The organism is Faecousia sp., assembly GCF_048519415.1.
Classification (GTDB): domain Bacteria; phylum Bacillota; class Clostridia; order Oscillospirales; family Oscillospiraceae; genus JAZOXB01.
In genome coordinates this window covers 1-50,883 of record NZ_DBFZUT010000056.1, presented here as the reverse complement: position 1 = coordinate 50,883, position 50,883 = coordinate 1, and the positions used below count along the sequence as shown (strand labels likewise).

The 50,883-nt window shown below is 63.8% G+C and carries 32 protein-coding genes, 1 other RNA gene and 2 riboswitches; of the genes, 9 read left to right on the top strand and 24 right to left on the bottom strand.

The window, feature by feature from the left end; genetic code table 11:
* Nucleotides 1-142 precede the first annotated feature (142 nt).
* The 5 genes from ACMKFF_RS06010 to ACMKFF_RS05990 all read right to left on the bottom strand — a co-directional run bounded on the left by ACMKFF_RS06010 (nt 143) and on the right by ACMKFF_RS05990 (nt 12,355).
* Nucleotides 143-5,392, bottom strand: a complete 5,250-nt coding sequence (locus ACMKFF_RS06010; protein WP_419496378.1) for an S-layer homology domain-containing protein — start codon at nt 5,390-5,392, stop codon at nt 143-145.
* A 20-nt stretch (nt 5,393-5,412) separates the two neighbouring features.
* Nucleotides 5,413-7,533: a transglutaminase-like domain-containing protein gene (locus tag ACMKFF_RS06005; protein ID WP_419496377.1), complete on the bottom strand. Its 2,121-nt coding sequence runs from the start codon at nt 7,531-7,533 to the stop codon at nt 5,413-5,415.
* A 2-nt stretch (nt 7,534-7,535) separates the two neighbouring features.
* A complete protein-coding gene (locus ACMKFF_RS06000) occupies nt 7,536-8,597 on the bottom strand; it encodes a DUF58 domain-containing protein (RefSeq protein ID WP_419496376.1) in 1,062 nt (353 codons plus the stop codon).
* An 11-nt stretch (nt 8,598-8,608) separates the two neighbouring features.
* A complete protein-coding gene (locus tag ACMKFF_RS05995; protein ID WP_419496375.1) occupies nt 8,609-9,565 on the bottom strand; it encodes an AAA family ATPase in 957 nt (318 codons plus the stop codon).
* Between the two features lie 852 nt (nt 9,566-10,417).
* A complete protein-coding gene (locus ACMKFF_RS05990; RefSeq protein ID WP_419496374.1) occupies nt 10,418-12,355 on the bottom strand; it encodes a hypothetical protein in 1,938 nt (645 codons plus the stop codon).
* Nucleotides 12,356-12,443: 88 nt separating this feature from the next.
* A riboswitch (cobalamin riboswitch) is annotated at nt 12,444-12,647 on the bottom strand.
* A 172-nt stretch (nt 12,648-12,819) separates the two neighbouring features.
* Nucleotides 12,820-13,056, top strand: a riboswitch (cobalamin riboswitch).
* A gap of 319 nt (nt 13,057-13,375) precedes the next feature.
* On the opposite strand from ACMKFF_RS05990, the gene ACMKFF_RS05985 reads away from it, so the two are divergent.
* Both ACMKFF_RS05985 and fumC read left to right on the top strand, forming a co-directional pair.
* On the top strand, nt 13,376-21,937 hold the full coding sequence (locus ACMKFF_RS05985; protein ID WP_419496373.1) for an S-layer homology domain-containing protein: 8,562 nt from the start codon (nt 13,376-13,378) through the stop codon (nt 21,935-21,937).
* A 159-nt stretch (nt 21,938-22,096) separates the two neighbouring features.
* On the top strand, nt 22,097-23,473 hold the full coding sequence (fumC, locus tag ACMKFF_RS05980; RefSeq protein WP_419496372.1) for a class II fumarate hydratase: 1,377 nt from the start codon (nt 22,097-22,099) through the stop codon (nt 23,471-23,473).
* Between the two features lie 52 nt (nt 23,474-23,525).
* Here the strand turns inward: fumC and ACMKFF_RS05975 are convergent, their stop codons facing one another.
* From ACMKFF_RS05975 to ACMKFF_RS05950, 6 genes are all read right to left on the bottom strand, one after another.
* Nucleotides 23,526-25,172 carry a polysaccharide deacetylase family protein gene (locus ACMKFF_RS05975; protein ID WP_419496379.1) on the bottom strand — a complete coding sequence of 549 codons (1,647 nt, stop codon included), beginning with the start codon at nt 25,170-25,172 and terminating at the stop codon, nt 23,526-23,528.
* Nucleotides 25,111-25,740 (bottom strand): hypothetical protein, encoded by a 630-nt coding sequence (locus ACMKFF_RS05970; RefSeq protein ID WP_419496371.1) that lies wholly within the window; start codon nt 25,738-25,740, stop codon nt 25,111-25,113. The genes ACMKFF_RS05975 and ACMKFF_RS05970 overlap by 62 nt, the downstream gene beginning before the upstream one ends.
* Before the next feature lie 41 nt (nt 25,741-25,781).
* Entirely contained in the window at nt 25,782-26,141 is a 360-nt protein-coding gene (locus tag ACMKFF_RS05965; RefSeq protein ID WP_349134769.1) for a type II toxin-antitoxin system PemK/MazF family toxin, read from the bottom strand.
* Between the two features lie 517 nt (nt 26,142-26,658).
* Nucleotides 26,659-28,635 carry an NAD-dependent DNA ligase LigA gene (ligA, locus tag ACMKFF_RS05960; protein WP_419496370.1) on the bottom strand — a complete coding sequence of 659 codons (1,977 nt, stop codon included), beginning with the start codon at nt 28,633-28,635 and terminating at the stop codon, nt 26,659-26,661.
* Nucleotides 28,632-29,276, bottom strand: coding sequence for a sporulation protein YunB (gene yunB / locus ACMKFF_RS05955; RefSeq protein ID WP_349135768.1), 645 nt, complete (start codon nt 29,274-29,276; stop codon nt 28,632-28,634). The genes ligA and yunB overlap by 4 nt, the downstream gene beginning before the upstream one ends.
* Nucleotides 29,277-29,327: 51 nt before the next feature.
* A complete protein-coding gene (locus tag ACMKFF_RS05950) occupies nt 29,328-31,688 on the bottom strand; it encodes an ATP-dependent helicase (protein WP_419496369.1) in 2,361 nt (786 codons plus the stop codon).
* Nucleotides 31,689-32,154: 466 nt separating this feature from the next.
* On the opposite strand from ACMKFF_RS05950, the gene ACMKFF_RS05945 reads away from it, so the two are divergent.
* From ACMKFF_RS05945 to ACMKFF_RS05930, 4 genes are all read left to right on the top strand, one after another.
* Nucleotides 32,155-33,864, top strand: a complete 1,710-nt coding sequence (locus ACMKFF_RS05945; protein ID WP_419496368.1) for a class I adenylate-forming enzyme family protein — start codon at nt 32,155-32,157, stop codon at nt 33,862-33,864.
* A complete protein-coding gene (locus ACMKFF_RS05940; protein ID WP_419496367.1) occupies nt 33,861-34,589 on the top strand; it encodes a heparan-alpha-glucosaminide N-acetyltransferase in 729 nt (242 codons plus the stop codon). Before ACMKFF_RS05945 ends, ACMKFF_RS05940 begins: the two co-directional genes overlap by 4 nt.
* A gap of 117 nt (nt 34,590-34,706) precedes the next feature.
* A complete protein-coding gene (locus ACMKFF_RS05935) occupies nt 34,707-35,339 on the top strand; it encodes a TetR/AcrR family transcriptional regulator (RefSeq protein WP_417324705.1) in 633 nt (210 codons plus the stop codon).
* Between the two features lie 5 nt (nt 35,340-35,344).
* A complete protein-coding gene (locus ACMKFF_RS05930) occupies nt 35,345-36,220 on the top strand; it encodes a DegV family protein (protein WP_349135773.1) in 876 nt (291 codons plus the stop codon).
* Between the two features lie 57 nt (nt 36,221-36,277).
* Here the strand turns inward: ACMKFF_RS05930 and recR are convergent, their stop codons facing one another.
* From recR to ACMKFF_RS05865, 13 genes are all read right to left on the bottom strand, one after another.
* Nucleotides 36,278-36,877 (bottom strand): recombination mediator RecR, encoded by a 600-nt coding sequence (gene recR, locus ACMKFF_RS05925; RefSeq protein ID WP_367927074.1) that lies wholly within the window; start codon nt 36,875-36,877, stop codon nt 36,278-36,280.
* Nucleotides 36,877-37,221 (bottom strand): YbaB/EbfC family nucleoid-associated protein, encoded by a 345-nt coding sequence (locus ACMKFF_RS05920; RefSeq protein ID WP_419496366.1) that lies wholly within the window; start codon nt 37,219-37,221, stop codon nt 36,877-36,879. The genes recR and ACMKFF_RS05920 overlap by 1 nt, the downstream gene beginning before the upstream one ends.
* A 35-nt stretch (nt 37,222-37,256) precedes the next feature.
* Nucleotides 37,257-38,852, bottom strand: coding sequence for a DNA polymerase III subunit gamma/tau (gene dnaX, locus ACMKFF_RS05915; protein ID WP_419496365.1), 1,596 nt, complete (start codon nt 38,850-38,852; stop codon nt 37,257-37,259).
* A 125-nt stretch (nt 38,853-38,977) separates the two neighbouring features.
* Nucleotides 38,978-39,241: signal recognition particle sRNA large type (gene ffs, locus ACMKFF_RS05910), an RNA gene on the bottom strand.
* A 27-nt stretch (nt 39,242-39,268) separates the two neighbouring features.
* On the bottom strand, nt 39,269-39,499 hold the full coding sequence (locus ACMKFF_RS05905; protein WP_349135779.1) for an acyl carrier protein: 231 nt from the start codon (nt 39,497-39,499) through the stop codon (nt 39,269-39,271).
* A gap of 112 nt (nt 39,500-39,611) precedes the next feature.
* Entirely contained in the window at nt 39,612-40,730 is a 1,119-nt protein-coding gene (gene rpoD / locus ACMKFF_RS05900) for an RNA polymerase sigma factor RpoD (RefSeq protein WP_419496364.1), read from the bottom strand.
* Between the two features lie 3 nt (nt 40,731-40,733).
* The gene (dnaG, locus tag ACMKFF_RS05895) at nt 40,734-42,485 is read right to left on the bottom strand and encodes a DNA primase (protein WP_419496363.1); all 1,752 of its coding nucleotides are present in this window, start codon (nt 42,483-42,485) and stop codon (nt 40,734-40,736) included.
* A gap of 14 nt (nt 42,486-42,499) precedes the next feature.
* A complete protein-coding gene (locus ACMKFF_RS05890; RefSeq protein WP_367927078.1) occupies nt 42,500-43,516 on the bottom strand; it encodes a deoxyguanosinetriphosphate triphosphohydrolase in 1,017 nt (338 codons plus the stop codon).
* 36 nt (nt 43,517-43,552) lie between these two features.
* Nucleotides 43,553-44,179: a YigZ family protein gene (locus tag ACMKFF_RS05885; protein WP_417324715.1), complete on the bottom strand. Its 627-nt coding sequence runs from the start codon at nt 44,177-44,179 to the stop codon at nt 43,553-43,555.
* Nucleotides 44,176-45,447, bottom strand: a complete 1,272-nt coding sequence (hflX, locus tag ACMKFF_RS05880) for a GTPase HflX (RefSeq protein WP_419496362.1) — start codon at nt 45,445-45,447, stop codon at nt 44,176-44,178. Before hflX ends, ACMKFF_RS05885 begins: the two co-directional genes overlap by 4 nt.
* A gap of 133 nt (nt 45,448-45,580) precedes the next feature.
* Nucleotides 45,581-45,781, bottom strand: a complete 201-nt coding sequence (gene rpmE / locus ACMKFF_RS05875) for a 50S ribosomal protein L31 (RefSeq protein ID WP_349135785.1) — start codon at nt 45,779-45,781, stop codon at nt 45,581-45,583.
* A gap of 128 nt (nt 45,782-45,909) precedes the next feature.
* Nucleotides 45,910-46,317 (bottom strand): hypothetical protein, encoded by a 408-nt coding sequence (locus ACMKFF_RS05870; protein WP_419496361.1) that lies wholly within the window; start codon nt 46,315-46,317, stop codon nt 45,910-45,912.
* A 67-nt stretch (nt 46,318-46,384) separates the two neighbouring features.
* Nucleotides 46,385-47,518: a nucleotidyltransferase family protein gene (locus ACMKFF_RS05865; protein ID WP_419496360.1), complete on the bottom strand. Its 1,134-nt coding sequence runs from the start codon at nt 47,516-47,518 to the stop codon at nt 46,385-46,387.
* Between the two features lie 131 nt (nt 47,519-47,649).
* Here ACMKFF_RS05865 and ACMKFF_RS05860 point away from each other — a divergent pair, with 131 nt between their 5' ends.
* From ACMKFF_RS05860 to ACMKFF_RS05850, 3 genes are all read left to right on the top strand, one after another.
* Nucleotides 47,650-48,849 carry an acetate/propionate family kinase gene (locus ACMKFF_RS05860; RefSeq protein WP_419496359.1) on the top strand — a complete coding sequence of 400 codons (1,200 nt, stop codon included), beginning with the start codon at nt 47,650-47,652 and terminating at the stop codon, nt 48,847-48,849.
* A gap of 63 nt (nt 48,850-48,912) precedes the next feature.
* A complete protein-coding gene (gene pepT, locus ACMKFF_RS05855) occupies nt 48,913-50,115 on the top strand; it encodes a peptidase T (RefSeq protein ID WP_367927084.1) in 1,203 nt (400 codons plus the stop codon).
* 92 nt (nt 50,116-50,207) lie between these two features.
* A complete protein-coding gene (locus tag ACMKFF_RS05850; protein ID WP_418486686.1) occupies nt 50,208-50,768 on the top strand; it encodes a TetR/AcrR family transcriptional regulator in 561 nt (186 codons plus the stop codon).
* Nucleotides 50,769-50,883 lie beyond the last annotated feature (115 nt).

Below are 50,883 nucleotides of genomic sequence, written 5' to 3'. Positions count from 1 at the left end.
GTTCCATATGTTTCGGAGCTTATATAATTTTACATTTCGTTACGAAAACCATTTTACAGCCGGGTCAACCGACCGCCTTACAGGATATAAAACGGCCCCGCAGGAGGCTTTTCTCCTGCGGGGTTTTCTCGCTGCCGTCATCTCAGCGAACGATATTTTTTACATACCGCATCAAAATGGCGGCAACCTGTGCACGGGTCGCGTCGCCCTGCGGGTCGAGGATCAGGCCGAAGCCGTTGTCCGTGCCGTTCACAAGGCCCGCAGCGTTGGCCCATGCCAGTGCCTCGCGTGCATAGGCACTCACCCGTCCGGCATCCGGGAAGACGGACAGATCCGCCCGCGCGGAGGTATCATAGCGCTTTGCGGCATAGCGGAACAGGATCGTTGCGATCTGCTCGCGCGTCACGCGGCCGTCCGGCTCAAACTTCCCGCTGCCCACGCCGTTGACCACGCCGTTTTCCGCCGCCCAGGTCACCGCATCGGTGAACCACTGGCCGCCCGGCACGTCAGTAAACGTGTTCCGCCCGGCGGGTGCGCGGCTGCCGTCCAGACGCCACAGCACCGTGACGAGCATGGCGCGCGTCATGCTTCCGTCCGGCTCGAACGTCGTGGCAGACATGCCGTTGAACAGGCCCTGCTTCAGGGCAAAGTCGATGCCTGCGTGTGCCCAGTGCCCGGCTGCCGGCATATCCGTGAAGCGTCTGCCCGGACAATTCGCGCCGCCGTCGCAGGGCGTTTCGCCGGTCTTCGGAATGACCTCCGTGCGCTCGGCCCCGCAGCGCGTGCAGGTGAACGTGCGCTCGCCGTCCGTGTCCTCTGCTGCGGGGATCGTTACGCGCCCGGCATCCCAGCTGTGACCCAGCGCGTCCGTCCAGGCGTCGCGGTAGGTATCGCCGCAGGACGGGCAGGTGTGCAGCGTGTAGCCCTGCTCCGTGCACGTCGGCGCGACGACCGTGGCCACATAGGTGTGCTCATGCTCCTTTTTCGGGATCTCGGTGTTTTCACTGCGCCGGTAGCCGCAGAAGCACTCCTCATGCTTCAGGCCGGTCTCCTCCTCCGTCGGCTCACGGTCGATGACCCAGACGAATTCATGCGGCTGGAATGCCTCGTCCGTCTGCCCGCAGTAGCTGCAGGTGCCGCGGTGGCCCTCCGGCGTGGTCTCCACACGGTCGTAAATGTGCTTGCGCACATCGAGCGCCGCAAGGCCGACCGGGGCCGCATAGGCCGTGCCCGGCGCGCCGTCACGGTCCTGATAGAGCACATGGGAATAGGTGATCTGGAAGTCGTTGTCGTCCAGTGTCAGCGGGTCCGTCGACCACTGCACGAGCTTCGTCACATCCGTCCTTACACCATTGTGCCAAACGGCCGTGACCTGCATACCGGCGGCCTCAAACGTCTGGCCGACATGGTAGACCGTCTTCTCCGGCTGCGCCGTGACCTCGAGCCGGTCCATCGTGCTGCCGACAGCCATCAGATAGGCTGAGTCGTTCTTGAAGTAGATCGTGCCGTCCGCATCGATGACCGGGCTGCAGATGGCATACTGCGCCTGCGCGCCGCTCGGCGTGAACAGAACATAGGGTGTGTCATAGGTAACATGCTTGCCGCTGCTCTCGTCCGTCTCCTGCGTGATGAGGACCGGCGCGGTCTGGCCCGGCTTGTCGGCCAGAATGCGGAGCTTGCCCGGCGTATAGTTATCGAAGAAGTAGACGTAGACATAACCGTTCTCCGCCTCATAGGCCGTTGTCAGGATACCGCTCGTCTGCGGGTAGCCCTGGGTGCGGACGGAATAGGCAACGGACATCGAAGCAAGGTCGATGACCGTGATGTTGTGGCCGGAATACGCGCCGAACTGTGCCGTGCCGGACACGCCGATGTAGGCGCGGCCGTTATAGATCGTCGGCGTGCAGGTACTCATGGCCGGGTTCTTCGGATCGTTGGCATAATTGGCCAGCTTGAGCGCGCGCAGCGAGCCCTCCGTGAACGTGCCGTCGGCCTCGACATGCAGGCCGTAGAAATAGCCGCCCTTCGTCGTAAAATAGGCCGTACCGGCAAGGCCGCCCTCGCTGTCCGGGACGAAGGTCACGGAGCTGCGCAGGTCGCCCGTCTGCGGCAGCGTCAGCTCGCCGAGCAGACGGCCGCTGCGCGGGTCGAACGAGAGCACGCGGGCATGGCCCGTCGTGTAGCCCGCCTCGCCGTCGTCCGTACCGACGAGCACGAAGTCCTTGCAGGCGTAAGCGCCCGCCCAGTAGAAGCCGCCGCGGGACGTGTAGGTCCACGAGGCCAGCTTGCTCTCATCCGTCTTCGCCGGGTCCTCATCCGTCACGGTCAGGCAAACGAAATTTGCGTTGCCGTCCTCGCGGTTCCAGAAGCCGGTGTAGAGATAGCCGTCCTCATAGGTGATGGGGCAGTTCGGCTGGCCGCCGAGCGGGTCCTCGTACAGCCACAGAGACTCGAGCGTCACGGCATTGAACGCCTGCACGCAGCCGTTTGCCAGGCCGACGAAGATCATGCCCTCGGCATAGGTCGGCGAGTTGATGGCGAAGCTGGACTTGTGGTCCATCTTGCCCTGCGCAAGCACCTCGCCCGTGCGCTTGTCGAGCTTGTAGATCGTCTCGCCGCCGTAGGTATACAGGCAGTCGTCCACGATGATCGGGCAGCCGCAGGCATCGGAGGAATAGCCGCTGCCGAGCTGCGTGGCCCAATAGAGGACCGTATTCTCCGAGGAAACGGGCGTTCTGGCGTCGATGACGCCGTTGTTATAGGCATCCGCGCGGAACGAGGGCCACTGGGCAGGAAGCTGCTGCAGGCCCGTGTTCTCCGCCGCCTTCTGCAGCGTGACGCGGACCGTTTCCGCCTGCTCCGGGGCCGTGTAATGCTGGATAGTCGTGCCGACATAGCCCTTTGCCGTCACGGTATAGGTGTAGCGGTCGCCCGGCGTCAGGGCGAAGCTGCCGTCTGTGGCCCGCTCCGCGCGCCGCCCGGACTGCTCATTCGTCAGGAAGACGGTCGCGTCCTTCGGCTCCGTCACGAACGTCACGATCGTCGGCTCCGTTTTCTGCACATGCAGCGTATAGGTCGCCGGGAGCGCCGCCGCATCTGCATGGTGCACGGTCACGGTCACATCCTCTGCGGTCTTTTCCGGATCGAGCGTCAGGGCGGCGGACGGCGCTTCCGCATACGTCGTACCGTTGATGTCCGCAAGATAGCCGCCGCTGTTCGGGTTTGTCTCCGTCGGCAGGCTGCGGAACGAGGCAGTGAAGTCCAGCGTGCGGGCGCTGACGTCGACGCGCGTCCAGTATTCCGTCACATCGCGGTCAAAGCTCTGCGCCTCGCCCTTCGCATTCAGCAGGTTCAGCGTTACGCCGTCCACGGCGGCGCTGAGCCCGCCCAGCGTCAGGCGGCGGCGCAGCAGCAGCGTGTAGTCCTGATAATATTCCACACTGCCCGCCGTCCGGCTCAGGCGCAGCGTCACGGTGTTGGAATAGCCGCTCGCCGCAAGGCTCTGGCCGCAGGCCGTGGCGGTCTTCGCGGGATTGACGGTCGCCGTGACGTTGATTTCCGCCTGCGTGCCGTTCGTGTCTGTGTTCGTCGTCTGGCGGAGGTAGCGCGCCTTCACGGCATAGCCGCCCGTCGGGGTCGCCTGCAGATAGAACGTGGAGTTCGCATCCGGCACCGTCAGCGTATAGCGGTGCTGCGCCGCCGAAAACGGCACGTCGCTCTCATAGCTCACACCGTTCTTCGGATTGCGCGCGCTGTAGGAGGCAAGCGCGCTGAGACGGTCCGTCGTGTCCGGCTCCGACGCCTGCACCGTGAGACCGGCAGCGGCCTCAAAGCTGCCCGCCGCATGATAGAATTCCTGCTTTGTCGTGATCCAGGTATAGCGCTCGCCGGGGATGAGGCGGTAGGTCCCGCTGCCGACGGGCGCGATCTCGCTGTCCGCCGCATTGAAGACGGCAGTGTCCGTTCCCGCGGGCACCGTGATCCGCACCTCGACGGAGTCGACCTTCGTCGCCGCAATGGTATAGGCGGTGCGCTCTCCGTTCGTGTGGGCTACCTGCACCGTGATCGTCCCGACGGGGACCTCTGTGGACGTGCCGCCGTTCACCGTGACGGAATAGCCCTCCGTGTCGAACGAGGCCGCCTCGATCACCAGGCGGTCGGAGACCGTCGTCACCGCATAGTCCGTCCCGGCCGGGTCAAAGTCCAGCGGCAGGCGCGTACCTTCGCCATAGACGGCAAGCGACGCGAGCGTCGGCACACGGTGCAGGCGGAGCGTATAGGACTGGATGCGCATGTCCGCGCCGGAAGCGCTGCGGGCCTCGAGCCGGACCTCGCAGTCCGTCATCCCGGCCGTGAGCAGCGACACGAGCGCCGTCTGATAGCTCGACCAGCTCTTGCGGTTCGAGGGCTGGCTGCCGTCGCCGTAGTCCTTGCCGTTCTGGCCGATGTAGCAACTGTAGAGCGCCGCGTCCGCAGGGGCATCCACCCCGCGCTCGGCATAGAGATAGGCCAGCGTGCGGAAGTCCTCCACGCGGAACTGTGCCGTATGGGTCTTCTCATCCTGCGTGCCGGGATAGGCACCCGCGGATGCGCCGGACGCATTGTGGAGGCGGATCGTGCCGAACCAGTCGCCCGTCGGCAGCGCGACCTGCTTTTCCACCGCGCCTGCCACGGTCAGCGTGCCGTCGACGCGGTTCGCGCCGCCGTCAGACAGGCTGAACGTGTACTCCCCTGCCACGACCTCGGCGCGCAGGCCCTGTACCTGCGTCACATTGCCATAGCTGTCCGTCAGCGTGAGCTGCGCGGCCGTCCCGGCCGTGTCCGTAAAGGTCACGGGGTACTTTGTGCCGTTCAGAATGGCCTCGTATTCCGCCACGGCGCTGCGCAGTGCGGCAAGAAGCGTCGTCAGGCCCGCCTCGTCCGCCGTCCGCAGGGCGGACAGCGCCGCCGCATAGGCCTGCTGCGCCGCCGGGTAATTCTGCACATGGTCCGTGCGCTCCCGGAAGCGGGCAAGCTCCGTCACGGCGTCCAGCAGGGCCGGAAAGCCTCTTTCACGCTCGGAGAAGACGACGGCCGTCACGGTCTCCGGGCTGGCAATCGCATCGAGCGAATACGCGCCGCCGTCATAATAGACCGTAAAGTTTCCCGCGACGCCCTCGATGTCCGTGATGAACGCGGTATCGATGCCGCCGAAGGCATAACCGCTGCCGCGCAGGGCATCCCGGATGGTCTGCCCGGCCGCATAGGGCACGGCGACCGGCTCAATGAGCGTCTGCCCGGCCGTGGAGGCCGTCAGATAGAAGCTCCCGCCGCTCTGCGCCGCATGCACGGGCACGAGCGGAAGCAGCAGCGCTGCACACAGCAGCAGGGCAAGAAATCGAATGGACTTCATAAGCATTGCCTCCTTCAAACCTAATACCAGATATGGACCCAGCGGTCCGCGAACCGCTGGAACAGGTTCCGTTCTGCGCGGCAGGCCTGCAGGGTCTCCTGCACGAAGTGCTGCATGGCAGCGGCCTTTTCCGCAGGAATATCGTGGCCGCTGAACATGGCCTCGGCATTGTCCTGCCGGGCCTGCTCCAGCCCTGCGGACGGGGCCGCGCCGGTTCGTGCCAACAGGAACACGGCGTAGCCATAGAGCTGCGTCACGGCCTCGCGCGGCTCGTCCGCCGCCATGGCCGCGATCCGGCGGTGCAGGCGGCGTCTGCGCCAGAGCTGGCACAGGACGAGCGCGAGGAGGGCCGCGGCAAGCGGGATCGCGGCGAGCCACCAGCGGAAGCTGCGCTGCGTCTCCTCCTGCGGGGCCTGCTGCTCCGGCTGCTCCACAACGGGCGGCAGCTGCGTGTTTTCATACTGCTTTCCACCCGCCTCGCCGCCTGCTCCGAGGTCCTCGGCCTCTACATAGCCCGGCGTGACCTCAAACGGGACCCAGCCCACGCCGGTCAAATAATATTCCGCCCACGCATGGGCGTGCGTCTCATCCAGTTCAAACGTCTGCTCCCCAGAGGCCGCATCCTGTCCGGAGAGGTAGTAGCCCTCGGCATAGCGCGCCGGGACGCCGCAATAGCGCAGCATCAGCACGGCGGCCGTCGCATAATGCACGCTGTAGCCGCGCGCGGTGACGGACTGCACATATTGGAAAAAGTCCTGCGTCCCGTTCTGCGTCGAGACGCTCTCGTCATAGACGAAGTGCTCCGTGAGCGTCTGTCGGATGGCCTGCAGGATCTCCGGCAGGGTCTTCCCCTGCATCTCGCTCCCCAGCAGCGCCTGCGCGGCTCCGGCCGCCTCCGGCGTAAGCTCAAGGAACTGTGCCTCGGCAAATGCCCGGTAGCCCCCGTCCAGCGTGAGCCACTGCGCCGCGCCGTCCGGATCGTCCGCCAGCGCCTGCTGCGCGGCATACCAGTCGCGCAGGCCGCCGACGGCGCAGGAACAGGAATACGTTTCCCCCGGCGCTTTCGCCGCGCGGTCGCCGATACGGTCCGGCTCCAGCAGGGCGTTGTCCGCAAGGCCCGTCGGCAGATAGGCCTGCGCGCCGCAGGCAGACAGGTTTGTGACCGTGACGGTCTGCACCTGCGTCTGCCCGGCGAGCACCGCCGCAGTCCCGACGGCGCTCTGGGCATAATAGCCCTTTTCATGCAGCCAGTAGAAGCGTCCGGCCTCGTCCGCCAGCGTCTGCGGATCGAGCGGCTGCCAGCTCCGGCCCGTATAGACCTCGCCGACAAAGCCGCGCAGGTAAAGCCGCTGCGGCTGCTCCATCGTCACGCGCAGCGCGGGCGTCCCGTTCTTTTCCCACGCGGAAAGATCGTGCAGATCGCCCTCCGGCATGGAGTTGGCCGCCGCATCATAGCGCAGCGCATGCAGCCCGCTGGCCAGCGCTGCCGCTGCCCCGCTCTCGGGCAGGGAGAGAAGTCCGAGCGGCGCGCTGAGCAGCAGGCAGCCCGCAAGCAGCAGGGCCGCCGTCCGTCCCCGGTCCGTGCGGAACAGCAGCAGGGCCGTCATGCCGCCCGCCAGAAGCAGCAGGCCCCAGCACGACGGGAACAGCCCAATGGCGCAGCCGACCGCCGCAAGAGGCAGCGAAACGGCCGCAAACCATACGCTCCCGCGCCGGGCGCAGCGGCCGGAGGCCAGCGCCGAAAGAAAGCCGAGCGGCAGGAAGGCCCAGAGGCCCTGCCGCATTCCGCCAGAAGATGTCAAATAGATGTACCCGGTCCGCGCCGTCAGCCAGCGGCGCACGCAGTCCGCCAGCTGCCGCAGGCCCGCCGTGACGGGCGCATGGGCGCACAGGCAGAACAGCGCCGCCGCGCCGCAGAGCGCAGGCGTCAGCCACGCCCGCTGCGGCAGGAGCGCAAGCCCGGCCCCCAGCAGCAGGCCAAGCAGCAGGGCCGCCCACGCGGGCAGCACGGGGAAGGACCCCGCCAGCAGCGTCAGCGCCCCCGCAGCGCACAGGCCGCCGCACAGCGCGGCCGCCCACGGCGGCAGAGTCTGCCCCCCGGCAGGGGCACGTTCCAGTTGAAAACCGTTCGTTCGTTTCATGCTCAAAGCTCCAGCTGCTGCAGCGCGGCAGCATAGTCCTCTTTGGTATAGCAGATGCAGCGGACATCCGGCTGCTCCGGCACGCCGCACAGCAGCAGGACCGGCTCCGCACCCGCCGTCAGGCTGCGCCAGACCGGGTCCGGCGAGGCCGTAAAGTAGAGAATTTTGCCGAAGCCGCGCAGCGCCCCGGTCTCCTGCAGAGGCTCCGCGCCGCCGCGCAGCAGCAGCGGCAGATCGCGCAGCAGCTCCTCCGTGGAGCCTGCCTCCGCAAAGCGGGCCGTGCCGCCCTCGGGCCAGCCGAGCTGATAGGCATACCCCTGCTCGCTCAGGCTCTGGCAGACGGAGAACACGGCCTCCGCCTGCGCATCGCGCGCGGCGGCATCGCCGCTGCGGTCCCAGAAGACGAGCAGCGTGCGCGCAGCGGGCATGCCCGGCTCGCGGATCACGAGGCGATCGAGCTTGGACGAGAGCTTCCAGTGGATCTGGCGAAGACTGTCGCCCGGCGCATACTCGCGCAGGCGGAACGGCTCCGTCAGGTCGCTTCCGCGGCGGTCCGGGCTGCTGGTGTCGCTGTCCGGGCTCTGCACCTCCGGCATCGTCACATGGACGGAGGCCGGGAACGTATCCGGCAGGACCGTGACATGCGCCGCCGCGTCCGTCCGGATCTTCCGGGCAAACAGGCCCGGCAGGCCGAGGAGCCAGGCCCTGCGGATGCGGACCGTCAGGCGGCCGCAGTGTTCGGCGCGGAACGAGAAGCGCTCCTCCGCGAAAAATTCCGTTGTTTCGCCCGTCAGGTCATTGCGCACCTCGATGCGACACAGGACGCGGCCTGGCGCGCGGCGGGAGGCCGCGATCTCGCCCGAGATCATGCCGTCCTTCCGGCCGCCTGCCGGGAGCCGGAGCGAAAGCGCGGGCAGCCTGCTGCACCGCAGCACGACGAATCCCGCCAGCGCCGCCAGCACCGGCACGCAGAGCGCGGCCAGCGCTGCCCCGGCATGGGTAAAAGCAAAGGCCAGCACACAGCAGGCCGCCGCCAGCAGCCACAGCAGCCAGGCGCGCAGCATTCGCTTCCGCATCAGCTTTTGAATTCGCGCACCGCGGGCTGCGGGACGCGCTCGAGAATTTCGGCAAGCACCGACCGCGCCGTCTCGTCATGCAGGCGGGCGCGCGGCGCGAGCACAAGGCGGTGGGCACAGACATCGGGCGCAGCCTTCGCGACGTCCTCCGGCAGGACATAGTCCCGCGCATGCAGGAACGCGCGCGCCTTGGCCGCGCGGCACAGGGCCAGACCGGCGCGCGGGCTCAGGCCGAGCTGCAGGCTCTCATGGCAGCGCGTGGCCTCAAGCAGGCGGGCTGTATAATCATAGACCGGGTCCGCCACGAACGTCATGGCGGCGGCATCCATCAGGCCGCCGAGCGCGGCGGCATCCGTCACGGGGCGCACCTGCGCAAGCGGGTCGGCGTGGTGGCGCTCCTTCATCAGCTCCACCTGACTTTCCCGGTCGGGGTAGCCCATGCTCAGGCACAGCAGGAAGCGGTCGAGCTGCGCCGGGGGCAGGAGCTGCGTTCCGGCCGAGCCGACGGGATTCTGCGTCGCCAGCACGAAAAACGGCTGCGGCAGCGGATGCGTCTTCCCGTCGACGGTCACGCGGCGCTCCTCCATAGCCTCCAGCAGGGCCGCCTGCGTCTTGGTGGAGGTACGGTTGATCTCGTCCGCCAGCAGCAGGTTCGTCATGACCGCGCCCGGCTGGTAGGAAAAGGCTCCCGCCTGCTTGTCATAGACGGAGAAGCCCAGAATGTCCGACGGCATCGTGTCCGGCGTGAACTGCACGCGGCGGGTCTCCAGCCCGAGCGCGCGTGCGAAGGCCATGGCCAGCGTCGTTTTGCCAACGCCGGGCACATCGTCCAGCAGCACATGGCCCTGCGCCAGCACGGCCATCAGGACCTTTTCCACGATCTCCCGCTTGCCGAGGATGACCTTCTGCACCTCGCGGAGCACCTGCGCCGCAAGCTCATATTGTTTCTGTTCCATCATGCCGCCTCCCGATATTTCGATTCGTATACGCAGCCGCCGTCCGGCAGCCGCTCCAGCGCGCAGAGGGCCAGCATGGCCTGCTCCGTCGCCATGAGATTTCCTTCCGTGTCCGTCAGCAGATGCGCATAGCTCCCGTCCGCCTTCCGGAATTCTGCAAGGCCTGTTTCGGGGTTCACGCTGCCGAATTCCTGCTCCGGATCGATGCCGAGCGCAGCCAGCGCAAGGAGGACCTGCGCGCAGCTCTCGGCGCTCGGCTCGCCGTAGGCCAGGAAGGTGCCGTCCGGCTGCATTTGATCCTTCAGCCAGGCAAGCGCCCGCTCCACGGTCTCGTCCCGGCCGTAGGGCGCAAGGGCCTGCAGGGCCATGGCCGTCATATCGGCCTCCGAGGCGCCGGAAACGAGGCCGAAGCCGCCGTCCGGCTCCTGCGCCGCGCGGATGGCCTCCACGATCCCGGCGCGCGTGTTTTTCGCCCGCTCCGGCTCCGGATAGGTCCCGGCATCGACCGCCAGCAGGGCAAAGATCAGGCCGTTGAGGCCCTGCGCGCCGAGCTCGCCCGCAAAATTCCACACGCCGTCGTCCAGCAGGTCCACGGTCGTGCCGTCCGGCCGCGTACCGAAGGCGGCCGGGTCGCCGCCGAGCATGGCGACGGTCAGGATCGTACGGGAATACTCCGTCGCCATGAGCGCATCGAGCGTGCCCTGCTCGGCATAGCGCTCCGTGACATGCCGCTCAAGCGCGGCAAGATAGGCGTCATAGCTCTCGTTCGCACCGCAGGCCAGCAGCGCCATGGCGAGCCAATCTCCGATGGAGCTGCCCGCCAGCTCCGCTGCGCGGCCCTCCAGGAAGCCCTCACGCACGCCGAGCAGCGCCCGGCAGCCCGCGAGTGCCTTTGCAGGCGCCGATCTTGCGCCGCAGCCCGCCAGCAGTGCAGCGCACAGCAGCAGGATCAGAATATTTCGCATTTGCTTCAAGGAACATGCTCCTCTCGTTTCCGTTCTCCGCCGGGTCCGTGGGGGCCGTTGGCGGCTCCGTGGGCTCCGTGGGCTCCGTGGGATCCGTGGGATCCGTGGGATCCGTTGGGTCGACCGTTCCGGTCTTCGGCAGGACGTCGCGGCGCGTCTCGGCGCACTTCGTGCAGACATAGTCCGCATAGCCGTCCTCCGTCTCCGTCGGCTCGACACGGGCCGTCTCCTGCCAGTCGTGGCCAAGCGGGATCTCCTGCCCGTCGCGCCAGACATAGCAGTAGCTGGACAGCACGCCGTAGCCGCCGCCCGTCGCGCCGAAGCCGTCGATATCCTTGCCCCAGGCCAGCGTAAAGCGCAGCGTCAGCACGTCGCCGTCGCCGAGCATCCATTCCGACAGGCCCTTGCCGGGGTAATAGCCGTTGACATCATACATCCAGCCCGCGCCCCAGGTGTAGTCGTGCTGGCCGAGGCTGTCGCGGCCGGGCGCGCCCGTCAGTGAGATGCCGTCGCGCTGGATGAGTGTCCAGAGGCGCTCCGGCACCTGCGCGCGAAACAGCAGGTCGCCGCGCGTCAGGCGCATGAGATAAAAACCGCCGTTCTTTTCCGCAAGGCCGTCATAGCCTGCCTCATAGCCGCAGTCCTCCAGCATCTGCAGCACGGTCTGCGCGGCCGTGTCGCCCTGTTTGATGCGGACGGTCTCCTCGTCGACGATTCCGAGGCCGACGGTCGTGGCGTCGATGCGGATGGTCGCCTCACCGATGTCGTCGCCCTCCGAGACCGTCTGATAGACGATCTTCACGGTGCGCATGGCGGAATTTCCGGCATCGTCCCACGCAAGGATGCGCAGCGTATATTCCCGCTCATCGCCGACGAGCGGCGCGGAGAAGCGCAGCACATATTCATAGCCGGACGCGGCGCTGCCGGTCGGGTTCGTCAGCAGCTCGCCGTCCATCGAAACCTGCAGATGGCTCGTGTAGATCGGTGAACCGTCCGTGCCCGTCCTCGCCCAGACGACGAACGTCATCGTCTGCACGGAGACGGGATCGGTCCGGCCGTCGCGGCTCGTCGTGATGATGGGCGGCGCATCGCCGATCTCGGGCTGATCGTCGTCTGCGAGCCTTGCGCGGTAGGAAATATGGTATACCGCGGCATCGCCGACGCGGCGGCCGTCGCGATATAAATATAGGGAGAAGGTATAGGACTGATTTAAGGTAAGGCGGACGGAGAAGTTCCGGTCGTCCGCCGGCAGAAGGCGCGTGCCGTTGTTTGCGGTGGAGCCGGACTCCTTATAATATACCCGCAGGCTCAGGTCTCCGCTGCCCGCAGCATAGGCATAAAACCGCAGCGTATCGCCGTCCAGCTCACCGGAGCGCCAGACGCGGCTGACAAGGTCCGTCACGATATGCGGCTCCTCGGGGCCGGGGGCCTCCGTGGGGGCAGGACCCGGCTCCTCCGTCGGCTCCGTTCCGCCGCCGGTGCTGCGCGTCGGCTCCTCGCTCGGCTCGGGCGTCTGTGTCGTCTGCGTGGCGGACGTCGCATCCGTCGGCTCGTCCGGCTCCGTAGATAGCTCGGCCGTTTCCGTCTCGTCCGGCTCTTCGGACGGCTCCGTCGGCTCCGGGGACTGCGTGAGGGGCACGTCGTCCGATGTGCCGCCGCTGCCGCCGCGCTCCTGTCGGTCCGGCTGCAGGACCTGCGCCTGCTCCGGCAGCGGATCGGGCGGGCGCACCTGTCCGCCCGTGAACACGACAGCCACCGCACCGGCCAGAAGCGAAAGGATCAGCACGGCCGTGCAGACCCGGCCCCAGATTGTTTTCCGTCTCATGGCACGACCCCCAGAAAAAAAGGACACTGCAACAATCGTTGCAGCGTCCGCATTTGCGCACAACAATATGCCCCGTTTCCCGCACCATGCGGGCAGAGCCTCCCCAAGCAGGTCTTCTGACTCACGCCTCGACGGCCGCGCGCGCCTTCTCAGGGTTCCCCAATGACCGGCTTTCGCCCTGCACGCGGCCTCCGCGCATACAGCGGCGGTACCGTCCGGGATTCTCACCCGGTTCCCTATCCTCTCCCGCTGCCCGGACGGCAGCGGAAGCACTTGAAGCTTCCATTGCTCTCAGTATAACAAGGGCCGATTTTTTTGTCAAGTCCGTTCCGGTGTGTGTTGCCGCATTCGCTAAAAAAATACGGATTTCGGTGCTTGACAGGCGCGCCCGCATGGTCTATAATCAAAGTAGTCCGCACAAAGCCTGTGCGGCATGAACTGAATATTCTGCTTGCAGAGACCGTATGTACGCAACGGCGCGGGGCGACCCCGTCAGGCATACGGGTAAACAAGGGAACGGGGATAATACCCCGAGGGAGGCGCGCTGCGCCTCTGGGATAACCGTCGCTGTGAGCGTTGAGTCCGCTGCCCGTCGGCGAAAGCCGGTCATTGGGGGATCCTGAGAAGGCAGGGCAGCGGCCGTGGGGGCTTTGCTCCCGGATGCGCGACCCAGAAGACCTACTGTGATGCATTACTTTGCCCGAATCGGTTGAGGGGATAGTCTATCTATCCTCTCAGCCGTTTTTTGTGCCCGATTCGGGGCAGCGGATGCGTTCCCGCTGCGCATGACCGGGTGTTCTCCTCCTGTGGGCGGGTCGGGTGCCGCCGACCCGCCCCACGATGCAGCAGCTTGCCAAAAACTCCATGTCTCCCATGTAGTTTCCTGTCAGGCTGTTTTTTTGCGGCCCGCCCGTTGGGCTTTGCGCTGATCTTTTGGACCGAACACGGTCTAAGGATAAATAAAATCGGGAAGCCACTAATCGTATCCTCAATGGCTTCCCCAAAAGAAAGGAAAACAGCATGAAAAGAATCCTGAGCATCCTGCTGGTGCTTGCCATGCTTCTGTCGATGATCCCTGCGGTCTTCGCGGCGGACTGCGACATCACGGTAAGTACCCCGGCGCCCGATCCCGTCAAGGTCGGTGCGCTGTACCAGCTCCCGCTCGGAACGGTGTTCACCGACCCGAACGGGCACGCTCTCAGCTTCGCGCTGAAGGCGGATTACGGCGATAAGGTCTATATCAAGGACAATACGCTGCAGTTCACCTCTGCCGAGGCAGGGGAATTCCGCATCGGCATTACCGCTACCTGCACGGACGGCGGCAGTGCTGAGACTGTCGTTCCCATCACGGTCGAGGCCGTGGAGGACGGCGACAAGAACCAGTACGGCTATGACGAGACCGACCAGGCCTCCGTCACCGTCTATGTGACCATCTCGAGCGACGGCGCACCGATCATCGGCAAGGACGACGGCGGCACCATCCTGTCGCATCTGGAGGTCAAGGTCCCGTACTTCCCCCTGTCCCTGTACGGTCTGGACGATTTTAACCGTTACCACACGGAGAACGGCTCCGGAAGCTATACGGACAACGAGATCGTGCAGCGCCCGACGCTCCTGCACCTCTACATCTATATGCTCGAGCGCTACTACCTCGGCGTGGCCGAGAAGGACTGCGGCAAGGGCACATCCGGCCTGCTGGAATTCACCGGCAGCGGCGAAGGCGTGAATGACATGCTCGGCGGCTCCTATGAGGATACGCGCAATGCGCTGCTCATCTCCGGCAGCGCCACGTCCATGTACATGCAGAACTTCTGGGGCCATGACGAGAACCTCATGTACTACCGCAACCACGTCTATCCCCTGATGTCTGCGGGCTGGGGCTCCACGGCAAACTACATTCTGCTGTCCGACAACGACACGATCGATCTGGCCATGTTCTCCAACTGGAGCTTCTGGACCTACGGCGCATTCGCCCGCTTTGACAAGGACGACTACACCGCCAAGGTCGGTGAAAAGATCACATTCGAAACGCAGAAGTATGACACCAAGTCCGTGTCCGACGGCGGCACGGAGTCCTTTGAGCCGATCACCGGTCTCAATGTGAAGCTCTACAATGAAAACTGGGAACAGCAGCAGGAGCTTACGAGCGAAGGCAGCAGCTACACGCTCGACACGGCCTCGCTGAAGGCCGGTACCTATTACCTGCTGGGCTATGACCCGAACTACGGCACGAAGAACGCCTGCTACGCCCCCGCAACGGCGAAGGTCGTTCTCACGAGCGAGGCACCTCAGCCCTGCCAGTGGGACGAAGGCGTCGTCACGACAGAGCCCACCTGCACGACGGCCGGTGTCAAGACGTTCTCCTGCAGCGTGCACGGTGAGACCCGCACGGAAGAGCTTCCGGCCCTCGGCCATGAATACGGCAGCGACGGCCTGTGCACCCGCTGCGGCGCGCAGGATCCCGCGATCCCCACGCAGGACGAGAGTGGCGTCTACTGCATTGCCAGCGAGAAGCAGCTGCAGTGGTTCGCAGCGAAGGTCAACGGCGGCGACACCGCCATCAGCGGCAAGCTGACGGCCAACCTCGAGCTGACCGAGGCCTGGACCCCGATCGGCACCCAGAGCCAGCCGTTTACCGGCAGCTTTGACGGCGACGGCCACAGCATCTCCGGCATGGACATCACCTATGCCGCCACCTCCGGCAGCGCCCCCTATCTCGGCTTCTTCGGCTATGTCAAGGGCACGGCTGACAAGAAGGCGGAGATCAGGAACCTGACGCTCTCCGGCAAGCTCGACATCACCGAGAACTACCGCAATTCCTACGCCTATTCCGGCGGCCTCGTCGGCGGTGCGGAATATGTTTCCTTCACCAATATCACGACGAACGTCACAATCACCGCGAAGAAGGGCTCCGCCCCCTATCCGTGGAGCTATGTCGGCGGCTTTGCCGGTATCGTGAAGAATGCAGACTTCCTGCGCTGCGTCAACAACGGCGCCGTGACCACGGACGGCGACTATGTCTCCGGCTTCGCGGCCAAGAGCGAGACGACGACCTACACCTCCTGCGTGAACAATGGCGCGATCACCGGCCGCACGAAGATTGGCGGCTTCGGCGCTTCCGTCAAGTCCACGAAGGCCGTTGATTCCTGCAACACCGGTGCCATCGGCCTTGCCGCCTATAACGGCAGCAATCAGGGTATCGGCGGTCTGTTCGGCGAGATCGGCTACGGCTCGACGCTCACGCGCTGCTACAACACCGGCGCCGTCACCGGCGACTGCTATGTCGGCGGTCTCGTCGGCTCGGTCGGCAGCGGCTCCGACGCCGCGAACGGCCCGAGCTACATCGTCGACAGCTACAACTCCGGCTCGATCACCGGCCACAGCGACAAGAACTACTGCGGCATCGGCGGTCTGGTCGGCAAGCTCGACGCCAGCTCCTCGAGAGTCTATGAGCAGAGCTACGTTCACAACTGCTATAACGTCGGCACCGTGACCGACCTTGGGCTGAAGACGATCAATGCCGGTGCGGCGATCGGTCTGATGCACGCGGATTATTCCACGGGCAGCTACCTCGAAGTGGAAAATGTCTATTACCTCGCCTGTGGCCTCGAGGGCCTCGGCAAGATGAACTATTCCACGATGCATGACCCGTCCGTCTTTGTGGAGATGACGGCCGTGGCCATGAAGGCCTCCGACTTCGTCACGAAGCTCGGCGCTTCCTTCAAGGCTGACGGAACCTGCATGCAGAAGGTCAACAGCGGCTACCCCGTCCTCACCTGGCAGCAGCTGGGCGAAGGCCAGAGCGAGCACACGTTTAAAGTGACCGCAACGGTCGACGCGACCTGCACCGAGGCCGGTTCCAAGACCTACACCTGCACGGCCTGCGGCGAGACGAAGGCGGAAGAGATTCCGGCTCTCGGCCACAATGTCGGCGAAGGCGGCATCTGCAGCCGCTGCGGTGAGAAGATCGCCTACCTGTCCGCGCTCCGCCTGACCGCCTACAACGCCTCCGGCGACTATGTCTTTACGCCGGAATTCGACGGTAAGACGGCCGAATATCAGGTCGCCATCCCCGATGCAGACGGCTTCAGCGCCTTCCTGTGGGCCACGCTGTCCGGAAATGCCCCGGAAGGCTCCACCATCAAGGCCGAGTGGACGAATCTGTATAACGGCAAGACCCAGTCCACGGCCATTACGTCCGGCAAGACCTCCGGCCAGAGCCTCGCAAACTTCAGCCGCGATGCCAAGCCGAACACCGTCACCCTGACGGTCGGCGTTGACGGCAATACGCAGACCTACACGCTCACCTCGTTCCGCACTCCGACCCTGTCTGCCCTGAACGTGACCGGCGCGCGCATGAACGAGACGTTCTCGCACCGCACGGCGGAATACACCATCGACACGACGGCAGATTCCATCACGCTCAGCGCCACGCCATATCAGGACGGCTACACCGTGACCTACAACGGCGCGGAGTCCGGCGAATGGACCCTGCAGGACGGCGAGAACGTCATGACCGTCGTCGTCTCCAACGCAGACGGCCTGTCGACCTCCTACACCGTCAAGGCAACGAAGCACGCCATCTGCAAGGTGCGTGCAGAGCTTGACCCGGAGAACGCCCTGCTGGTCCTGTATGACTCGTTCAACACCAGCATCTATCCGGATGAGAACGGCGACTATACCCTGATGGACGGCGCGGCCTACACCTACGTCGCAACGGCGAAGGGCTATGTCGGCAAGTCGGGCAGCCTGACTGCCAGCGCGGCCGAGCCAGTGCTCAAGATCACGCTGACCGCAGCCGAAGAGAACACGACCCTTGTCAAGGATCTCCCCGCCGAATGGCCTAACTTCCGCAACGGCAGCAATCACCTTGGCATCACGAACGCCCCCACGCCCTACACGAGTGAGGACAGTGAGCTGCTGTGGGCTGCGAAGTACGGCACAGGCCGGGCGGCCGCTCCCGGCTCCCCCATTCTGGTGGACGGTGGCCTCATCACCTACACCGGCAGCACCATCAAGCGCCTCGACGTCAACACCGGCAAGGTGCTCGCAGAGGGCACGATGGCAGGTACCTCCAGCTTCTCCATCAACCCGGCAACCTATGCCGACGGCATGATCTTTGTCGGCCTGTCCGGCGGCAAGATCCAGGCCTTCAACGCCAAGACGCTCGAATCCCTGTGGATCTACACCGATCCGCTCGGCGGCCAGCCCAACACCTCCCCGACGTACCACGACGGCTACATCTATGTCGGCTTCTGGAACGGCGAGAGCAAGCCCGGCAACTTCGTCGCCATCTCCGTGACGGATGAGGACCCGGCGAAGACGGACGAAGCCAAGCTCGCCTCCTGGTCCTATGCCTGCGTCGGCGGCTTCTACTGGGCAGGCGCTTATGTGACGGATAACCTCTGCATCGTCGGCACGGACGACGGCTCCGGCGAGGGCGACTATATCAACACCTCCGCCCTGCTGGTCTTCGACCGCCTGACGGGCAAGCTCCTTGACTCCCACTACGGCTGCAAGGGTGATATCCGCTCCAACGTTTCCCATGACCCGGATTCTGACCGCGTGTTCTTCACGTCCAAGGGCGGCTACATCTACAATGCCGCCATCGACTGGGAAACCGGCAGGATCACGGACTTCAAGTCTCTGGCGCTCAAGGACGCCGAGGGCTACACCAGTGAGGAAAAGCCCGGCGCCATCATGTCCACCTGCACGCCGTCCGTCTACAACGGGCGCATCTACCTCGGCGTTTCTGGCAACAAGGGCCAGTTCTCGCAGAATGGCGGCCACTGCATCGAGGTCATTGATCTCGACGTCGAAAGCGGCGAAATGAGCTATGCCTACTCCTATGGCATCGTCGGCTATCCGCAGACCTCGGCCATGGTCTCCACGGCCTATGTCGACAAGGACTTCGACGGCGACGGCGCGGGCGACGGCTATGTGTTCATCTACCTCCCCTACAACTATACCCCCGGCGGCATTTCCGTCCTGATGGATCGCCCGGGCCAGACCGAGCCGAAGACGGCCACGGATTCCGGCTACAGCGAGATCTTCACGCCGGAGTCCCCGCTGGCACAGTACTGTATCTGCTCCACCATCGCAGACAGCACCGGCACGATCTACTACAAGAACGACTCCTGCTACATGATGGCCATCACCTCGAAGATTCTGTCCATCGAGGTCAAGGAAAACCCGGAGAAGATGAGCTACAAGGTCGGCGAGACGTTCGACGCCTCCGGCATGAAGGTCGTTGCCAAGCTGGCCAACGGTCTCGAGCGGGATATCACGAACTATGTGACCTGGCAGGAAGGCCCCATCGAACAGGGTCAGACCTCCATCACCCTCTCCTACACCTACGGCTTCGACAGCGCCAATTACGGCCTGAAGACGAAGACGGCCGAGCTTGAGCTCGACGTCCTGCCCAGCCAGGATGAAGACGGTGTCTACCTCATCGGCAACGTCAGCCAGCTGCTCTGGTTCGCAGGCAAGGTCAACGGCGGCGAGACTGCTATCCGCGGCAAGCTGACGGCCAACATCGACCTGACCGGCATCGAAAACTGGACCCCGATGGGCTCCCAGAAGCAGCCGTTCACCGGCAGCTTTGACGGCGACGGCCACAGCATCACCGGCATGAGCATCACCTTCAACTCCGATGACAAGTCTGTCGGCGCTCCGTACCTTGGCCTCTTCGGCTATGTCAAGGGCACGGCCGACAAGAAGGCGGAGATCAAGAACCTGACGCTCTCCGGCAAGCTGGACATCACCGAAAACTACCGCAACTCCTTCGCTTACTCCGGCGGCCTCGTCGGCGGCGCAGAATATGTCTCCTTCACGGATGTGACCGTGGACGTTGCCGTTACGGCCAAGCAGGGCACGGCCCCCTATCCGTGGAGCTACATCGGCGGCTTTGCGGGCACCGTGGTGAATGCGGACTTCCTGCGCTGCGTCAACAACAGCACTGTGACCTCCGACGGCGACTATGTCGGCGGCTTCGCCCCCAAGAGTGAGAAGACGACCTACACCGCCTGCGCGAACAACGGTGCGATCACCGGCCGCACAAAGATCGGTGGTCTCGGCGCTGAGGTCAAATCCACGAAGGTCGTTGACTCCTGCAACACCGGCGCGATCGGCCTCGTCGCCTACGGCACGGGCAAGCAGGCCATCGGCGGGCTGTTCGCGGAGATCCGCTATGGTTCCTCCATCACCCGTTCCTACAACAGCGGCGCCGTCACCGGCGACTGCTACGTCGGCGGCCTTGTCGGCACGCTGAGCAGCAGCTCCGACAGCACGAACGGCGTCAACTACATCGTTGACTGCTACAACTCCGGCGCGATCACCGGCCACAGCGACAAGAACTACTGCGGCATCGGCGGCCTCGTCGGCAACCTCGACGCTGGCATGAGGAGCTACTCGCAGAGCTACATCCACAACTGCTACAACACCGGCACCGCGACCGACCTTGGTCTGAAGACAGCCGGAAATCCCGGCGCAGCCATCGGCTTCATGCATTCGGATTATTCCGAGGCCAGCTATCATCAGGTTGAGGACGTCTACTATCTTGCCTGCGGCCTCGAGGGCGTCGGAAAGATGGGCTACTCCACGCTGAAGGACCCGACCGTCCTGAAGGAAATGTCCGAGGAGGACATGAAGTCCGCCGACTTCATTGCCGCACTGGGTGAGTCCTTCAAGGCAGACGGCACCTGCATGCAGAAGGTCAACAGCGGCTATCCCATCCTTGTCTGGCAGAAGCTGGCTGAGGGCCAGAGCGAGCATACGCTGGAGAAGACGACCGTTGTCGATCCGACCTGCACCGAGCAGGGCTACACGATCTACACCTGCACCGCCTGCGGCGAGACCCTCAAGGCCGACTTTGTTCCGGCCAACGGTCACAGCTACGAGGAATCGGTCGTTGCCCCGACCTGCGAGAAGGACGGCTACACGAACCACGTCTGCTCCGTCTGCGGCGACAGCTACCGCGATAACTATGTCGACGCTGCCGGTCATCAGTACACGGACACCGTGACTGCCCCGACCTGCACCGCCTCCGGCTACACCACGCACACCTGCTCCGTCTGCGGCCACAGCTACGTCGATTCTGTCGTCCCGGCCACCGGCCACACCTACACGGAGTCCGTGACTGCCCCGACCTGCACCGCCTCCGGCTATACCACGCACACCTGCTCCGTCTGCGGCCACAGCTACATCAATTCTGTCGTCCCGGCCACCGGCCATGACTATGTCTGGCAGATCACCCGCGTGCCGACCTGCACAGCGGAGGGCGTGAAGACCTTCACCTGCTCGCACTGCGGTGACAGCTATGACGTTGCTCTGGCAAAGGCGGACCACACCTACGAAGCCGTTGTGACGGCTCCGACCTGCACGAACAACGGTTACACCACACATACCTGCTCCGTCTGCGGCGACAGCTACGTCGATTCCATCGTCCCGGCCACCGGCCACAGCTATGAAGCCGTCGTGACTGCCCCGACCTGCGACAAGATGGGCTACACCACCTACACCTGCTCCGTCTGCGGTGACAGCTATGTCGGCAGCTACACCGATGCGCTCGAACACACCTACACAGCCGTCGTCACGAAGGAACCGACCTGTACCGAGGAAGGCGTGAAGACCTTCACCTGCAGCGAGTGCGGCAAGTCCTACACCGAGGCCATCCCGACGGTCGCGCACAGCTACGAAGCCGTTGTGACCGCCCCGACCTGCGACAAGATGGGCTACACCACCTACACCTGCTCCGTCTGCGGCGACAGCTATGTTGCGGACTATGTGGACGCCGCCGGTCATGACTGCGAGACGGAGACCGTCCCGGCCACCTGCCTCGGCTACGGCTTTGTCCGCGAGTCCTGCAAGCACTGCGACTACAGCGTCATCACGGAGATCACTGCCCCTCTCGGCCATGATTATCAGGCTGTCGTGACGGCTCCGACGCTCGACGAGGGCGGCTATACGACCCACACCTGCAGCCGCTGCGGCGACAGCTATGTGGACAGCGAGACCCCGGCCCTCGGCCACAAGTGCGCTGCCTACACCGACATCCCGACGGATTGGGCGAAGGAAGGCATCTGCTTCGTGATCGAGAACGGCCTCATGGTCGGCACGACCTCTACGACGTTTGCACCGAAGGACACCCTGACGCGCGCCATGCTCGTCACCGTGCTCTACCGCATGGCGGGCAGCCCGGCTGTCGACGCTCCGTCCGGCTTTGCGGATGTGGATGACGGCCAGTGGTACTCCGATGCGATCGCCTGGGCCGCCGCAAACGGCATCGTCAACGGCGTCGGCGGCAACAAGTTCGCCCCGTCCGAGCCGGTCACCCGTGAGCAGCTGGCTGCGATCTTCTTCCGCTATGCCAAGGCCGAAGCGCCCGAGGCAGACGTGCTGAGCGGCTATCCTGATGCCGAAAGCGTCAGCACCTACGCCAGAGACGCCATGGCATGGGCCGTTTCCACGGGCCTCGTTACCGGCTCGAAGGAAGCGGACGGCACCTATCTTGCCCCGCAGGGCCTTGCGGCCCGCGAGCAGGCGGCTGCCATCCTCATGCGCTACGTCAAGGCAAACGCATAACCTGACCGTTTCACCCCCCCTTCCCGCGCCCCGCAGCCCGAAAAGCTGCGGGGCGCATTTTATCCGATATTCTCCTGCGCACTTGACACGGCGCGGCGGGGATGATATGGTATCGGCAGAAAAAATGCGGGCACACGGCCCGCTTCTGAGGTGAAGGATATGGAATATCGCATGGAGCACGACTCCATGGGCGACGTCCGCGTGCCTGCGGACCGCTATTGGGGCGCGCAGACGCAGCGCAGCTTTGAAAACTTCCCGATCGGGCAGGGCCGCGAGCCCATGCCGCCGGAGATCATCCACGCATTCGGCATCCTGAAAAAGGCGGCCGCCATAACGAACGCCCGCCTGTGCCCCACGGCCATGACGGCCGAAAAATGCGGCGCCATCTGCGCCGCAGCCGATGAAATTATCTCCGGAAAGCTGGCAGACCACTTTCCGCTTGTCGTCTGGCAGACCGGCTCCGGCACGCAGACGAACATGAACGCAAACGAGGTCATCGCGAACCGCGGCAACGAGCTGGCGGGCAGGCGGCTGCTGCACCCGAATGATGACGTCAACCGCTCGCAGTCCTCGAACGACACGTTCCCCACAGCCCTGCATATCGCGGCCGTCTGCGCGCTCGAGGACGGCGCCCTGCCCGCGCTGGCGGAGCTGATCGACTCTCTCAAGCGCCTCGAGGCCGAAAATGAGGGCGTCATCAAGGCCGGGCGCACCCACCTGCAGGACGCCACGCCCATTTCGTTCCCGCAGGAGATCTCCGGCTGGCGCAGCAGCCTCGAGCGCGATGCGGAGCTGATCCGGCTGGCGCTTCCGCCGCTGCGGGAGCTTGCGCTGGGCGGAACGGCCGTCGGCACGGGGCTGAACGCCCCCGCAGGCTTTGCCGAAGAGGTCGCTGCGGAGATCAGCCGCCTGACGGGCAAGGACTTCCGCAGCGCCCCGAACAAGTTCCACGCCCTCACCTCCCGCGACGAGCTGGTCTTCGCCCACGGCGCGCTGCAGGCGCTGGCAGGCGACCTGATGAAGCTGGCAAACGATATCCGCTGGCTCGGCTCCGGCCCACGCAACGGTCTCGGTGAGCTGTTCCTGCCGGAGAACGAGCCCGGCTCGTCCATCATGCCCGGCAAGGTCAACCCGACGCAGTGCGAGGCGCTGACGATGATTGCCGTGCAGGTCATGGCGAACGGAGCCGGGATCGGCTTTGCGGCCTCGCAGGGCAATTTCGAGCTGAACGTCTTCCTGCCCGTTCTGGCGCACGAATTCCTGCAGTCCGCGCGGCTGCTGGCCGAGGGCATGCGCTCGTTCCGCCTGCGCTGCGCCGACGGCATCCGCGCCAACCGCGAAAAGATGGCGGAAAATCTCCGCCGCTCCCTCATGCTCGTCACGGCGCTCAGCCCCACGATCGGCTATGAAGCGGCTGCCGAGGCTGCAAAGCTCGCCCACCGGGAGGACCTGACGCTCCGCGAGGCATGCCTGCGCCTTGGCTGCCTGACCGGCGAGCAGTTCGACGCTCTGTTCCATCCCGAAGAGATGGTCTAAAGCACAATAATGCCCCTGCCACGCCGAAAGCATGGCAGGGGCACTTTGTGTTTCAGTGCAGATGGTCGTAGATGCGGAGCATGACCGTCGCAGCCTCGGCGCGCGTGGTCGTGCGCTGCGGGAAGAAGCGGTTGTTCTCCGCGCCGCGGATAAGGCCGAGGGCCGTCATGCGCGCGACGCTGTCTCGCGCCCAGACGGAAATGGACGCCGTGTCGGCAAAGCTCAGCTTTCCGGTGTGGAGCGTCTCGCCGCGCTGCTGCATAAGGCGGTCGAGAATGACGCACATCTCCTCGCGCGTGATGAGCGCCTCGGGGCGATAGGAGCCATCCTCATAGCCGCGGATCAGATTTTTCCGCAGGGCCCAGCTCATCGCTGCCGTGTACCATTGGCCGCCCTTCACGTCGGAAAAGCCCGCTGCGCTGTCCGGGAGGCTCTCGCCGACGGCACGCGCCAGCATCGTAACGAACATGGCGCGGTTCAGGCCTCCATCCGGTTCATACACAAAGTCTCCCACGCCTTTAAGAAGATCCAGAGAGACTGCCCGGTCAATGCTTTCGAAATACCAGGAATTTGTGGGCACGTCGCGAAAGAGATGGCCGGACTTGCTCAGATAGAGCGTGTACGTCTGGCCACATCCCTCCTTTGCAAACACGCGATAGCGCAGAATTCCGGTAAAAAATTCCAAACCGGAGGAAGGGTAAACCGCCGAGCGCTCCGTCGGAGCAGAGCCGTCGAGCGTATAACGCAGCTCGGAATTCGGATTCGGATTGGAGATCATGACCTTGCCGTTCAGAGCCCTGACTGTCGGCTCCTTCAGCGTAATGCCGCGCACCTGGACCGAGGTCTCAGCGCTGGCACTGCCATTCAGATTAAAGGCGGCCACAGCGCGAAGGGTCTGGCCTGCCTTTGCCTCAATGGGACCGGAATAAACCCGGCCGGAGGCCAGCGGCGAGGAGCCGTCGAGCGTATAGTAGATCACTGCGCCCTTGTCGGCCGTGATGGTGACCTTTCCGCCCGCCTCCGTGACGGTCGGTGCATTTACGGGGCCGAGATCCGTTCCGGTCGGCTTGCAGGAGCTGTAGGTGTGGCCCTTCTCCAGCGAGACGCCGCGGCGGCGGAACAGCTCGTTCACCGTAACGAATTCATAGCCCTTGGCCTGCAGCTTGTCAATGGCCATCAGGACGCCGTCCACCGTGGTGGAGTGGATGTCGTGCGCCAGCACGATCGCGCCGTCATGTGCTCCGTTGACGATGTTCGTGCAGACGGTGTCGGCATTGCGGTACTTCCAGTCCAGAGGATCGACGGACCAGAGAATGGCCGGATTGTCCAGCAGCGACAGCACGCGGGAATTATAATCGCCGTAGGGCGGGCGCACAAGATAGTGCGTGCCGTAGCCCGTGATTCCGTTGAGGATGTCGGCCGTGTGGCTGATCTGCCACGTCACCTGCGAGTCCGTCTTTTTGCTCAGCTGCGGGTGATCGTATGTATGCGAGGCGATCTGGTGGCCCGCGTCGCGGACGAGGCCGGCCGTCACATCGTAGTTCTCGGCCTGCTGACCGAGCATGAAGAACGTCGCCTTGACACCGCGCTTCGCCAGCCCCTCAAGCAGGCGGCGCGTATAGGGTCCGGGGCCGTCGTCAAATGTCAGGGCGATCAGCTTGCCGCCCTTTGAGCGGGTCTCCGTCTCCGGCACGGCCATCGCCGTCGCCGGGAGCAGCGTCAGAAGGCACGCCGCCAGCAAAAGGATCGCTAAAATTCTGTGCTTCATCGGTACTTCCTCCGTTTTCTGTCATTTCTATGGAGGGCATGCATCCCGCCGCATCGAGCCGGAACACCAGCCGCGCCCGGCCCATAAGCTCCTGCTCCGCCGCCTGCGGCAGCCATTGCGGGAGCTGCTGCGCCTCTTCGGGCAGCAGGGCAAGCGCATAGCCGTCCTCCAGCTGCTTGAGCAGGCCGTTGCGGATGGGAACGCCGTCCGCCTCGCCGCACCACGGGAGCCACGCGCCGCGCGGCATGGCAGCCGCCGCAGCGGCTGTCAGCCCGTCCGGAAAATGCGACACCGGGATACAGGCCTGCAGCTCCGCACCCTCACGGCGCGGATACGGAATGCCGAGATACTCCACTCTCCATTTAGATATGACGTAAATGCGGCGCAGTTGTTCCGCATGCTTGGAAATTTTGCAGATAAAAATATAGAACAGGCCATCCTGCTGCGCCGTTACGGTACCGATCTGCTCGCCCTGCTCCCAAACGCTCAATTCCATCATCAAAAATCCCTCCCGCACAGCCTATGCGGGAGGGTGGCGCATCATTCCGTTTCGCCCTTCGGCAGGCCAAAGCTGACCGCAATGGCGTTGTCGACCTGATTCATCATGGCCGCATCGAGCCTGCCCATGTGCTCGCGCAGGCGGCGCTTGTCAATGGTGCGGATCTGCTCGAGCAGCACGACGGAGTCCTTCGTCAGGCCGACGTTCCGGCCGGTCAGCTCAATGTGCGTCGGCAGCTTTGCCTTGTTCATCTGGCTCGTGATCGCCGCCGCAATCACCGTGGGAGAATGCCGGTTGCCCATGTCGTTCTGCACGATGAGCACGGGCCGCGTGCCCCCCTGCTCACTGCCGACGACCGGACTGAGATCGGCATAGAAAATATCGCCACGCTTGACAGTCATATCCATTTCCGTTTCACGCTCCGAGAAAAATATCACCCGTTACACAGATTGCTTTCAGGAAGCTCTGCTTAGATCAGCAAGAGTGGATGGCGAGAGATTTTTGGCAAGTCAAGGTATGGAAAACGCAGGAATACTTTGTGTACCCGCAAGGGGCATGCCGCATCCGTAAGGCGGCAAAGCCGCCAACGGCTGCGCAATATTTCAAGTTTTTCATACCGATGGATTGACGAAAAATATCCGGCATCCGCCGCAGCTGATCTATGCAGAGCTTCCTCTAAGTACCGCGGGTAATCATATTGTCCCACGGGGCCGGAAAAATTATACGCCCCCGTGCTCTATCCTATGCGGCACGGGGGCGTCATGTGTTTTTCAGACTGTCAAAAACCTGCCCAGCCAAAAGTTTCGGAGGGAAGGATCGTGTAGCGGCAGAATTGCAAAATAATACTGCAAAATTCTATTTTGCAATTCTGAAAGCAGCTTGGCGGAAAAGCCCGAAGGGATTTTTTGACAAGCTGTTTTATTCCTGCAGCATGTCGAGGAACTGCTGCTCCGTCAGGACGGGGATCCCAAGCTCGCCTGCCTTGCGCAGCTTGCTGCCCGCATTCTCGCCTGCCACGACATACGTCGTCTTCTTCGAGACGGAGCCGGAGGCCTTGCCGCCGTGCGCCTCGATCTTTTCCGTGGCCTCATCGCGCGTGAACAGCGACAGAGCGCCCGTGAGCACGAATGTCATGCCCGCAAAGCGGTCGTCCGTCGGCGCGGCCGTGCTCTCAAAATTCACGCCTGCCTCGCGCAGGCGGCGCAGCATGTGATGCGACTGCGGGCTTGCAAACCACGACACGATGCTCTGTGCCGTGATGGCCCCGATGTCGCTGACCTGCGTGAGCGCGGCCTCGTCCGCCTGCATGAGCGCGTCCATGGAGCCAAACGTGCGCGCAAGCACCTTGGCGGCCTTTTCGCCGACCTGCCGGATGCCGAGCGCATAGATCAGGCGGCTGAGATCGGCGTTGCGGCTGGCTGCAATGGAGTCCAGCAGCTTCTGCGCAGCGCGCGTGCCGCTCTTCCAGAGGCTCTTCAGGTCATCCAGCTGCAGGTAGTAGATATCCGCCGGAGAATGGATGTGGCCGCCCGCGATGAGCTGGTCCACAAGGGCCTCGCCGAGGCCCTCGATATCCATGGCGCCGCGCGAAACAAAGTGCGCGATGTTGCGGCTGAGCTGGGCCGGGCACTCCGCGCCCGTGCAGCGCATGGCCGCACCGTCCGGGTCCCGCTCGACCGGCGCGCCGCAGACGGGGCACACGGACGGCAGACGGAACGGCACGGCGTCCTGCGGGCGCTTCTCCGGCACGACCGCAAGAATTTCCGGGATGATCTCGCCCGCCTTGCGGATGGTGACGGTGTCGCCGATGCGGATATCCTTTTCGGAAATGAAGTCCTGATTGTGGAGTGTTGCGCTTGTGACCGTTGTGCCCGCCAGCCGGACGGGGCTGACGACAGCGCGCGGCGTCAGGACGCCGGTGCGGCCGACCTGCACGACGATGTCCTCCACAAGGGTCTCACGAATTTCGGGCGGATATTTATAGGCGCAGGCCCAGCGCGGGAATTTCGCCGTGCTGCCGAGCTGCGCACGCTGCGGCAGGCTGTCGAGCTTGACCACCGCGCCGTCGATGTCAAAGGCAAAGCCGTCGCGCGTCTCGCCGATCCCGGCAATGCGCCGCAGGGCCTCATCCGCCGTGGTGCAGCGCGTGTGCGGGATAACATGAAAGCGCAGCGCCTGCAGGAATTCCAGCGTCTCGATATGCGACGTGAACTCCCGCCCCTCTGCAAGCTGGAGGTTAAAGACGAGAATGTCCAGCCTCCGCTCCGCCGCCACGGCGGGATCGAGCTGGCGCAGGCTGCCCGCTGCGGCATTGCGTGGATTGGCAAACAGCGGCTTGCCCTCCTCCTCGCGCGCCTCGTTGAGCTGCGCGAAGACCGCGCGGGGCATGAAGACCTCGCCGCGGACGATGAGACGGTGCGGCGCGCCGTCCAGATGCATGGGAATGGAGCGGATCGTCTTGAGATTCTCCGTCACGTCCTCGCCGATGCGGCCGTCGCCGCGCGTTGCACCGCGGACGAACGCGCCGTCCACATACTCCAGCGCAACGGACAGGCCGTCGACCTTCGGCTCGACGCTGTAGACGGCGTCCGGCACGCTCTCGCGCACCCGGCCGTCAAACTCGCGGACCTCGTCCGGCGAGAACACGTCCTGCAGACTCTCGAGCGGCACGGCGTGCTCGACCTTTTCAAACTTGCTCAGCGCCTCGCCGCCGACCCGGCGCGTGGGCGAGAGCGGCGATGCCAGCTCCGGATGCGCGGCCTCCAGCTCCTCCAGCCGCCGCAGCAGCCGGTCATATTCATAATCCTCCATCTCGGGCGCATCGAGCACATAGTACTGATGGTTCGCCCGCTCCAGCACCTCGGTCAGGTGCGCGATCTCTTCGCGTGGGTTCATGTTCCTTCCTCCTCCGGGCCGCCCAGCCCGATGTAGGTGGACGGCACATTGCCGACGATGACGGTCTCCGCCGCAAGGACGGTCACATCGACGGCGAGCTCCTGCGTACCGGCCAGCGACAGGATCGTGACCGTAACGTGAATATCGATAAAAATCTGGTGCAGTGTCTGGTTGATCCCGACCGTGCTGAAGCGGTTCCGGAACGCGGCGTCCGAGGTCCGCACGGCCAGCACGCGCACGACCAGCCGCGGCCCCATGCCAGAAAACAGCTCCGGCAGCACGACGCTCCCGACCGGGATGCCGAGCTCCTCAACGGACAGGTCCGCGAGATTTTCGTCGATCCGGGCCGTCAGCGCCGTGCGGAAGCGGTTCAGCCCCGCCACGTTCGACCGCACGGCCGTGACATTGCCCTGCGTATCCTTCTCCAGCTCGACGAGCTTGTCATAGGTGATCTCCTCCGCCGTGAGCGTGTCCTGCACGGCGTCGTTGATGGCCGCCGAGGCCTGATTATCCAGCTGCAGCGCCGCCAGCTGCGCCAGCACGGGCGCATAGTGAAGCCGCGTCAGCAGCACAAGGACCGAGACCGCCGCCAGCAGCACGGCAAGCGCCGCGCGCAAGCGGTTCCGCTGCACAAATGTCATTCTGCCCACCACCCCCTGCAGCTTATGCGGGGCGCGGGCGGGGTATGTTCCTTACAGCTTCCGCATGCGCGAGGCGGCAAAGTTCGCCATCAGGCGCTTCGTGCCAATCTGGTCAAAGGCGATCTCGAGCATTTTGTCATTGCCCGTCGGCAGGACGGACAGCACAAGGCCGCGGCCGAAGACGTCGTGCTCGACCGTGTCGCCCTTGCGGAAGTCGATCACGGGTCCGGATGCATGGTGCGAGCCGAGCGTGTCGCTGTGAGGCATGGTCGGGCGCGGGCGCGGCTTGGCCTGCTGCACGAAGCGCGGCTGCGTGTGCTGCTTGCGCTCGACAAGCTCCTCCGGGATCTCCGCAAGGAAGCGGGACGGACGGCTGACCGTTGTGCGGCCGTAGAGCATGCGCTGGTGCGCGCAGGTGATGGTCAGGCGGCGCTTGGCGCGCGTGATAGCCACATAGCACAGGCGGCGCTCCTCCTCCATCTCCTCCGGCTCGCCGATGGCGCGGGCGCTCGGGAACAGGCCGTCCTCCGCGCCGACAAGATAGACCTCCGGGAATTCCAGGCCCTTGGCCGAGTGCACCGTCATCATGACGACGGCGTCCGCCGTGCGGTCATACTGCTCGATGTCGGTATAGAGCGCGATCTCCTCCAGAAAGCCGCTGAGGCTCGGCGCATCCGCATTCTCCAGATACGTCAGGATGGAGGAACGCAGCTCGCGCACGTTCTCGAGACGGGTGCGGCTCTCCACATCGCCCTTCTGCTCGAGCATGGCGGCGTAGCCCGTGCGGATGAGCAGCTCGTCGTAGAATTCCGGCAGCGGCATCGTGCGGGAGAGCTCTGCGCACGACTCGATCAGCTCCGCGAACTGCTGCAGCTTGCCCTCGGCCCGCTCAAGCGCAGGGTAGGAGCGCGCATTGCACAGCACGGAATACAGCGGGCGGCCCTCCGCCGCGCTCTGGCGCTCGATGACCTCGAGCGTTTTGCCGCCGATGCCGCGCGGCGGCTGATTGATGATGCGGCGCAGGCGCAGATCGTCCGCACGGTTGTTGATGAGGCAGAGATAGGCCAGCATGTCCTTGACCTCCGCGCGGTCGAAGAAGCGCGTGCCGCCGATGATGCGATACGGGATGCCGTTTCGCTTGAAGGCATATTCCAGCGCGTTCGACTGCGCGTTCATGCGGTAGAGCACGGCGAAATCGCCGTAATTCCGGCCGTGGGAATCCGTCAGAATGCGGTTTGCGACGTAGTTGGCCTCCTCCACGCCGTCGGAGGCCTCATAGATGCGCACGCGGTTCCCCTGCCCGTTCTCCGTCCATAGCTTCTTGCCCTTGCGGCTGTGGTTGTTGGCAATGACGGCGTTGGCCGCATCCAGAATGCACTGCGTCGAGCGGTAGTTCTGCTCCAGCCGGATGAGGCGCGCGCCCTGATACTCGTTTTCAAAATTCAGGATGTTCTCGATCGTCGCGCCGCGGAAGCGATAGATGCTCTGGTCATCGTCACCGACGACGCAGATATTCTCGTGCCGGCCGGCCAGCAGCGAGGCCAGCAGATACTGCAGGTGGTTCGTATCCTGATACTCGTCGATGAGGACATAGCGGAACTTGCGCTGATAGTAGTCGCGCACATCCTCATATTCCTGCAGCAGGCGGACCGTCAGCAGGATGATGTCATCAAAATCCACGGCGTTCGCCTCCTGCAGCCGTCTCTGGTAGGACGCGTAGAGCTGACCGATGCACTTCAGGCGGTAATCCGAGTTGACGGAGGCCAGAAACTCCTCCGGCGTCTGCATCTGGTCCTTCAGGCGGGAGATCTGCGCGAGGACGGCCCGCGGCGGGAACGTCTTCTCGTCCAGCCCGCGCTCGCGAAGGAGGTCCTTCATCACGCGCTCGGAATCCGCGGTGTCGTAAATCGTAAAGCTGCGGTCATAGCCGAGGCGCTCGATCTCGCGCCGCAGGATGCGGCAGCAGGCCGAGTGGAACGTCATGGCCCAGACGTCGTTCGCCTCCGGGCCGAGCAGGTCTGTCAGGCGTTCGCGCAGCTCATTTGCCGCCTTGTTCGTGAAGGTGATGGCCAGAATGCTCCACGGCGCTGCCGGGCGCAGGGCACAGAGGGCATCCGCCCGCTGCACGCCCTCCTCCGTTGGGTATTTTGCCTGCTCCTCCAGAAAATCGATGTCCTCCGGCACGGCATCCGGTGGAACCTCCGTGCTGTCCGAGGCGCAGCCATAACGGATCAGATTGGCGATGCGGTGGATGAGAACGGTCGTCTTGCCGCTGCCGGCGCCGGCCAGCAGCAGGAGCGGCCCCTCCGTGGTCAGAACGGCCTCAAGCTGACGCGGATTCATACGCGAAAAGCGCGAGGCGATATAATCTCTGCGTGCGGCGCAAAAGCGCTGCTCCAGTTCCTGTGTCATAATTACTCCCTGTCAAGAAACCCCGGCCGGATCGGCTGTAGGGCGAAATGGTTTATCCTTGTTTTTACCCTTATATTTTAGTACATCCGCGCGAAAAAAGAAAGCCCGATTTTGCTGCCCGGCCACAGCAGCACACCCGCAAAATAAAAATGCCCCGCCGAGAGGCGCACTCCGGAAGGAAGTGCGCCTCAGTTATATTCGCCTGACAGCGAGTGAAATTGTCCTTCGGACAGTGATAGGATACTTCGCATCGTGATATTGCCTGCGGCAGTTTAACGGGCGAATATAATATCACAAAAACCGAGAGGCTTTTATATCACTTTCCGAATAGGAAAATATCACTCCGGGCAAAGCCCGGAATATCACTTGCTCTTTCCGGGCGGCCTGACATTTGACGTAGATTGTACCTTTTCTTTCCGGTAATTCTCTGCTATAATGAGGAAAACCGATTTCAGGAGGCAAGCCTATGCCGATCTCTGCAGAAGCACCGTGGCTGAATTATTACGGTGCGATTCCCCGCACGCTGAATTATCCGCGCCTGACCATCTACCAGCTCGTCGCGCAGACCGCGCGCGAATGCCCGGATCTGCCCGCCTATGAGTTCATGGGCCGCAGAACGAGCTACCGCGATTTTCTGGCGCGCATCGACCGCGCCGCCCTCGCGCTCTACACCGCAGGCATCCGCGCGGGGGACCGCGTGACGATCTGCATGCCGAATACGCCGCAGGCGCTCGACTGCTTCTATGCACTCAATCGCATCGGTGCCGTGTCCAATATGATCCATCCCCTGTCCGCCGAGGAGGAGATCCGCTTCTACCTCGATGTCTCGGGCAGTCAGGCCATTTTAACGCTCGATCGCTTCTACGGCAAGGTAGCCGCGGCCGCCGCACGGGCCAAGCGCAAGCCGAAGCTCTGGATCGCCCGCCTGCAGCCGGAGCTGAAGCCGCTCATGCGCCTCGGCTACAACCTGACGCAGGGCCGCAAAACGCCGAAGCTCCCACAGGAGGGCTGCACGCTCTGGACGGACCTGCTGCGCAAAGCCGCAGGTACGCTTCCGCCGGACGACGGCCAGTGCGATGCCTGCGCCAGCATCCTCTATTCCGGCGGCACGACCGGCACGACGAAGGGCATCTGCCTTTCCAGCTACAATTTCAACGCTCTTGCGCTGCAGACCATCGCAGCCAGCGGCTATGAAAGCATCCGCGGCTGCACGATGCTCTCCGTCATGCCCGTGTTCCACGGCTTCGGCCTCGGCATCGGCATCCACACGGCGCTCGTCGGCGGAGCCTGCTGCATCCTCGTGCCGAATTTCAACATCCGGACCTATGCCGACCTGCTGCGCAAAAAGCACCCGAACTTTATTCCCGGCGTGCCGACGCTGTTCGAGGCTCTGCTGCGCACGACCGGGTTGGAAAAGCTCGACATGTCGTTCCTCATGGGCGTATTCTCCGGCGGCGACTCCCTGTCCGTGGAGCTGAAGCACAAGGTCGACGCCTTCCTGCGCGCGCACAACGCGAAGGTGCAGATCCGCGAGGGCTACGGCACGACGGAATGCGTAACGGCCAGCTGCCTGACCCCGGTCGTCACCGCGCGCGACGGCTCCATCGGCATTCCCTTTCCCGATACGTTCTACAAGATCGTTCGTCCCGGTACGGCAGAGGAGGTCGCCCCCGGCGAGGAGGGCGAGATCTGCCTGTCCGGCCCGACGGTCATGCTCGGCTATCTCGACAATCCGAAGGAGACGGCGCTCGTTCTGCAGCGGCACAACGACGGCCGCATCTGGCTGCACACCGGCGACCTCGGCTGCATGGATACAGACGGCTTCGTCTATTTCCGCCAGCGCATCAAGCGCATGATCATCACCTCGGGCTACAACGTCTATCCAAGCCAGCTGGAGAATATCATCGACGGCAACGAAAACGTTCTGCTGTCGTGCGTCATCGGCGTGAAGGACCCCTATAAAATGCAGAAGGTCAAGGCCTTCGTCGTGCTGAAGCCGGGAGTCGCCCCGACGGAGGCAGTCCGGCAGGACCTGATGGCCTACTGCCGCAAGCGCATCGCCAAATATGCAATGCCCTATGAGATCGAATTCCGGGAGGAGCTTCCCAAGACGCTCGTCGGCAAGGTCGCCTACCGCGTGCTGGAGGAGGAAGCGGAAAAGGAGCAGCACGCATGACGAAAGAGACTTCCCTTCCCGCAAAGCAGCGTATCTGGGAGCTGGATGCCCTGCGTGGGCTGTGCATCCTGTGCATGGTCGCCATCCACGCCTTCTGGGACCTGAGCGCCTTCGGCGGCTTTGCCTTTGACCTGCCCGGCTGGTTTCTGTTCTGCCGGCAGTACGGCCACATTCTGTTCATCCTGCTCTCCGGTCTGTGCGCCACGCTGGCCTCGCGCAGCTTTCAGCGCGGCGTGTATGTGTTCGGCGCGGCTCTCGTGATCTCGTATGTCACGTTCTTCATGGTCAACGTTCTGAACTTCCCGAGCGACATGCTCATCTGGTTCGGCATCCTGCATATGCTCGGCGTGTGCATGATGCTCTTCCCGCTGTTCAAGCGGCTGCCGGTGTGGGCGCTGGCCGTGCTGGGCGTTGGCTTCGTGGCGCTCGGCGTCTGGTTCGAGTCATTCCGTATCCCCGTGAATTTCCTGTTCCCGCTCGGTCTGCGCGCACAGGGCTTCTACTGCGGCGGCGACTATTTCCCGCTGCTGCCGGGCTTCGGCTGGTTTCTGCTCGGCGCGGTCATCGGCCGCACCGCCTACCGCAAAAAGCAGAGCCTGCTGCCGCGCGTGAACGCCGCAAATCCCGTCATCCGCTTTTTCTCGTTCTGCGGGCGGCATTCGCTGCTCATCTACATGCTGCATCAGCCCGTGCTGACCATCGGCACGATCCTGATCTTCGGCTGAACCATATTCCCGATTTGACGCGGGTCTGTTCGACGCGGAAGTGTTGACAGGCCCGCGCCGTTTTGTTATAATGTATCACAGATAGATAGTGATACTATCAGAAAGCTGGGGTGCCTTATGACCCAAAAGGAGCTGCGCGAGCAGAACCGCGCCGCCGTCATTCGGGCGGCACAGGGGCGCTTCCTCGCCCAGAGCATTGACAAGACCACCATCGCCGAGATCGCCGAGGACGCCGATCTGACGCCGATGTCCGTCTACCGCTATTTCGGCAGCAAGCAGGCCATTGCCGTCGCCGTCGCCAATCATCTGCTCGACGCATATCTCGCCGAGCACAGTGCGCGCTGCGAGGCCGCCCGGAGCGGCGCGCCGGAGAACGGTTATGAGACGTTTTCCCGCATATTGGGCGCATATATCGATACCTACGAGGCCCATCCGGAATACATCCGCTTTCTGCAGGACATGGCGTTCTACGCCCTGCGCGAGCAGCTGACGGAATCCGTGCGCTACATGTGCTTCAGCCGCCCCGTGGCGACCGGGCTGGACAAACCGGGGCGCGAGGCGCTCGTGCGCGGCATGGAGGACGGCTCCGTCCGCCGCGACCTCGATCTTGAGATGGTCTACCTCAATCTCGTGAACCTGCTCACGGGCGGCGTCAATTTCCGCATTCTGATCGACGAAGCAACACAAATGAAGATCATCCGCTCGTCTGCGGAGATCCTTCTGTATTATGTAAAGAACTCCGGGAGGTAAGAACGATGGAAAAGAATTATGTTGTGATGACCGACTCCTCTGCTGACCTGAATCCGGCACTGGAGCAGGAGCTGGGCGTGGATATCATCCCGCTGAGTGTCAACTGCGGCGACCGGACCTTCCTGGACTATCCGGATGAGCGCGAGATCAAAACCAGCGAGTTTTACGGCATGCTGCGCAGCGGCGCAAACGCCAAGACCGCAGCCGCGAACGTCGAAACGTTCCTCACGGCAATGTCCCGCCATCTGGAGCAGGGCAAGGACGTGCTGTATCTCGGCTTCTCATCCGGTCTGAGCAGCACCTACAGCGCCTCCGAGATTGCCGCGCAGGAGCTGCGCGAGCGCTATCCCGAGCGGAAGGTTCTGACGGTCGACACGCTGTGCGCCTCCATGGGCCAGGGCCTGCTGGTTTGGCTGACCGTGCAGGAGCTGAAGCACGGCGCAACGCTGGAGGAAGCCGCAAAGTACGCTGAGGACAACCGCCTGCACCTGTGCCACTGGTTCACGGTCGACGATCTGTTCTTCCTGAAGCGCGGCGGCCGCGTCTCGGCGGCGACGGCCCTCGTCGGCAGCGCGCTCGGCATCAAGCCCGTGCTTCATGTGGACAACGAAGGCCACCTCATCAACGTCTCGAAGGCCCGCGGCCGCAAAAATTCCATCCTCGCGCTGGTCGACCGCATGGAGAGAAGCGCCATTGAGCCGGAAAAGCAGACCGTCTTCATCAGCCACGGCGACTGCCTTGCAGACGCGGAATTCCTGGCGCAGGAGGTCCGCCGCCGCCTGCACGTCCCGCGCATTGAGATCAACTACGTCGGCCCGGTCATCGGCGCGCACTCCGGTCCCGGCACACTGGCCCTGTTCTTCCTCGGAACGGAGCGCTGAGGCCCATAAAATGATAGAAAAAACGCTGCGGTCCCCGGTTAGATCGCAGCGTTTTTTTTAGATGTCTCTTCTGCCCTCGAGCGCACGCAGAAGCGTGACCTCGTCGGCATATTCCAGCTGACTGCCGACGGGGATGCCGTAGGCAAGGCGCGTCACGCGCACCTCCAGCGGGCGCAGCAGGCGGGAAAGATACATGGCGGTCGCCTCGCCCTCCGTGTCCGGATTCGTGGCCATGATGACCTCGCGCACGCCGCCCCTGCCGACGCGCTCGAGCAGCTCGCGGATGCGCAGATCATCCGGGCCGACCTGATTCAGCGGGGAGATCACACCGTGCAGCACATGGTACACGCCGTGGTATTCCCGGGCGCGCTCCATGGCGACAACGTCCTTCGGCTCCGCCACGACGCAGATGAGGCCGTGGTCGCGCTCCTCATCCTCGCAGATGGGGCAGACGTCGCGATCCGTCAGGTTCTGGCACACGGGGCACAGGTGGACGGATCTCCGCGCCTCGAGCAGGGCGTCGGCGAATTCCTCCGCCTCCTCCTGCGGCTGGGACAGTAAGTAAAACGCCAGCCGCTGCGCCGTCTTGCCGCCGATGCCCGGCAGCTTGGCAAACTGTTCCGTCAGCCGCTCCAATGCGGCGGGAAAAACGCGCATCAGAACAGGCCGCCGAGATTCAGGCCGCCGGTCAGGCGGGACATATTCTGCGACGCCTCAGCCTCGGCCTTGCGCATGGCCTCGTTCACCGCGGCGACGACCATATCCTGCAGCATTTCGACGTCCTCGGGGTCCACGGCCTCCGGGTCGATCGTCAGGGAGACGACCTCGTGCTTGCCGTTCACGATGGCCTTGACCACGCCGCCGCCCGCAGCAGCCTCATACTGCTTGACCTCAAGCTCCTCCTGCATTTTCAGCATGTCCTGCTGCATTTTCTGGGCCTGCTTGATCATGTTCATGTTCATGCCGCCGCCCATCGGGCCGCGGAAACCGCCTTTTGCCATAGTGACATTCTCCTTTTTCAAGTTGGAATTTATTCTTACTTCAGATCTACCAGTTCCGGATGTTCTTCTCCGAAGCTCACGAGCCGCGCGAAGCTCTTGTTCGGCTTCTCTGCCTTACCGGAGGCGATGCGCACCCGCACGGACCTGCCCAGCAGGGCCGTGGCAGCATCCGCCACCGGCTGAAGGACCTCCGGCTTGTTGATGAGGTTCCGCACGAATTCCGTCTCCATCCGCAGCTCCAGAAGGTCCCCATGCAGCGTGCCGCACACCGGCGCGTTGTCCTGCGTGGAGAACATGGCCTGCTCCGGGAGCGGGAGCGTCGTTTTCAGCCGCTTGACGAGCTCCGGCCAGAAGCCCGGCGGGGCCTCGGACGGCGCAGACTGCTGCGGCTCCGGGGCAGCCTCCGGCTCCTCCGACTCCTCCGGCGCTGCGGTTTCCTGCTGTGCCTGCTCCGCCTGCGGCGCAGCCGCGACGGGCACGACGCCGCGCGCCAGACGCTCCTCCACGCGGCACAGGCGGGCATTGAGCGACTCGGCGTCCAGACTGGCCTCCGGCTCGCACAGGCGCACAAGGCAGAGCTCGGCGTCGATGCGGCGGTTCGCGCTGGCATTGAAGCCCGCCGCCGTATCGCGCAGGACGGCCGTGATGCGCAGCAGCTCGCCCGGGCTGAGCAGCGGCTGCAGCGTGCGCAGCTCCTGCGGCGTGCAGATGCCGGAGATCATCTGGATCCCGGCCTGCGGGGCCGTGCGCAGGATGAGCAGGTCGCGCGCCACGGCGCACAGCTCGTCCAGCATGGCGCCGAGGTCCTTGCCCTCGGCATACTGCGTGTTGAAAATCGAGAGTGCTGCAGCCGCATCATGCCTGCCGACGGCCTCCATGAGCGCCGCCGTCTGCCGCGCGCCCGCGAGGCCGAGGACCTTGCAGGCCTCGTCGACCGTCACCGCGCCCTGCGCAGCGGAGGCGCACTGGTCGAGCAGGCTCACCGCATCGCGCAGACCGCCGTCTGCCAGCCGCGCCAGAAACGCAGCCGCATCCGGCTCGAGCTCGATGCTCTCCTGATAGGCGATATAATTCAGACGGCCCACGATATCCTCCGGCACGATGCGCCGGAAGGCAAAGCGCTGGCAGCGCGACAGGATCGTGGCCGGCACCTTATGCAGCTCCGTCGTCGCCAGAATGAACAGCAGGTGCTCCGGCGGCTCCTCGATGATCTTGAGCAGGGCGTTGAACGCGCTCAGCGAGAGCATATGCACCTCGTCGATGATATACACGCGCTTTTTGACCTCCGCCGGGGTATAGACGGCGTCGTCGCGCAGAGCACGGACGCTGTCCACGCCGTTATTCGAGGCGGCATCGATCTCCAGCACGTCCATGCACGCGCCCGCATCGATGCTCCGGCAGGCGGCGCAGCGGTTGCAGGGGTTGCCGTCCTGCGGATTTTCGCAGTTCACGGCCTTGGCCAGAATTTTGGCGCAGGTCGTCTTGCCGGTGCCGCGCGTGCCCGTGAACAGATAGGCATGGCTCAGGCGGCCGGTCTGGAGCTGATTCTTCAGAGTCTGGGTCACGCCCTGCTGACCGACGACGTCGTCAAAGGTCTGCGGGCGGTATTTGCGGTAAAGTGCCTGATACATGTCATCATCTCCCAGTGCATAGTATACGCGAAAACGGCGCAAATTGCAATCGCGCCGGTGCAAAAAACGCGCGGGAGGGGCGTCCCTTCCGCGCGTTCTATTGTCCATTCCGATCCATGACAAGATCGCACACCCATATTTGAATCCGGAACCATTTCCGTTTCCCGAACAGCCAGCTCAGCAGCGGCGTCCTTGCGGCACACGGACAGATCCGCTTAATGCTGCTCGGTTCCCCGCCTGACATGGTTCACGGGAGCCCGTTGCGCAAGACCGATGCCTCAACACCGCTTATTCGGACAGCAAAACAGCACGAACCCGGGTATGGGAGTTCATCCCTGCTATAGCGGATTGCAGGTCACAGGGCACCGCTATCTCCCCGACTAGTGCGACCTTGTCACAGACCGGAACGGCCTGATTCAGCCCTCGTTCAGCTTCTTTTCAATGTAATCGGCAAGCTCACCAATGGTGGTCAGCTCTGCCATATCGTTCTGGTCAAAATCCACGCCGAGCTCTTCTTCCATGTCCATCATCATTTCGACCATGTCCATCGAGTCGAGCTGCAGGCTCTTAAACGTCGTATCCCAGTGCAGCGAATCCTTCGGGAAATCGAACTGCTCTGCCAGATATGTCGTGATCCGTTCAAACATCGTTCTTCGCTCCTGTCTTTGACGCGCTGCAAAGTCGCGCCTCTCTCCTCTCTATATCATACGGATTTTTTCCGTAAAGTCAAGAGAAATTTTTTCAGGGGCGTTCCAGCTGTCATCCTAAAAAGTCTTTCAGCACTTTAGAACGCGACGGATGGCGCAGCTTGCGCAGAGCCTTCGCCTCAATCTGGCGGATGCGCTCGCGTGTGACGTTAAATTCTTCCCCGACTTCCTCCAGCGTATGCATGCGGCCGTCCGTCAGGCCGTAGCGCAGGCGCAGCACGCGCTCCTCCCGCGGCGTGAGCGTCTTCAGCACGCCCGCCAGCTGCTCGCGCAGCATGGCATAGGACGCGGCGTCCGCAGGCTCCTCGGCCTCGTCGTCCTGAATGAAGTCGCCGAGGTGGCTGTCATCCTCCTCGCCGACCGGCGTCTCGAGTGAGATGGGCTCCTGCCCGATGCGCATGACCTCCTCGACCTTCTCCAGCGGGAGATGCAGCTTGTGCGCGATCTCCTCGGGCGACGGCTCGTGGCCCAGCTCCTGCAGCAGCTCATGGTTGGCGCGGGAGACGCGGTTGATGGTCTCGACCATGTGTACCGGAATGCGGATCGTGCGGGCGTGGTCGGCAATGGCGCGGGAAATGGCCTGTCGGATCCACCAGGTCGCATAGGTGGAGAATTTATAGCCCTTCGTGTAGTCGAACTTGCCGACGGCCTTGATGAGGCCGAGATTGCCCTCCTGGATGAGATCGAGGAACGGCAGGCCGCGGCCGACATAACGCTTTGCGATGGAAACGACGAGACGAAGGTTGGCCTCCGTCATTTTTTTCTGGGCCTCTTCATCGCCCTCGGCCATGCGCACGGCGAGCTTGTGCTCCTCCTCCAGCGTGAGCAGGGGGATCTTGCCGATCTCCTTGAGGTACATGCGCACCGGGTCGTTCAGGCTCATATTTTCGGAGAGATCCTCCGTGTCGATGATCTTCTCCTCCTCGATCAGCTCGAGGTCCTCCTCGCTCGGGAGCATCTCCACCGGCTTGGACAGCAGCTCCACGACGTCGGAGACATCGATCTCCACTCCGGCCTCGTCCAGCGCCTCGTAGATCAGCTCCGTCTGCTTTTCATCCGCATCGATCGCCTCGAGCGTATCGATGAGGTCCTTGGAGGCGATCTTTTTCTCCCGCTTCGCCTTTTCCAAAAGCGCGCGGAGCTTCTCGTTCATCTGCACCTGTTCTTCCATCGCTTACGAACCTCCATATCCTTTTTTCTTCTTCAGATCCCGCTGCATGGCAAGCAGGTCGCTGGCGTCGCTCACGCGCGCCTTGGCCCGCTCCTCACGCAGGATGCGCAGGTAATCCGCCAGCGCCGTTTCGGACAGCGGCGGCTCCTGCTTCTGCAGCACGGCCGTCAGATGCGCCATTTCCGCCGGGCTCAGGCTGTCCGCCAGCGCCGCAGGCGTGATGGCAAGATCGTTCTGCCACCGCTCGCGCAGAGCGGCATAGACCCGGCCGAACAGCGGCACGGAGAAATCCTCCGCCGTCAGGCCCTCCGTCTGCGCCAGCAGAGCAGGCTCGCGGAACAGCATGCGCAGCAGGCCCTCCTCCGCCACGGCGGAGCGGACGTTGTCGTAGCGCAGCTCGCGCTGGAACGGCTGAACGGCTGCGGCCGGGTCCATCTCCCGGCGCGTCTCCTCGCGCTTCTCCTGCCGCAGCAGGCGCTTGCGGGCGCGGTCGATCTCCATGCGCAGCACGTCCGGCGAAAGCCCTGCCGCCTCGGCGGCACGCGTGCCGTAGACCTCGCGCTCTACCGCCGTGCCGAAGCCCGCGATAAGGGCGGCGGCCTGCTTGGCAAATTCCACCTTCTGCTCGTCCTGTGAGAGGTCAAAGCGCATCTGCAGTGAGCGCAGGCGGTACTCTGCCTGATTTTCGCAGCTCTCCAGCAGCAGGCGGAAGCGGTCCGCGCCGTATTTCTTCAGGAATTCATCCGGGTCCTTTGCGCCGCGCATCCGCAGGATGCGCACCCGCAGGCCCGTCCGCTCCAGCATGGGGATGGCACGCTGGGTGGCGTTCTGCCCGGCCTCGTCGCCGTCGTAGGTCAGCACAAGCTCATCGGTATATTTGGACAGCATGTCCGCGTGCTCCTGCGTCAGCGAGGTGCCGAGCGAGGCCACCGCACAGTCGAAGCCATATTGATGCAGCGCGATGGCATCCATATAGCCCTCCGTGAGGATGATGAATTCCCGCTTGCTTTTCTTGACGACATTCATGGCGAAAAGGTTCCGCCGCTTGTTAAAAATAATCGTTTCCGGCGAGTTCAGGTACTTCGGCGTCGAATCGTCCATGACGCGGCCGCCGAAGCCGATGACATTGCCGCGCACGTCGATGATGGGGAACATCAGGCGGTTGCGGAAGCGGTCATAGAGCGTCCCCTTGTCGCGGTTCTGGCTGAGGAGGCCCGCCTCAAGCAGTTCCTCCTTCGTGTAGCCCTTTGCCGTCATGACGTCAAGCAGAGCCGTCCAGCGATTCGGCGAATAGCCGAGGCCGAAGCGTGTGACCGTCTGGCCGGAGACACCGCGCTTCTGCAGATAGGCCCGCGCCTCCTCTCCCGCCGGGGTCTTGAGCTGGGCGTGATAGAACTGTGCCGCCGCGCGGCACAGTGCCCAGAGCCGTTCTTTTTTCTTATACTGCGACTGATAAGCGCCATCGTCCGGGACCTCGAGGCCCGCGCGCTTTGCCAGAAAGCGCACGGCGTCGCCGTAGGTGAGGTTCTCGATCTCCATGATGAAATTCACCACGCCGCCGCCCTTATGGCAGCCGAAGCAGTAGAAAATGCCCTTCTCCGGCGCAACGGAGAACGATGGCGTCTTTTCGCCATGGAAGGGGCAGAGGCCAAACAGATTGCTGCCCCGGCGCGTCAGCGCGACATATTGCCCGACGACGTCCTCGATGGGATTCCGGGCGTTGAGTTCATCCAGAAATGCCGGGGGAAAAGCCACGGCTCTGCCTCCTTTCAGCCACGCACCTGCCAGCCGGTCGGAATGAACAGCTCGTCATACTTGTACATGGCATATTTGTCCGTCATGCCCGCGATATAATCGCACACGACGCGCGGAAGTCCCTCGAACGTGAGCTGCGGCTGGAAATCCTGCGGCAGCGCCTCGGGATGGGCGATGTAATAGGTATAAAGCTCCTGCAGGATGCGGCGGGCCTTGGATTCCTCGCCCTTGGCGACCGGATTCTTGTAGACGCGCTCAAACATGAACTGGCGCAGCGCCTGCATGGTCTGCTCGATCTCGGGCGTCATGCCCAGCTCTCCCGTGCCGCGTGAGTGGAAGATCATATCCGTCACGAGCGTATTGATACGCTCGCGGTGGGTCTCGCCGAGCACGTCGGAGATCTCGCGCGGAATGTCGTCATTCGTCAGGATCCCGGCGCGCATGGCGTCGTCGATGTCGTGGTTGATATAGGCGATCTGGTCGGATTTGCGTACAATCTGGCCTTCGAGCGTCTCCGGCATGCGGCTGTGGCTCGAATGGCCGAGGATGCCCATGCGGACCTCATAGGTCAGGTTCAGGCCCTGCCCGTCCTTCTCCAGTACGTCTACAACGCGCAGAGACTGCTCGTTGTGGCGGAACGGCTCGCCCATGACCTCCGTCAGCGCAACCTCGCCCGCGTGGCCGAACGGCGTATGGCCGAGATCGTGGCCGAAGGCAATGGCCTCGGACAGGTCCTCATTCAGGCGCAGGGCGCGCGTAATGGTGCGCGCGATGCGCGCGACCTCCAGCGTGTGCGTCATACGCGTGCGGTAGTGATCGCCCTCCGGCTGCAGGAAGACCTGCGTCTTGTGCATAAGGCGGCGGAAGGACTTGCTGTGCAGGATGCGGTCGGAGTCCCGCTGATAGCAGGTCCGCACGTCGTTTTCCTGCGGCTCCTCCGGCCGCGGGCGGCCGCGCGTGGCATCGGAAAACTGCGCACGCTCACTGAGGCAAAGGTGCTCGGTCCATTCCAGTTCTTCCCGGATCGTCATCGGCATTTCCTCCCGTCTGTCGCTCGGCGCGTCCGCTCAGGGAAGCGGGAACGCGCGGTATTCCTGTTTTCCGATCAGCCCCTCGATCGTCCCGGCCGAAAGGTCGGTCACCCGCTCGAGGAAGCCCTGCGTCTGCTCCTCCGGCAGCAGCAGATCCAGCTCGACATCCGCGCCGAACTGCGTCTCGCGGATCATGCCGCCGAATGCGGCGACCTCGAGGCGAATGCGCTCATACCAGCTGTAGGGGCACGGCAGATAGACATTCGTCCAGATGCGCTTGATGGAGCGCCCTGCGGCGTCCACGGCGATCTTGGCTCCGTGAGCATAGGCGCGCACAAGGCCGCCCGCGCCGAGCAGGATGCCGCCGAAATAGCGCGTCACAACGCACGTTACATTGTAAAGCTCCTCCCGCTGCAGCACCTGCAGCACCGGCATACCTGCCGTGCCGCCCGGCTCGCCGTCATCGGAAAAGCGCGTTGCGCCGTCGCGGATGATGTAGGCGTAGACGTTGTGGGTCGCATCCCAGTACTGCTCGCGCATCTGCTTCAGCCGCGCGAGCGCCTCCTCCTCCGTCTCCGTCAGGAAGATGTGTCCGATGAAGCGGGAGCGGCGCTCGATGAACTGTGCCTCGCCGTCGCCGGTGGGGACGAGATACTCCTTCATGCCTCCGGCTCCTTTACAAAGCGCTTCAGGCGGCCGAACAGCTCCTCGCGGCAGACGGCCTCGACCTCGACGCCCTCCGGCAGGTAATCCACACGGAGTACCTGCGCCTGCTCGTGCAGCTGGGCCAGCGCGCCCGCGTCGGAATACGGCAGCAGGAACACGGCCCGGTGGAGCTGGCCCGTCAGCGTCTCCTCAATGCGCGTGAGCAGCTCGTCCATGCCGATGCCGCTGCGCGCACACATGGGGATATTCTTCTCGCCAATGGGGAGATTCGAGACGTCGCCGACGAGGTCGGCCTTGTTATAGCAGCGCAGCACGGGCACGCCGGGCTTGGCCAGCTTGTCGATCAGCCGGTCGACGACCTCGATGTGCGCCTCGCGGTGCGGGTCGGACGCATCGATGACATGCAGCAGCAGGTCCGCATACTGCAGCTCCTCCAGCGTAGCCTGAAAGGCCTCGATGAGATGATGCGGCAGCTTGGCAATGAAGCCGACGGTATCGGACAGCAGGATCTCCAGATGATCCGACACCTTCAGGCGGCGGGTCGTCGTGTCCAGCGTGTCAAACAGCCGGTCGTTGGCCGGGATGCCCGCGCCCGTAAGAGCGTTGAGCAGGGTGGACTTGCCTGCATTCGTGTAGCCGACCAGCGCCACGACGGGCATGGAGTTCTTCACGCGGCGCTCACGCTGCGTGGCGCGCACGCGGCGCACCTCGTCCAGCTCCGCCTGCAGGCGGGTGATGCGCTCGCGGATGTGGCGGCGGTCCGTTTCGAGCTTCGTCTCGCCGGGGCCGCGCGTGCCGATGCCGCCGCCCAGGCGGGACATCGAAGTGCCCATGCCGGAGAGCTTCGGCAGCAGGTACTGATACTGCGCCAGCTCGACCTGCAGGCGGCCCTCGGCCGTTTTGGCGCGCTGGGCAAAGATATCCAATATCAGGGCGCTGCGGTCCAGGACGGTCGCATCCGTCAGCTCCTCCAGCGCGCGGATCTGGGACGGCGAGAGGTCGTTGTCAAACACAACGAGCGTCGCGCCCGTGCTCTCGAGCAGCGTGCGCACCTCCTGTGCCTTTCCCTCGCCGATGAAGCTGTGCGGGTCCGGCGTGTGGCGGTTCTGCAGCACCTTTGCCTCACAGATGCCGCCCGCCGTCTCGAGGAGAGCCTCCAGCTCGTCCAGCGACTCGTCCGTGGCGTTCTCCTCCGGCCGGAAGCAGTCCGCGCTCAGGCCGACCAGGATGGCCTTCTCTGCTTTGACTCGATCATTCTGCTGCATGACTACCTCCAAAATTCTGACTGGGCTCCTCACAGCCGCCGCCCGGAGCGGCCGGCGGCAGGAGCTGCGTATTTTCCCGAAAAAAGTATGAAAAAAGTCCGCACCGATACGATGCAGACTTTTCGTTCATTCTTTACTTCAGGCCAAACTTCTTGTTAAAGCGGTCAACGCGTCCGCCGGTATCAACCAGCTTCTGCTTGCCGGTATAGAAAGGGTGGCACTTGGAGCAAATTTCGACCTTGATGTCCTTCTTCGTGGAACCGGTCTCAATGATCTCACCGCACGCGCATCGAATCGTCGTCTGTTCGTACTTCGGATGGATTCCTTCCTTCATTGCTTTCACCTCTTTCTCGTTTCGTAAAAGGGCATGATGCCCCTCTTATTTTCAATGCCCGACTATCTTACCACAGTTTTCGCAGAATTGCAAGCATTATTTTTGCTTTTTTTCTTGGAAAAACCGGTTTACGCCTGCGGCATTTCGGACGGATCGGCCGGAGTCAGGCGGATCGTGTTCGACCAGAAGCCCATGCGGATGGACGCCTTGACATAGGCGGCAGGGGCCTCCGGCGTCAGTGTGAACGTCAGGTCCTCACAGCGGCGCGTCATGCCGCAGGTCATGTGCAGCGTGTGCGTCCCCATCGGGAGCGGAATGCGGATGCTCTCCTTGTTGGCCAGATGGCCGTAGGGCTGGCCGTCCAGATAAATGCCGTAGCCTGCCGCGATGCCGACCGGGGAGCCCATGCGGTAGATCTGCAGCATTCCCCAGCCGTTGTAGCGGATCGGTGTGCCGCATTTGGTGCAATTGCAGAAGCCTGCCGCGTTCATGACTTCGCCGCAGGACGGGCATTTGAGCCGAAGCATAATTGCCATTTTTCTCTCTCCTTTTCCGTGCGCCGTGCGCATCTGGAAATGATTGTATGGGAAATGCTGCCCGATGTCAATCCCTTTGCACATAGACGCGCGATTTCGGTACAGGCTCCGCGGGCCCGTTCTCCCGGAACAGGCCGTAAAGTGCGCGGCAGCGCCGCTCCGTTTCCGCAAACGCGCAGTCCTGTGCGCGCTCTCCCGCATGCAGGAGCGAGAGCCCGCCCTGCGCCGCCCGCAGGATGGCCCGGCCGTCCGCATCGAGCGCCAGCACGCGCACATAGGGCACAGACTCGGTCAGCTGCTGCTCCGTCAGGCCCAGAAAGCCGCACAGGAGCATCCGCATCAGCCGGGTGCGCGGATAGCGCTTCGATTTTGCGGCTGCGAGGATGCCCTCCAGCGACGCCTCCGTGCGGCAGGCATGCATCACCTTCTGCCACAGGCCCTCGGAGCCGAACGGCAGCGCGGCGAACGCTTCCTCCCCCATGGCCCGCAGGCGCGCAAGCATGGCCCGCTCCCCCGCCGCCAGCCTATATCGCGGTGCAGCGGCCTGCACGGCCCGCGCAGCCTCCGGCATATAGCCCGTCCAGTCCGCCTGCCCGCGCAGGAAGCTGGCCGAAGGCGCATCCGCAGCACTCCCGCCGTGATAATCCCCCGCGCGGTGCAGCACGAGCGGCCGCATGGCAGACCCGCGCCGCAGCAGGGCCTTGCAGTATTCCACCGCAAGAATGGAATTGGGCCGCTCCAGCAGCGCCGCACCGGGCGCGCCAAGCCGTTCCAGCACCCGCTGCCGCGCCGCCGGGAACGAGGCGCCGCCCGCAAGCTCCTGCTTCAGCAGCGGCACAAGCTCCGGAGACAGCAGCGTTCGCGCCGTAGCCAGCAGGGCCTCCGCATCGCCGCTCTCGCTGCCGAAGCACAGCGCCTCCGCGCAGCCGAGGCGGTCGAGCAGCTCCACGCCGCCGTCCGCAAAGCCCTCTGCCGAGCGGAGCGCATAGCTTGGCGGCAGCTCGAGCACCAGCGCCGCCCCGCAGCGAACGGCGGCCTCGGCCCGTGACGCAGCCGGGATGACAGCGGGCTCGCCCCGCTGGACATAGTCCCCGCTCATCACGCACACCGGCGCATAGCCCGCCTCCCGCAGCACGGCGAGCTGATGGGCATGGCCGTTGTGGAAGGGGTTGTATTCGCAGATGATTCCGGCGATCCTCACAAAAAATTCCTCATTTCCCAAAAAAGCACTTGTATCATGCGCCAATTTATTATAGAATAAAGCCGTATGTGTTAATACTATCACGAAATTGAAGAAAAGAAAACAATGTTTTTACAGGAGTTGACACAACCATGAAAATTCTCGTGATCAATGCAGGCAGCTCTTCGCTGAAGTACCAGCTGATGGACCCGACCTCCGGTGAGGTCTTCGCCAAGGGCCTGTGCGAGCGCATCTACATCGATGGCAAGCTGACACACAAGGTCCCCGCCACCGGTCTGAAGGTCGAGCGCGACATCCCCATGCCCACGCATTCCGAAGCCATTGAGGCCGTCCTGTCCATCCTTGTCGATCCGGAGTACGGCGTTCTGAAGTCCACGGACGAGATCGATGCCATCGGCCATCGCGTGCTGCACGGCGGCGACAAGTTCGTCGAATCCTGCATCATCGACGAAGCCTGCAAGCAGGCCATCCGCGACTGCATCCCCCTCGGCCCGCTCCACAACCCCGCCAACCTCATGGGCATCGAGGCCTGCGAGAAGGTCATGCCGGGCAAGCCCCAGGTCGCCGTGTTCGACACTGCGTTCCATATGACCATGCCCCCGAAGGCCTATCGCTACGCCATCCCAACGAAGTATTATGAGGAAGATCACCTCCGCCGCTACGGCTTCCACGGCACGTCCCATCGCTATGTCTCCAAGCGCGCCATCGAGCTGATGGGCAAGCCCGCAAGCGAGCTGAAGATCGTCGTCTGCCACCTCGGCAACGGTTCCTCCCTCTCCGCCGTTGCGGACGGCAAGTGTCAGGATACATCCATGGGCCTGTCCCCGCTGGCCGGCGTTCCCATGGGCACCCGCGCAGGCGATATCGACACCTGCGTCGCGCAGTTCATCATGAACAAGTACAACATGACGGCCGACGAGTGCCTGACGATGCTGAACAAGAAGTCCGGCGTGCTGGCTCTGTCGAACGGCGTGTCCTCCGACTTCCGTGATCTCGAGGCCGGCGCCAGCAAGGGCGACGAAGCCTGCCAGCTCGCGCTGGACAAGTTCTGCTACGAGGTCCGCAAGTATATCGGCGCCTACGCCGCCGCGCTCGGCGGTCTGGACTGCCTGGTCTTCACGGCCGGCGTCGGCGAGAACGGCTGCACGAACCGCGCCGCCATCTGCGAGGGTCTGGAATTCCTCGGCGTCAAGCTCGACCCGGAGCGCAACAAGGTGCGCGGCGAGGAAGCCCTCATCTCCGCGGACGATTCCCGCGTGAAGGTCTGGGTCATCCCCACGAACGAAGAGCTCATGATCGCGCAGGACACTGCAGCGCTCTGCGGCAAGTAAGAAAAAATTTCTGCCCCGGCCAAACGCCGGGGCAGTTTTCGACAATTGGAAAGGAGAACGGATATGACGGTAACGGAACGCCTTCTGCACTATGTTTCCTTCGACACGCAGTCGGATGAGAGCTCGGAGACCTGCCCCTCGACCGCGAAGCAGAAGCTGCTCGGCGAAGCGCTCGTGGAGGAGATGCGCGCGCTCGGTATTGCGGACGCCCGCATCGACGCGGACGGCTATGTCTACGGCTCCGTGCCCGGCACGCCCGGTGCGCCCGCCATCGGCCTCATTGCCCATATGGACACCTCGCCGGACTGCTCCGGCAGGGACATCAAGCCGCGCATCGTGGAATACACCGGCGGCGACATCGCTTTGAACGACACGACGGCGCTCAGCCCTGCGGATTTCCCGATCCTGAACCGCAGCGTCGGCAAGCACCTGATCGTCACGGACGGCACGACGCTGCTCGGCGCGGACGACAAGGCGGGCATCGCGGAAATCCTGACCGCCGTGGAGGAGCTGCTGGCCGAGGGCGGCGCGCACGCGTCCCTGCGCATCGGCTTCACGCCGGATGAGGAGATCGGCCGCGGCGCGGACCGCTTCGATCTGGCGCATTTCGGCGCGGACTACGCCTACACCGTCGACGGCGGCACGCTCGGTGAGCTGGAATATGAAAATTTCAACGCCGCATCCGCCGTTGTGACCGTCCACGGGCGCAACGTCCACCCCGGCTCGGCCAAGCGCTGCATGATCAACGCGCAGCTCATCGCCATGGAGTTCCACGGTATGCTGCCGGTGCACGACCGCCCGGAGGCCACGGAGGGCTACGAGGGCTTCAGCCACCTGTGTGCCATGCAGGGTGAGGTGGAGCTGGCGACGCTCGAATACATCATCCGCGACCACGACCGCGCGTCGTTCGAGGCGCGCAAGGCGCTGTTCGAGTCGGCGGCGGCCTTCCTGAACGCGAAATACGGCGCGGGGACGGTCGAGGTCGCCCTGCGCGACAGCTACTACAACATGCGCGAGAAGATCGAGCCGCACATGGCCATCGTCGAGGCGGCGCAGCAGGCCATGCGCGATGCGGGCGTCACGCCGCGCGTCGTGCCCATCCGCGGCGGCACGGACGGCGCGCGCCTGTCCTACGAGGGGCTCCCCTGCCCGAACCTGTTCACGGGCGGCGAGAATTACCACGGCCGGTTCGAGTACGTCCCGGTCGAGGACATGGAGGCCGCCGTGCGCACGCTCAAGTGCATCCTGCGCAACGCAGCAAAATAATCCGCAAGCGGGGCCGCTCCGGCGGCCCTGTTTTTTTCCTTGCAAAAAATCCCGGTCTGTGGCATAATGGGCAGGAAAGGAAGGTGCAGCCCGTGACATCGCTGACCAAGCGTGCGATCCGCGCTTCGTTCCTGAAGCTGCTCAACGAGCGTCCGCTCAACAAGATCACAGTCAAGGACATCGTGGAGGACTGCGGCATCAACCGCAATTCGTTTTACTATCACTACCCGGACATCCCCGCACTGGCGGAGGAGATCGTGCGGGACGAGGCTGCACGCATCGTGCAGGAGTACCCGACGGTCGACTCGCTGGAGCAGTGCCTGGAAATTGCCGTGGAATTTGCCCTGCAGAACCGAACGGCCGTGCTGCATCTTTACAATTCCGCCAGCCACGAGGCCTATGAGCACAGCCTGATTGACATCTGCCACAGCGTGGTGGGCAGCTATTTTGACACGGCGTTTGCCGGGAAGGCTCTGCCGGAGGCGGACCGGGAGGTGCTGGTGCGGTTTTACCAGTGCGAGTGCTATGGTCAGATCGTGCTATGGATGAGTCAGGGCATGCAGGCGGACATCGTGGAGCAGTTCCGGCTGCTGTGCCACCTGCGGCAGGGCATGATGGAGGAAATGGTAGCTCGGTGTTGCGAGAAAAGTTAAAATTATTTGGGGACCACCGGCGAAGCCGGTGGTCCCCATTTTTGCAAATATTCGCCCCCGCCTGATTGGAAAATTGCTCAGCCGAAAGCTACGGAGGGAAGAAAAGTGTGAAAGG

Bases quoted from the DNA above. Each gene is read 5' to 3' on its own strand.
- dnaX (WP_419496365.1), bottom strand. From the start codon at position 38,852: ATGTATCAGGCACTTTACCGCAAATACCGCCCGCAGACCTTTGACGAC.
- ACMKFF_RS05950 (WP_419496369.1), bottom strand. From the start codon at position 31,688: ATGACACAGGAACTGGAGCAGCGCTTTTGCGCCGCACGCAGAGATTAT.
- ACMKFF_RS05860 (WP_419496359.1), top strand. From the start codon at position 47,650: ATGAAAATTCTCGTGATCAATGCAGGCAGCTCTTCGCTGAAGTACCAG.
- ACMKFF_RS05965 (WP_349134769.1), bottom strand. From the start codon at position 26,141: ATGACTGTCAAGCGTGGCGATATTTTCTATGCCGATCTCAGTCCGGTC.
- ACMKFF_RS05890 (WP_367927078.1), bottom strand. From the start codon at position 43,516: ATGACGATCCGGGAAGAACTGGAATGGACCGAGCACCTTTGCCTCAGT.
- ligA (WP_419496370.1), bottom strand. From the start codon at position 28,635: ATGAACCCACGCGAAGAGATCGCGCACCTGACCGAGGTGCTGGAGCGG.
- ACMKFF_RS05885 (WP_417324715.1), bottom strand. From the start codon at position 44,179: ATGAAGGAGTATCTCGTCCCCACCGGCGACGGCGAGGCACAGTTCATC.
- pepT (WP_367927084.1), top strand. From the start codon at position 48,913: ATGACGGTAACGGAACGCCTTCTGCACTATGTTTCCTTCGACACGCAG.
- ACMKFF_RS05935 (WP_417324705.1), top strand. From the start codon at position 34,707: ATGACCCAAAAGGAGCTGCGCGAGCAGAACCGCGCCGCCGTCATTCGG.
- ACMKFF_RS05945 (WP_419496368.1), top strand. From the start codon at position 32,155: ATGCCGATCTCTGCAGAAGCACCGTGGCTGAATTATTACGGTGCGATT.
- ACMKFF_RS05930 (WP_349135773.1), top strand. From the start codon at position 35,345: ATGGAAAAGAATTATGTTGTGATGACCGACTCCTCTGCTGACCTGAAT.
- ACMKFF_RS05940 (WP_419496367.1), top strand. From the start codon at position 33,861: ATGACGAAAGAGACTTCCCTTCCCGCAAAGCAGCGTATCTGGGAGCTG.
- rpmE (WP_349135785.1), bottom strand. From the start codon at position 45,781: ATGAAGGAAGGAATCCATCCGAAGTACGAACAGACGACGATTCGATGC.
- ACMKFF_RS05905 (WP_349135779.1), bottom strand. From the start codon at position 39,499: ATGTTTGAACGGATCACGACATATCTGGCAGAGCAGTTCGATTTCCCG.
- ACMKFF_RS05920 (WP_419496366.1), bottom strand. From the start codon at position 37,221: ATGGCAAAAGGCGGTTTCCGCGGCCCGATGGGCGGCGGCATGAACATG.
- ACMKFF_RS05995 (WP_419496375.1), bottom strand. From the start codon at position 9,565: ATGGAACAGAAACAATATGAGCTTGCGGCGCAGGTGCTCCGCGAGGTG.
- rpoD (WP_419496364.1), bottom strand. From the start codon at position 40,730: ATGGAAGAACAGGTGCAGATGAACGAGAAGCTCCGCGCGCTTTTGGAA.
- yunB (WP_349135768.1), bottom strand. From the start codon at position 29,276: ATGACATTTGTGCAGCGGAACCGCTTGCGCGCGGCGCTTGCCGTGCTG.
- ACMKFF_RS05870 (WP_419496361.1), bottom strand. From the start codon at position 46,317: ATGGCAATTATGCTTCGGCTCAAATGCCCGTCCTGCGGCGAAGTCATG.
- ACMKFF_RS06000 (WP_419496376.1), bottom strand. From the start codon at position 8,597: ATGCTGCGCGCCTGGCTGCTGTGGCTGCTGGCGGCGGCCTGCTGTGTG.
- fumC (WP_419496372.1), top strand. From the start codon at position 22,097: ATGGAATATCGCATGGAGCACGACTCCATGGGCGACGTCCGCGTGCCT.
- ACMKFF_RS06010 (WP_419496378.1), bottom strand. From the start codon at position 5,392: ATGAAGTCCATTCGATTTCTTGCCCTGCTGCTGTGTGCAGCGCTGCTG.
- ACMKFF_RS05985 (WP_419496373.1), top strand. From the start codon at position 13,376: ATGAAAAGAATCCTGAGCATCCTGCTGGTGCTTGCCATGCTTCTGTCG.
- ACMKFF_RS06005 (WP_419496377.1), bottom strand. From the start codon at position 7,533: ATGAAACGAACGAACGGTTTTCAACTGGAACGTGCCCCTGCCGGGGGG.
- ACMKFF_RS05975 (WP_419496379.1), bottom strand. From the start codon at position 25,172: ATGGCCGTGCCGGAGACGGAGACCCGCTCAAAGGGCGGCAAGCTGATC.
- ACMKFF_RS05990 (WP_419496374.1), bottom strand. From the start codon at position 12,355: ATGAGACGGAAAACAATCTGGGGCCGGGTCTGCACGGCCGTGCTGATC.
- ACMKFF_RS05970 (WP_419496371.1), bottom strand. From the start codon at position 25,740: ATGATGGAATTGAGCGTTTGGGAGCAGGGCGAGCAGATCGGTACCGTA.
- recR (WP_367927074.1), bottom strand. From the start codon at position 36,877: ATGCGCGTTTTTCCCGCCGCATTGGAGCGGCTGACGGAACAGTTTGCC.
- hflX (WP_419496362.1), bottom strand. From the start codon at position 45,447: ATGCAGCAGAATGATCGAGTCAAAGCAGAGAAGGCCATCCTGGTCGGC.